This window comes from Rhizobium oryzicola, from assembly GCF_030504645.1.
In the GTDB taxonomy this organism is placed as follows: Bacteria; Pseudomonadota; Alphaproteobacteria; order Rhizobiales; family Rhizobiaceae; genus Neorhizobium; species Neorhizobium oryzicola.
In genome coordinates this window covers 56848-114518 of sequence record NZ_JAUKWQ010000010.1, presented here as the reverse complement: position 1 = coordinate 114518, position 57671 = coordinate 56848, and the positions used below count along the sequence as shown (strand labels likewise).

The window sequence follows — 57671 nt, the reverse complement described above, 5'->3', positions numbered from 1 at the left end:
AGGCATGGTGGCAAAACAAAATCCGAAACGGGAAAAACAGATCCAGATCGCGACCGGTTTGATTGAAGGCGGACCCAAGGGTACGGCACTTGATCCGGCGATCCTGTTTGGACGGGCAAGCAATGACGATCTGGCAGCCTATACGCCGGACATGTTGGCGGCCTCTGCCGTGCATGCCGCCTCCGAGCTCGCGGCCTGGAACGGAGAGGCGCCGCGGATCACCATTGCTCATGTCGAGGGCGTCGCGCCCGGCGGAAATCCTGTCTCTGTACTGACGGTCATCGACCGAGACATGCCCTTCCTCTTCGATTCCGTCATGGGTGAAGTAACGAGCACCTATCGTGACATTTCGCTTGCCGTCCATCCAATCCTCAACGTAGAGCCGGGCCAGAAGCCAAGCCTCTATTCGCACGATCGCAACCAGGCCGGCGGGCAGCATGTCAGCCTGATCCAGATCCATCTCGCGCCACTCACCGAAGATCAGGTCAAGGCGCTCATCGAGCGGCTTCGTCTAGTGCTGGATGGCGTGCACTCCGCCATAAGTGACTGGAAGCCCATGCTGGAGCTTCTGGATGCAGCCATGACCGGGTTGCCTGTCAACGGTCAGGGGCGCCGCAAGGGCGATCGCGACGAGGCAGTCGACTTCCTAGAATGGCTGCGCAGCGGCAACTTCATCTTCCTCGGCATGCGCGAATACGTTTACTCCGGTGAGGGCGACAGCGCGACCGTCGAGCGCGGCAAGGGCCGCGGTCTCGGCATCTTGTCCAATCCCGATGTACTTGTTCTGCGCCAGGGCAAAGATGCCGTCACCACGACGCCGGAAATCCTTCAGTTCCTGCAGGGGCCGGATCTGCTGATCGTTACCAAGGCCAATGTGAAGTCGGTCGTTCATCGCCGCGCCTATATGGATTATGTCGGCGTCAAGCGCTTCGATGCCAATGGCAAGGTGACGGGGGAACTGCGCATTGTCGGCCTATTCGCTGCGACCGCCTATTCCCATTCCGTCCGCGAAATCCCGCTGCTGCGTGCGAAAGCTGCCCGTATCGACGACCATTTCGGTTTCGATCCGCTGAGTCACTCGGGCCGCATGCTGCAGAACACGCTGGAATCCTATCCGCGCGATGATCTCTTCCAGATCGACACAGATCTCCTGGCGCGCTACTGCGAACAGATCATGGAACTCGCCGAGCGGCCGCGCGTGCGCGTGCTGGCGCGTATCGACCATTTCGACCGCTTCGTCTCCGTCATCGTCTACGTCCCGCGCGAGAACTATAATTCGGTCGTCCGCGAGAAGATCTCCGCCTATCTGGCAAAGGTCTACGAAGGGCATATCTCTGCCTATTACCCCGCCTTCCCCGAGGGTGGCACGGCCCGGGTCCACATCATCGTCGGTCGCCGTACGGAAAAGACCCCGCGCATTCCGCAAGCCAAGCTTGAAGAGGCGATCCGCGCCATTTCCACGCCTTGGGAAGAGCGGTTTGCCGCGCTTGCCGGCACCGGTGCCTTGCGTCTTGAAACAACCTTCGCCTTCCAGGAAGCCTTCACGCCCGAAGAAACTGTAGCGGATCTTCCGCATCTGGCTGCCTGCGCTGCCGGCGAACCGATCCGTATCCACCTTTACGAGCGGCAGGTCGAAGACAAGCGGATCCTTTCACTGAAGATCTTCCACGCAGAAGGCCATCTGGCCCTGTCTCGCCGCGTACCCCTCCTGGAAAATCTCGGCTTCCAGGTGGTGAGCGAACGGACGTTCGACCTCAGCCTGCCCGATAGCGGCAAACGACTGGTACTGCACGACATGGAACTGGAGCTTCCGGCCGGTCGCAACGTTGATGTCGCCAAGCAAGGCAAGCTGCTGGAAGAAGCCTTCCTGGCGGCCTTCAGCGGCACGGTCGATAATGACAGCTTCAACCGTCTGGTATTGCTGACCGGTCTTTCGGCCCGTGAGGTCACGGTCATCCGCTCCTATGCCCGCTATCTGCGCCAGGTTGGCATTGTCTACTCGCAGGAGCACATCGCAGACACGCTGACGCGCTACCCCGACATCACACGGCGGATCTTTGCGCTCTTCCAGGATGGCTTCAACCCGGCTCTGGCCGAGCGCCAGCGGGAGAAGAAGCTGACCGAGCATCATGGCGCCATCGAAGAAGCCCTGAGTGCGGTTCCGAACCTAGACGACGACCGCACGCTGCGCCGCTATGTCAACGTGATCGATGCGACGCTGCGCACCAACTATTTCCAGACCGGCGAGGATGGCGGGCCAAAGCCGATCCTGGCTTTCAAGCTCGATCCGCACCTGGTGGAAGGCCTGCCAGAGCCCCGGCCGTTCCGCGAAATCTTCGTCTACGGCACCGAGGTGGAAGGCGTGCATCTGCGCTTCGGCAAGGTGGCGCGCGGCGGTCTGCGCTGGTCGGATCGCGGCGAGGATTACCGGACCGAGGTCCTCGGTCTCGTGAAGGCGCAGCAGGTGAAGAACGCCGTGATCGTGCCGGTTGGCGCGAAGGGCGGCTTTTTCCCGAAGAAGCTCCCCTCGCCTGCCCAGCGCGATGCCTTCTTCAACGCCGGCAAGGAAGCCTACAAGGCCTTTATCCGCACGCTTTTGTCGATCACCGATAACATCGTGGCCGGTGAGGTGGCAGGCCCCGCCGACACGCTGCGGATCGACGGTGACGATCCCTATTTCGTCGTCGCGGCCGACAAGGGCACGGCTACCTTCTCCGACACGGCAAACGGCCTTGCGCAGGAAGCTGGCTTCTGGCTGGACGATGCCTTCGCCTCGGGCGGTTCCGCCGGCTACGACCACAAGAAAATGGGCATTACCGCACGCGGCGCCTGGGAAGCGGTCAAGCGCCACTTCCGTGAAATGAACGTGGACATCCAGACGACGCCGTTCACGGTAGCGGGCGTGGGTGACATGTCCGGCGACGTTTTCGGCAACGGCATGCTGTTGTCGCGCCAGATCCGCCTGATCGCGGCCTTCGACCATCGCGATATCTTCATCGATCCCAATCCGGATACGGAAAAGACCTTCCAGGAGCGTGAGCGGATGTTCAACCTGCCGCGCTCCAGCTGGCAGGATTTCGACCGCTCGGTTCTGTCGACCGGCGGCATGATCATTTCCCGAACGGAGAAATCGGTAAAGCTGACACCGGAGGCACAAGCCGCCATCGGCATCGACAAGGCCACCGCCACCCCGTTCGAGATCATGACCGCAATCCTGAAATCTCAGGTGGATCTGCTCTGGTTCGGCGGTATCGGCACCTATATCAAGGCCGTCTCCGAAACGGATGCGGAAGTGGGCGACCGCGCCAATGATCCGATCCGTATCGCAGCTGGCGACGTTCGTGCCAAGGTGATCGGCGAAGGCGCAAACCTTGGCGTGACGCAGAAGGGACGCATCGCCTACAGCCTTGCCGGCGGACGCTGCAATTCGGATGCCATCGACAACTCGGCGGGTGTGAACTCCTCCGACGTCGAGGTGAACATCAAGATTGCCTTGAGCCCTGCCATGCAGGATGGCCGCCTGCCGCGCGAAAAGCGCAACAAGTTGCTTGCCTCCATGACGGATGATGTCGCGGCCCTCGTTCTTCGCAACAACTACCTGCAATCGCTGGCGATTTCCCTGACGGCCCGCCAGGGCGCGCGCAACCGCGAGGAACTGTCGCGGCTGATGTCCGTGCTGGAAAGCCGTGGCGAGTTGAACCGCAAGGTGGAAACCCTGCCCGACGATGCAGAACTTGCCGACCGTTACGCAGCCGGCAAGCCGCTGACCCGGCCGGAAGTGGGCGTGCTGCTGTCCTATTCGAAGATCGTGCTGTTCAATGCTCTGGCCGCGAGCGATCTGCCGGATGACAGCTACTTCCGTCAGGTGCTGCTCGCCTACTTTCCGAAGGCGATGCAGAAGTCCTACACGGATGATATTCTCGCGCACCGCCTGAACCGGGAGATCGTCGCAACGGCACTCGCCAATGAGGTCATCAATCGTGGCGGACCGGGCTTTGCGCAGATGCTGAGCGACATATCGGGCGAGAGCCAGGTGAACGTCGTAAAAGGCGCCTTCATCGCCCGCGATGCCTTCGACCTGCCGCGCCTCTGGGCCGCTGTCGACGCGCTCGACGGGAAGCTCGATGGCGAGGTGCAGAATGATCTCTATGAACGGATTGGCGAAATCTTCGCCAGCGCGACGATCTTCGTCCTGCAGACGGGCCTTGTGACCGGTTCCATGGAAGAAGCCGTCAATGGCATCCGCGCCGCGATCAAGAGCCTGCGTGCTTCGATCGAAAAGAGCCTGGAGACCGGAGACGCCCCTCTGCCCGGCGTGCCCGCGGAACTGGCGCGCGAGCTGGAGCTTCTTCAGCGGCTGGTGCTGGTGCCGGAGATCATGCAGATTTCCGAGCGCAGCGGTGCCCCCATTGCGCGTGCAACGGAGGTCTATTTCGAGGTCACCGAAGCCTTCCGCGTCAACCGCTTCCTGGAGGCCCGCGAGCGCTTCGGCGCCGCCGACCACTACGAGAACCTGGCGCTGATCCGCAGCCTTCAGCAGATCGTGGCGGCCCGTCGCGACGTGGTGATCGCCGCACTCAACGCACACGGCAAGGAGCGCAAGCCGCTGGAAGCCTGGCTGGCGGGGGATCGCCTACGCCTCAACAGGCTCAGCAGCGAAATCCTGGCCCTCAGCGAGGGCAGCGAGGTGACCCTGCCGAAGATGATGGTGGCAGCGGGTCTCTTCAGCGACCTTGCCCGCAACGCGGTTCGGTGATCCAATGGCCTCCTCGCAAATCGGGGAGGCCAGCCTTGGCATTGGAAAGACAAGAGGCGGCGGCGACTGTGCCGCCTCGAGGAATATGGGGCTGGATGCTGTTCGACTGGGCGGCCCAGCCCTTTTTCACGGTTGTGACCACCTTCGTCTTCGGCCCCTATTTCGTCGCCCGGCTGACCAATGATCCCGTCGCGGCTCAAGCCATGTGGGGCAACATGGCAACCGTTTCCTCCATCATCATCGCCCTGCTCTCCCCGGTGCTAGGCGCAATCGCCGATCATACCGGGCCTCGCAAGCCTTGGATCGGCTTCTTTGCCGTCATCAAGATTGCATCGCTGACGATGCTCTGGTTTGCAGCACCCGGCTCGTCCGTGGTGTGGCTGTGGCCCGCGCTGTTCATGATCCTCGCCTCCATCGCGGCGGAATTTTCCATCGTCTTCAATGATTCCATGATGCCGCGGCTCGTGCCGGCATCCGAGGTTGGCCGTATCTCCAATACAGCCTGGGGATTGGGCTATCTCGGCGGCATGATCGCACTGATCTTCGTGGTGGGTTTTCTGGCCGGAGATCTGAAGTCAGGAAAGACATTGTTCGGCCTGACACCACTCTTCGGCCTCGATGCCAATCTCGGCGAAGACGCCCGCGTGACGGGCCCTCTTTCGGCGCTCTGGTATCTCATCTTCGTCCTGCCGATGTTCTTCTTCACGCCTGACGCCGTGAAGGGACTACCGCTCAAGCCGGCCATCGGCGCGGGCCTTCGGGAACTCTCTGTCACCCTGAAGGAACTGCCAAAGCGGCGCGCGATCCTGCGCTTCCTGATCGCCCGCATGCTGTATCAGGATGGCGTCAACGGCTTGTTGATCCTTGGGGGTGCCTTTGCCGCCGGCATGTTCGGCTGGGCCACGCTGGAGATCGGCCTGTTCGGCATACTGCTGAATGTGGTGGCAATCTTCGGCTGTGTAATCGCAGGGCGGCTCGATCAGCGTATGGGATCAAAGACCGTGGTGCTGATCAGCCTGGTCCTGTTGGTCATTGCAGCGGCAGGTATCGCCTCAACGGGACCGGGCTTCACCCTGTTCGGGCTAGTGCCGCTCTCGCTCGACGACAGCGGCGGACTGTTCGGAACAGCAGCGGAAAAGGCCTATCTCGGTTTCGGCACCTTGATCGGCTTGGCTTTCGGCCCGGTGCAGGCCTCGTCCCGATCCTATCTTGCCCGTAGCATCAGCAGCCAAGAGGCGGGCCGCTATTTCGGCATCTACGCTCTGTCCGGGCGCGCCACCAGCTTCATGGCCACACTTTCGTTTTCCATGGTCACCTATGCAAGCGGCTCGTCGCGCCTAGGCATGGCAACGCTCCTCATCTTTCTGGGCGCTGGCTTGCTGATGTTGATCCGCACGCCCTACCCTGCCAGGGAAACGGCCTGACAAAGAAAACGGGAGCCTTCCCACAAGCGCGAGAAGGCCTCCGCAAAAAAGGGGATCAATGGCGGAAGTGGCGCATGCCGGTGAAGACCATGGCGACGCCATGCTCGTCGGCAGCAGCAATGACTTCCTCGTCGCGCATGGAGCCGCCCGGCTGGATGACAGCCGTTGCGCCCGCCGCAATCATGGACAAAAGCCCATCCGCGAAGGGAAGGAAGGCTTCGGAGGCAACTGCGGAGCCCCGCGTCATCGGTTCTGCCCAACCCATGGCCTTGGCCGCTTCTTCGGCCTTCAGACCGGCAATGCGGGCGGAATCGACACGGCTCATCTGACCAGCACCGATACCGGCCGTCTGGCCATCCTTGGCATAAACGACTGCGTTCGACTTCACATGCTTTGCCACCTTGAAGGCGAACTTCATGTCGATCAGTTCCTGATCGGTCGGCGCACGCTTGGTGACAACCCGCAGGTCGAGATCCTCGACCATGCCATTGTCACGCGTCTGAACCAGAAGACCGCCAGACACCGTCTTGGCCGTCAGACCGCGCGAGCGCGGGTCCGGCAGACCGCCGGCGGACAGCAGTCGCAGGTTCGGCTTCTTGGCAATGATGGCCTTGGCCTCTTCGGAAATGTCAGGCGCGATGATGACTTCGGTGAAGAGCTTGACGATCTCTTCCGCCGTTGCCGCATCCAGCGTCTGGTTCAGGGCGATGATACCGCCGAAGGCAGAGGTGCTGTCGCAGGCCAGCGCCCGCTTGTAGGCCTCCACCAGCGAGGAGCCGATCGCAACGCCGCAAGGGTTGGCATGCTTGATGATGGCACAGGCCGGACCCTTCTCGGCCGGAAACTCCGAGACGAGCTCGTAGGCGGCGTCAGTATCGTTGATGTTGTTGTAGGAGAGCTGCTTGCCCTGCAGCAGCGCAGCCGTTGCAACACCGGGGCGCTTCTCGCCCGTCAGATAGAAGCCCGCAGACTGATGCGGGTTTTCGCCATAGCGCATTTCCTGCGAAAGAACGCCGCCCAGCGTGCGATAGCGCGGCATTTCAATGTCGAGCGCTTCGGCAAACCAGTTGGAGATCATCGTGTCATAGGCGGCGGTACGGGCATAGGCCTTGGCCGCCATGCGCTGGCGCAGCGCATAGGCCGTCTCACCATCATTGGTACGCAGCGCCTCGATCAGCTGCGGATAATCCTGCGGATCGACGATTACGGTGACATAGGCATGGTTCTTGGCGGCAGCGCGGATCATGGCCGGACCGCCGATATCGATGTTCTCGACCGTGGTCGGATAGTCGCCACCGGCGGCACGCACTTCCTCGAAGGGATAGAGGTTGATGACGGCGAGATCGATCGTGCCGATCTTGTGCTCGGTCAGTGCCTTCACATGCTCGGCATCATCGCGGATTGCCAGCAGGCCGCCGTGAACGCCGGGATGCAGCGTCTTGACGCGGCCATCCATGATTTCCGGAAAGCCCGTCACGTCGGATACGTCGGTGACATCGAGACCGGCTGCGGCCAGCGCCTTGAAGGTGCCACCTGTCGACAACAGGCGGACGCCCTGTTCGGCGAGCGCCTTGGCCAGTTCCACGATGCCCGTCTTGTCGGACACCGAAAGAAGGGCGGTGCGGATTTTCACGCGATCAGGGGCGGGGATCATTTTGGAAACGACGGCCATGGCTTTCTCCGTGCTGGACGCTCTTGCCTTGCATGCTGGGCTATGGCGGGGCGTTAGCACAGCTTGGCCTCAGGGCCAATCATGGAAATCCGGCAAATCGCCGTTCAATCCTGCCGTTTCATCATCCAGCGCAGTTCATTTACCTCAGGCAGAGGAAATTCGATGACCAACTGCTGGCTGGGGCGGATGCCGGAGACATCCGCAAAGAAGATGTCCTCGTCGATCAGCACCTCCTGCCCGGGCGCCGAGAAGGCCCAGGTCTCACCATCCGGTGCTTCCATGGCAATCGTATCGAAATGCAGGCGTGACAGAATGATGGCCGGGTGAATGTGGAACCTGGCGGTTGCAACCACTGCCCGACCGGCGGAACCGGTATGCGGCTCGGGCACAAAGAAGTGGTCGCGTCCCTTGATCTTGTCCGCCTTGGCGGCAAGCCCGATCTCGCGTTCATGCATATAGCCGAAGGAGGACAGATAGCCGTCATGCTTGGCGCGCAGCCAGTCATTGCCATAGGCATCTTCCCAGCGCTCGACACCAACGGTCGAAACACCATCCAGCATGACCGGACCCGAGAGCCGCGAGGTGGAGATCCGGCTCGATGACGTGTCGCCCAGCGAGACTGTGGAATGGGCGGCCGTCGAGCGGGCAAGGGCCCGGTATTGCCGGCCTGCGAATTTCGGCGAGCCCGCATTGATGATGAAACGGTGCTTGCCGGCCGACATCTCGAAGGACAGGCTGCCGGCATGGGCCGTGCGCGACAGGTCGAGCGACAGTGGTCGACCGGTATCGACCAGGATCGTCGTCTCCGCCGCAGCCAGCCGATGATAATGGGTATGCGGCAGCGCCTTGAAGGGCTTGCCGCCCGTTTCGTCATAGCGCAACACCGAGAGAAGTTCGGTCGCCGATGTGGCGGTCGCACCGTTGAAGAGCGCAAGGTCGCCATCCTGATGCCGGAAGAAACGCAGCGCCGGGTAGATGCGATCGATCGCCGAGATCAGCTTCTGCGGTACGTCATGGCCGAGATTGATATAGGTCTGCCGAAGCGGCAGAAGATCGAGCAGCAATTCCAGCGTAGCGCGCGGATTGCGCGAAACATGGCCGCCGTCAGCCAGGATCTGCCGCTCCAGCTCGCGGTCCAGACGCTGCCCCGCCTTTCGAATGACCGCAGCAGACGACGGTATCGCGATGGAGGCGAAGGCAAGCGCAACCTGGATGCGCAGGCGAGTTTCGCCCTCCGGCAGGCAGGAGACGACATTGCGTAGGTAACGCCGCTGCTGCGCAAGGCTTTTCATGAAGCGGCGATAGAAGCCAGCCTCCGCGCCATGCAGCACGACGGGCGAATGGGACATCCAGGCAATCAAGCGCTCCGCTGTAACATTCGGCTCCCAGGCAATGCCCTTCGCTCTCTTTCCGTGCAGGGTGATCCAGGAGGCGGTAATGGCACGCGCCTGCGCTCTCACCTCATTGGTTCGGTTGGCGCGCATATGCCGAAGCCATGCGAAGGAATGCAGCCGCTCCGCGAAGGCCTTGGACGGCAATTGCAGCATGAAGGGAGACTCGTCGCCCGCCTCCAGCATCCGGCCAGCCAGGGGGAAACGCCCCGACATGATCTCTTCTGCGATGAACGGATCGACGGCTCTTAAATCCGTAGGCGCTGCGATCAATCGCTCCGGGCCATCGCCGATGCGACCCATCCTCATGCGCAGAACGGCGAGCCGTTGGCATATCCGCCGTCGCGCTTGCACAAATCCCAGCAAAAGAAGTCGTCGGCGCTCAGCGAGCAGCATGGTTGTTCCCGCACCTGACCGGAATCCTCCCGCCATGCCAGGACGGCATACGGGAACACTCTCCCCAGAATGTTCCACGTTTGCTCAATTATGGTGAATAAAGCCTTACCGGCGCCTCAGAACGACGGCAAAGAAGCCATCCATGCCGCTGGAATAGGCATTGGTGGCTGCAAGCATGGCTGGCGTGGTGCGAAATTCGCCAAGATCTGAGATGGCCTCTTCCAGGCCAGGCCAGTCTTCCTTTCGAACCGGCACACGCTCCAGGCCTTCGTTTTCGGCAAGCAGATCCGCAACCACCTGCTCCCCCTCGAGAGGATCGAGCGAGCAGTTGGAGAAGACGATCAGGCCGCCCGGCTTCACCAGCGTCACGGCATGGCGCAGCATGCGGGCCTGCACTTCCGCGAGCTTGGCAATGTCCGCCGGCCCCTTAGTCCAGAGAACATCGGGATGGCGCCGCGTCGTGCCGGTCGAAGAACAGGGGGCATCGAGGAGAACGCCATCCAACAGTTCTTCGGGGCGGAACTCGAAAAGATCGCCGTTGATCACCTCGGCGGAAAGATTAAGGCGCGTCAGGTTCTCTCGAAGCCGCGCGGCACGGTTGGGCGACTGCTCGACTGCGATAACGTTGGCTCCCGCAGCGATCAATTGCGCCGTCTTGCCGCCCGGTGCCGCGCAGAGATCGGCAACGCGCTTGCCCTTGAGGTCGCCGAAAAGCTGAGCCGGCAGAGCGGCTGCCGCATCCTGCACCCACCAGGCGCCTTCCGCAAAGCCTTCCAGCGCGGTGACCGATCCATCAAAGGCCGCAAGGCGCAGGCTGCCCGTTGGTAGAAGCTTGGCGCCAAGCTTTTCGGCCCACAGCTCGGCATCGGCTTTGACGGTCAAATCGATCGGCGCAGGCGTCAATTGCGCCTCGGCCATGCGATCAGCCGCCTCCCGGCCATAGACGGTGACCAGCCGCTCGAAGAACCAGGCCGGCACCGGCGAGACGGACTGCACGGCGGCGAGCATCTCCTCCCGCTCGCGCAGCAGCCGGCGCAATACCGCGTTGACCAGCTTGGAAAATCGACGATTGCGCGGATCGCGATTGGCCTGTTCGACGGCGAGATCGACCACCGCATGCGAGGGCGTGTCGAGATAGAGGATCTGTGCCACCGCCGTTGCCAGCACATGATGAAGCGCACGCGCCCCTTGCGGCAGCGGATCGGTCACCAGCAAGGACATGATCGCCTCGATGCGCGGCAGGTGACGCAGCGTCGCGCTGACGATAGCACGGGTCAGTGCCCGGTCTGCATCGTTCAATGCTTTATAGCTGGGATTGCCATGCGCGGGGTCCAGCATGCCATCGAGCGAGATCTTCTTGTCCACCACGGCTGCAAGGATTTTGGCAGCCGTTGCGCGAACCTCCAGGCCTGGCTTGTCATCAAAGCGGGGCTCCAGCGGGCGGTGATGCGGTTTGCCGCCACCCTTGCGTGCCTGACCTCGTTGTGCTGCCTGCTTTTTTTCAGTGGTCAAGACCAGGGACCTTTGCGCGGTTCGTCATGGGGGTGCGCATATCCCGTGGTGGGCACGGTGCGCGCTCTGCGCGTGGGTCTAGCAGCGGAAAAGCCGGGCGTCGAGGCCGTTGCGAATTCACCCGCCATGGCCTGCAATGCGGCAATGCGGTTTTGCGTGTCCGGATGCGTGGAGAACAGGTTGTCCATCCGCTCGCCCGAAAGCGGGTTGATGATAAACATGTGTGCGGTCGCGGGATTGCGCTCTGCATCGTCATTATGAATGAGGTGGGCGGCACCCGCGATCTTCCCGAGCGCCGAAGCGAGCCACAGCGGATTGCCACAGATTTCGGCGCCGCGACGATCGGCAGAATATTCCCGGGTCCGGCTGATCGCCATCTGCACCAGCATGGCTGCAAAGGGCGCCACGATCATGGCAACCAGCACCCCGATGAAGCCGAGCGGATTGTTGTTTTCGCGATTGCCGCCAAAGAAGAAGGCAAAATTGCCAAGCATCGAGATCGCACCGGCAAGGGTTGCCGTGATCGTCATGGTCAGCGTGTCACGGTTCTGGATGTGCGCCAGTTCATGCGCCATCACACCCGCTACCTCTTCCGGTGACAGGCTTTGCAAAAGGCCTGTGGATGCCGCGACGGCCGCATTTTCCGGGTTGCGCCCCGTGGCAAAGGCATTGGGCTGCGGATTGTCATAGACATAGACGCGCGGCATCGGCAGGCCCGCATTGGCTGCGAGATCGCGGATCATGAGGTAGAACTCGGGCGCGTTGTTTTGGTCAACCTCCTGCGCCCGGTAGGCGGAAAGAACCATGCGATCCGAGTTCCAGTAGGAGAACAGGTTCATGCCCGCCGCAATCAGGAAGGCGATCATCATGCCGCCACGTCCTCCGATCAGGAAGCCGACGCCCATGAAGAGGGCGGTCATGAAGGCCAGGAGCATGGCGGTACGGATCATGTTCATGGTCGTCTCCGATGAAGGGTGGTCTGGCTGACCTGCAGCGACTATATTCCTCCCAACGATGTGGTCATTTGGGCCTCGTTTTCAATATCATTGCCATGTGAGCGGGTGGTTGCCATGCAGACGCCGGATAACGACAACCGGGAAGACGGCCAGGAACAGCTGGCCGAAAAGAAGGTGCTTTCACCTGCGGCGCAGCGCGCCTTGCAGGAAGCCGAAGAACGTCGCCGCCAAGAACAGAAAACCGAGATGCCGCCGGAAATCGGCGGGCGCGGCGGTGCTGATCCCGCACGCTTCGGTGATTGGGAAATCAAAGGCCGAGCGATCGATTTCTGAACGATCACCCTTCCTGTTCGCTGAGCCAGAACTCCAGCGCCTGCATGACCTTCAGTCGCAGACTGGACCCTCGCGCAAGAGCAAGTGTGAGCGAAATGTCCTGAGGGGAAAAACCCATCTCCTGCATCACCCCGGATGGTGTTATGGAACGGCGGCGCATGACAGCCTCAATCCGCGATTTCGTCTGAGCCGAAAGATATCTGCCATTTTCCGAAAATGGATTCGCGCGCGGAGGTGAGTCCAGATCATCAGCATCCGATGGATCTGCTGCAATGCGCACGAGAAAGATGGCTTTCTCTTCTGGTGTCGCGCGATTCCAATGCTTCAGAAGCTCGGCAAGTCGATCAGTGTTGGTGTTTTTTTTCATAGCCTTGCCGCCGGCTTCACATGCAAGACCGGAACGTTCCGAATGCTGCGAGTTAAACTTCATTCTTCGGGGTTGGCGGGAAGCGGCGCCAGCATCTGCTTCAGCTGCTCAGGATGTCGAATGCCGAAAAGGTACCAATCCACCAGCGAGCGTGCGATATCACCGGCCTCATCGCTTTCAAGAGCTATCGACTTTTCGGTGCACACTTCTTCGAGGACCTGGCGAAGCAGCGACAGATCCTTTTCCTCCAAGGTGTCGTAGGATGAAAACGGCATGCCACTCCCCCGGCAATCCTGGCCATGCGACATCCTGATCTCGCCACGGCCAAATCAGGCTACACCGGAGAATGTTAGTTTCGGGGATTGTTTCCGTCAAAGAAAAGGCACTCCAGTGCGTGCTTCAGCCGCTTGTGTGTTATGATGGCAACGCAGTTTTGGAACACCTATGAACCATTGTGCTGGTTTGAATCTCATGCAGACAATGTGAACTGCACCAGTAGCAAAATCTTAACAGGTCATTGCTTCAATGTCGGACGGTGCGGGGATCTATGGATTCCGGAGTGGCATGTTTGTCTCAACTCAAACGCATCCCCGAGATGTTGTCGGAACCCATTGATGTCGCTCATTGCCATTCTCGATGACCAGGAGACCAACCGCCGGATTTTCGAGAGGCTCGCATCCTCGATCGAAGACGGGATAACGATCCGTGTCTATGGTGATCCGCAACTCGCCCTCGCGGAATTCCAGACGGGCCTTGTTCCGGATCTCATCGTTACCGACTACAAGATGCCCAGCATGGACGGTGCCGGCTTTATTCGCAACCTCCGAGCTATAAACGGTTTTTCCGACATCCCAGTGATCGTCATCACCGTTTACGAAGAACGCAGCTTTAGAATGCATGCGTTGGAAGCTGGCGCGACGGACTTCCTGCAGAGCCCCGTTGATCACCAGGAGTTTGTGACCCGCGCTCGCAATCTTTTGAAACTCCGCAAGCAGCAGATCCTGCTTGAATCCCGTGCCAAGAACCTGGCCCGCGAACTGGCAAGCAGCGAATTGTCCCGCGAGGCGGTACTGCGTGACAGCTCGGAACGCCTTGCCCAGGTCATCGATACGGTGCCGGCCATGGTGAGCGCCAGCGACTGCAACGGGCGCATTCTCTTCGCCAATGCTTTCGTCGGCACATTTTCCGGCAAGGACCCAGCAAGCCTGGTGGGCAAAAGCAGCGATTATCTGGTGGATCCGGATCTGGCGGCTCCAAACCGCATGCTGGACAGAAAGGTCATCAAGACCGGTCAGGCACTGCCAAGCTTCGAACGGGAGTTGACGAGCGCGACTGGCGAGAAGCGCGTTTTCCTCACCACCAAGTCGCCCTTGCGCGACAGCAATGATATCATCGTCGGCGTGCTCACCAGCGCGCTCGATATTACCGACCGCAAGCGCGCAGAAGAATATCTGCTGCATGCGGCACGCCACGACGCGCTGACCAACCTGCCAAACCGCAACTTCCTCTACGACCGCTTGAGGCGCGAGGTGGCACGTGCGCGCCGCGGCGACAGAACCTTCGCCCTGCATTTCATCGACATCGACGAGTTCAAGAGCATCAACGATCTCTTGGGCCATGATGCCGGTGATGCGTTCCTCAAGGAGATCACCGAGCGTTTGCGCAACCTGGTTGGGTCAGACGATATGGTGGCGCGGCTCGGTGCGGATGAATTTGCCATCCTGCAGGTTTCCGTCGGCGGGGAGGCCGATGCGAGCGCCATGGCACAGAAGGTGATCGACGCGGTCGGAATGCCCTTCATCTATGGCGGCAAGCGGTTTTCCTGCGGCGCCAGTATCGGCATCACGCTTCACCCGATCGATGGAACCGACGTCAGCAAGCTCGTCAAGAATGCGGACCTGGCCATGTACCAGGCCAAGGCCAGCGGCGGAAACCAGTTTCGTCTCTATGAGACGAACATGGCAGACCGGATGCGCAATCATGCCGTCCTGGATGGCAAGCTTCGAACCGCCATCGAGCAGCAGCAATTCGTGCTCTACTACCAGCCACAGATTTCCGCAGAAACGGGCACCGTGCTGGGTGCCGAAGCGCTGCTGCGCTGGAAACACCCGGAACAGGGCCTGATTCCGCCCGGCGAATTCCTTCCGCGGGCGGAAGAAAACGGCCTCATCGTGCCGATGAACGAATGGGTTCTCCATGAGGCATGCCGGGAGGCAAAATCCTGGCATCGGCAGGGTCTGGGCGATCTTCGCATCAGTGTGAACCTGTCGCCCATCCAGTTCCGCCGGGTCAATGTGGCAAGCCTGGTGCTGAAAGCGCTGAGCAGCAGTGAACTTGATCCCCGGCTTCTGGAAATCGAGATCACTGAAACGATCGTGATGGACAATACGGAGGATGTGGTTTCGACATTGCGGCAGATCAGCAATCTCGGTGTCGGCATTTCTATCGACGACTTCGGCACCGGATACTCATCGCTGAACTACATCAAGCAGTTCCCGATAGACCGCATCAAGATCGACCAGAGTTTCGTGCGCAATATGGTGGAAGATCCGAGTGATCACACCATTGTTCGCACCGTTGCCAACCTTGGCCACAGCCTGGGCCTGTCGGTCGTGGCGGAAGGCGTCGAAACCGAAGCGCAGGCAAGCCTGCTGCGGGCGGACGGTTGCGATATCATGCAGGGCTATCTTTATGGCCGGCCGATGCCATCGCAGGATTTCATTAACCTTGTCCGCTCTCATCGAAAGCTTGAGCTGAGCGCATGATCGTTTCCGGCCGCCTCTCCATCCAGCTTCTGTTCCGCCAGCCTTTCGGCGTGTCGCTCAACCTGATGCGGGTGATGCTGCGCGATCGACCCGACACGGAGCATGAACTGACGGCGAACCGCCTGATCCTGTCTTCCGGGATCATCATCTATTTCTTCGTGGCCAGCATGCTGGGCTCGCAATCGGCAGCCATGGCGCTTGCGTTGGCCGGCGTGCCCGTGGTGATCTTCGAGCTGATTGCCGCCGCGCATTTTCTGCATATTCTGTTGCATCCGGGGGTCAGCCCGATCCGCCGCATGGTCGGCATCGTCGCTGATATCGGCATTTTCTCCTACGGCATGCATATCAGTGGCGAAGCGGGTGCGACCCTCTTCCTCGTCTACTTCTGGGCTGTGTTGGGCAATGGTTTCCGCTTCGGCGTCACCTATCTGGCGCTGGCGGCTGCAGCGGCCGTCATCGGCTTTGGTTGCGTGTATGTGACCACGCCCTACTGGAGCGAACACAGCAATTTCGCGATTGGCCTTGTTGCGGCCCTCATCGTCATTCCCGCCTATACCTCGAAGCTGATCCGAAAACTCTCGGAAGCAAAGCGGGAAGCGGAAGAAGCCAGCAAGGCGAAAAGCCTGTTCCTGGCCAGCATGAGCCATGAACTGCGCACGCCACTGAACGCCATCATCGGCCTAAGCGATCTGCTTGTCGACACTAAGCTGAAGTCGGACCAGAAGGACATGGTGCGAACCATCGGCCGCTCAGGGCGTTCTCTGCTTTCTCTCATCGAGGCTGTGCTGGATTTCTCGCGTATCGAAGCTGGGCAGACGAAAGTGCGCGCCGATGTGGTAACGCTCTCCTCGCTGCTGGCGGATGTCCGCTCCATCATCAATGTGGGCGCAAAGGCAAAGGGGCTGCGCATTGCGCTGCATGTGGGACCTGATGTCCCCGATCGCGTCATTGCGGACCGCCGCCATCTGGAAGAGATCCTCCTCAATCTCTCCAGTAATGCGGTGAAGTTCACCGAAAGCGGCCATGTGCGCCTCGAATTGAACTTCACGCCGAACGGCGCTGGCGGCATTCTCTACGTTTCCGTTTCCGATACCGGCATTGGTATCGACCCGGCAGCTCATGCCCGGATCTTCGAACGCTTCACACAGGCGGACGGAACGATCCTCGATCGCTTCGGCGGCACTGGTCTCGGCCTTGCGATCGTTCGACAACTGGTGCGTGCCATGGGCGGCGACATCAGCGTGGAGAGCGCACTCGGCGAAGGCAGCACCTTCTCTTTCTATCTTCCCGTTGATATTCCGGAAGAAGACACAGCGCGCAAACCCCTGTCTAGCGTCATCCTGCTGGCAGACCGACCGATCGACTGCGACGGTGCGGAACAGGTGGTTCACGTGGAGAGCCTTGATGCGCTGAATGCTGCGATCGACGATCATTACCGGGTGGAGACCGTCCGCCCCGTCGTGCTTATCGACTCGGCATTCAGAAAGCCCTCACCGGCAAAGGCGGTGCGTGCCCTTCTGCAGCGTCCCAACAAAAGCGAGGACGAGCCCGTTTTTGTGCTGGTCCAGCGCGATGATGCAAAGGTGACGCTGACCACTGCTCTGCGCGATCTCTTCTTCCGCACATTGATGCCGCAGGATACGGCCACCTGGCACCATCTGCAGGGTCTGGTGATCGGAGAGAATTCCGAAGAGGCTGTGGAGGAGACCGCTTCCAAGCCGCTGCGCAAGGCGCGCGTCCTGATCGCTGATGACAACAAGACCAATCAGATGGTGCTTGGAAAGATCCTGGAGAGTGGCGGGCACCGGTTCGAAGTCGTGGAAAACGGCGAAGCTGCCGTGGAACGGATGCTCAAGGGCAATCTGGATCTCGTGTTGATGGATATCAACATGCCCGTCATGAACGGCATCGAGGCCACAAAGTTTTACCGGTTCGCGTCGCTTGGCACGAAGCCGATCCCCATCATTGCCGTGACCGCCGACGCGACAGGCGAAGCAAAACAGCGTTGCCTGAAAGCCGGCATGGATGATTGCCTGACAAAGCCCCTTGAAGCCAAGCGGCTCCTGGCTGTCGTCGACAGCTTCATGGATGGCGACGCAGATGGTGAAGTCCTTCCCGCCGCGGAAGAACATGCAGCGCAAGCCGCCTCCGAAGACATTATCGAGCATGAACGCCCGGTCATCGACGAGGCCACCTGCTCGGCTCTCGAAAAGCTCGGCGGGCCGGAATTCGTGGACGCCCTGCTGACCCAGTTCATCGACGATTCCGCCGACGCTCTCATGGCTCTTTCGCAGGCAGTGGCTGAGGAAAATGTCCATGGTTTCCGTGACCATGCCCACGCGCTGCGCAGCGCTGCCGCAAACGTCGGAGCGCTCCGGATCTACCAGATGTGCCTGGAATGGCGCGAAATCAACGACCCAGACCTGACCACCCGGGGCGAGGAGCACCTCAACGTGCTTGCAACGGAATTCAATCGCTTCCGCAGCGAACTGACGCAACGCAAGCAGGCTTCCTGATCTTCGGCAAGTGCCGGCACATCGCCATGCACTTGCCGAGACGCGATGCTTTAGGGCAGCAGGACGGCGCTTCCTTCGATGACACCGGCTTCGAGATCTCGATGCGCATCGACAACCGCATCCAGACGATAGCGCCGATTGCCGGTCTTGAAGAGCCCCCTCTCCATCATCGCCAAGGTTTCGGAGGCAGCCGTCGCGTAGGTGGCCTTGTCTGCCACATGTGCAAGCACGCTCGGGCGACCGAGGAAAACGTTGCGCAGGGTTTCGACCGCCACCGGTGGCGCCACGCCCCCGACTTGGCCAACATTGGCAAGGACACCAAAGGGACGAATGCATGCAAGAGTTTTGGCAAGCAGGTTGCCCGCCACGCCATCGATCGCAAAATGCACGCCCTCGCCCTTCGTGAGATCCATCACCTCGGCTTTCAAGTCGACATCTCGGCCGACGATCACGTGATCGGCGCCGCTGGCGCGCGCCAGCTCCGCCTTGGCCGGCGAGCTGACCGTCCCGATCACCTCGGCACCGAGGTGCTTCGCCCATGGGATCAGCACAGACCCCAATCCGCCAGCCGCCGAATGAACGAGAACCACCGTGCCCGGCGCGACGGGATAGACGCGCTTCAGCAGCATATGGGCCGTCAATCCGCGCAGCATCATGGATGCGGCCAGCTCCGAAGGTACCGTGTCCGGAAGCGGCACCGCGCGCCAGGCCGGCAACAGTCTCACATCCGCATAGGCGCCGACAACGCCGGCATAGACGACCCGTTGCCCGACCTCGAGGTTCGTGACATCGGGACCGATCGCTTCAACGATACCCACCGCCTCGATGCCGGGGATGCCCGGAAGCGGCAGGGGATAGAGACCCTGTCGATAATAGACGTCGACGAAATTGAGACCGATCACCTCCTGGCGGACGAGGATCTCTCCCGCCTGTGGTGCGGATGGATGATGATCGGCGCGCACCAGTTCCTCGGGGCCGCCGGTCTTCGTAAAGTGCATGGCATAGGACATTGAGGTTCTCCTTTTGGTCAGCACTGTACGGCCCAACAGGCTTGTGCGAAAATTCCCAGAAATCGAACAACGATTGGGAAAAAATGATCAATGGAATGGGATGACCTGCGTCACTTCGCAGCCTTTGCCGAAAAGGGTAGCTTGCTGGCAGCCGCGCGGCAGCTGGGTGTGGAGCATGCCACCATCAGCCGCCGCATCGAAGCACTCGAGGCATCGCTCAAGGTGAAGCTGGTGGACCGGCGTGGGCGCCGGCTTGCTCTCACACCAGAGGGCGAGAGAATTGCCGTCGTCGCCAGGGGGATGGAAGTGGAAAGCCATGCAGTGCGCCGGATAGCCGACGCCGCCCAGGCGGGGCTGACCGGGGACGTCACCATTACCGCGCCGCCCGCCCTTGCCGCGCATGTGCTGGCGCCTCACCTCGCACGGCTTGGGGCCGCCCACCCCAATCTGACGGTACGCATCCTTGGTGAAGCGCGGCACGCCTCGCTGGAACGACGGGAAGCCGATCTAGCGATCCGTCTCAGCTATCCGGAAGATCCGGAATTGGTGCGCGTCAAATTGATGGAGATCGCCTTTCGGCCTTACGCAAACCCGGCCTATCTCTCAAGAACGAAACGGGAGGATTGGATCTTCATCGCATCCGATGGAGATGTACGCACGTCACCGCAACAGAAGGCTCTGGATGCGCTTGTGGGCAACGGGCATTACGGCTTCAGTTCCAGCGATGTATCGATCCAGGCAAACCTCGCTGTCGGTAGCGCAGGCGTGGCCATGCTTCCGGATTTCATCGTTCAGGGCCTGCCACTGACCAACGCCCTGCCCGATGCCTCACCCTTGATCCGCGACGTCTTCCTGGTGATGCACGGCGATATGCAGCACACGCCCCGTATCCGTGCCGTCGTTGATCATCTCAGGCAGTCGATCCCGCGAGATGGGCAAACTCAGCCACCACCTGCTCATAGGCCGGCTTCTTGAAGGCGACAATCAGACCGGGCAGATCCTGCATGGGCTTCCAGTCCCACTCTTCGAATTCCTGATGCTGGCCAGCCGGCGGATGTTCGATATTGATCTCGCTTTCATCCCCCTCAAAGCGGAAGGCGAACCAGCGTTGTGTCTGACCGCGATATTTACCCTTGAGGCCAACGCCGATCAGATGGTCCGGCAGGTCGTAATTGATCCAGCGCGTTGCTTCCGCAAGGAACGAAACGGACTTGATCCCGGTTTCCTCGAAGAGCTCTCGGTAAGCGGCCTCGCGCGGATCTTCCCCGTCATCGATCCCGCCCTGCGGCATCTGCCAGAGCTGTGGCGACCCATCCGATTCCGTATTGCCTTCCGATACACGGCGACCAACCCAGACTAAACCCTGCCGGTTCAACACCATGATACCCACACAGCGGCGATAGGGCAGGTCTTCCGCCGAAACCTTATGATGCTTGCTCATGTCTTCCTCTCAATTGTCGTTGGCTTCGGAGACCAGCGCAGATACGCCCACCAGTTCGATCCCCCTGCCCTCCGCTTCGGAAACCCACTCGGATACGGCGTCGATCGTCTCGTCGAATGCGGAGGCAACGGCAATCGCGGTGCCCTTGCGCTGTGCAATCCGTTCAAGGTCATCCAGCTTGCGCAGGATCGCCTGCTTGTTCACCTGCGTATCAAGCGTCAGATCGGCAAAGCCATGCGGCACGTTCAACGGCTTGCCAACCTTTGCGGTCACCGTCTGGGCGGAGGAACCGTCATCCAGAAAGAGAAGACCGCGCTGGCCGATATCGCGCAGGACCGGCTCCAGCGCATCCGCATTGGAGAGATAGCGGGCGCCGAGATAGTTCATGATGCCCGTATAATTGGTGATCCTGCCCATGGCCTCGTGCAGACGCTTCAGATTTTCCTTTTGCGGCTGGCCTGTCATCAGTGTCAGCGGTCCGGGATCGTTGTTCGGATAATCGAAGGGCTCCATCGGGATCTGCATCAGGAGCTCATGGCCGCTGCGGCGCGCCTCCTGCATCCAGCGCTGCAGACTATTACCGCTGGCGGCAAAGGCGAGTGTCACGCCCGGCGGGAGCTGTTTGATGGCCCGTTGCGTGCCTGTCTGACTGAGGCCAAGCCCTCCGACCACAATGGCAATGCGGTTACCGCGCGCGCCGGACCAGGGCCGCGCATACTGATCCATGGGACGCAAACCATCCGGCCCCTTGATCGGCAGCCGGCCAAAGGGGCTTTCCTCCAGAAGGTCGTCATTGGGCTGGGCGGCCATGCGCGGGTCCTGCCCGATCCGCTGCGCATCGATGATCAGAGGACCGGACCCATCGCGCGGACGCGGCGAGAATTTTGTCACCACCGATCCGTCGTCCATGACAGTGCGCTCGACATTGGCTCCGTTCTTCGATGACTGCGACGGCTGTTTCTTGTCAGCAACCGGCGTATCCGAAGGAGGCGCGGCTTCCGGCTTGGCCGCCACCTGCACGGAGACAGGCGGTGCCTTCTCAAGCCCCGACGGGGCGCGAACGAGATAGAAGGAAAAGCCAAGAACGGCTGCGGCGACCAGCGCCAAGGCAGCCAGGCGAAGAGACGGGCGGCGCGGAGGCTTGCCCTTGCCTTTCCGATTCTGTCCGAGCGGAGCGTATAGATCTGTGCCCAAGGGTTCCGTCCGGATTCAAGAAGGTCGGGCAGAAGAACTGCCCGACCCGAATGAAGGAGTTATGGCAATGCGCCGCAGGTCAGGGCTTGATCGCAGCCGCAGCCTTGTCCGGCTGCGGTGGGAAGCTCGGATCGGTCTTGTTGCCACGCATCAGATCCAGTGCGTAGTTCAACTGAACGTCATCCTTGGCTTCCGGCGGAACGTAAGCGGCCGAGCCAGAACCTTCCTCCGTCTCACTCTGGCCCTGGATATGGCCGCGCAGGCTGGATTCGCCTTCGGGACGGATCTTGCCCTGCAGGTCCGCCGGCAGCGGCTGCTCGACCTTGATATCCGGCTTGATACCGGTGCCCTGGATCGACTTGCCCGACGGCGTGTAATAGAGCGCCGTGGTCAAACGCAGCGCGCCGGCATCACCCAGCGGGATGATGGTCTGGACGGAGCCCTTGCCGAAGGAACGCGTGCCGACGACGGTCGCACGCTTGAGATCCTGCAGCGCACCGGCCACGATTTCCGAAGCCGAAGCCGAACCGCCATTGACCAGCACGATGACAGGCTTGCCATCCGTCAGGTCGCCAGGACCGGCATTGAAGCGGCGGGTTTCTTCCGGATTACGGCCACGGGTGGAAACCACTTCGCCGCGCTCCAGGAAGGCATCCGAAACATTGATGGCCTGATCGAGCAGACCACCCGGGTTCAGGCGCAGGTCGAGAACATAGCCCTTGAGCTTGTCAGCCGGGACTTCCGCCTTGATCTTCTTGATGGCCTTTTCGAGATCGTCATAGGTCTTCTCGGTGAAGGAGATCACGCGCAGATAACCGACATCGCCGCCTTCAACGCGCGACTTGACGGCACGCACCGCAATCACGTCACGCACGACGGTGATATCGAGCGGCTTGTCGGCGCCCTTGCGCAAGATCGTCAGCTTGATCGGCGTGTTGATCGCACCGCGCATCTTTTCGACGGCGTCTTCGAGCTTCAGGCCCCGGACCGGCTTGCCGTCGATTTCGGAGATGAAGTCGCCAGCGAGAACGCCGGCCTTTGCAGCAGGCGTGTCATCGATGGGGGTGATGACCTTCACCAGCTCGTTTTCCATCGTCACTTCGATGCCGAGCCCGCCGAACTCACCCTTGGTCTGGGTGCGCATGTCGGCAGCATCCTTGGCATTCATGTAGCTGGAATGCGGATCAAGCGAGGAGAGCATGCCATTGATGGCGGCTTCGATGAGCTTCTGCTCATCCGGCGGCGTCACATACTGGGCGCGGACGCGCTCGAACACATCACCGAAGATCGAAAGCTCACGATAGGTTGAAGACCCTGCGGCCTGGGCGGGCACGCCGGCCGAATAAACGACGCTCATTGCAGTTGCGCCAAGCAACGCCCCAACAATGACAAGAGAAGCCCTACGAATCATTTCGTGCCCTTCCAGTTTCCTTTTCGGTCCACCACGGTTTCGAATCGACCGGTGTGCCGTCTTTTCTGAATTCAATGTAAAGCGTCGGGCGATCCGTTTCCAGCGCCAACGCAGTTGCGCTTGCCACTCTTTTCTCGCCCATCGTAGCGATGGGTTCACCTGAAAAAACGAATTTGCCTTGCCGCACGCTGACCTTCTCCATGCCGGTCAACACGATGTGATATCCATCGCCTGCGTTCAGGATCACCATTTGTCCGTAACTTCTGAAGGCGCCGGCAAAGACAACGAGCCCATCGGCAGGTGCCGTGACGACCGCGCCGGCATTGGAGGCGACCGTGATACCCTTGGCGGAATGTCCCGTTCCATCCGGATCGCCATAGGCCCGAAGCACATCGCCACCCACCGGCAGATCCAGCTTCTGCTTAAGGCTCGCGAAGGGATATGCGGGCGCAATGCGGTTTTTGTCGGGCACACCACTGTCCGCCAGTTGGCGTGCTTTCTCGCGTTCACTGTCGCTCAGCTGCTTGCGCCGCTCCTCTTCCAGGCGGGCCTTTTCAACCGCATCCCGCACGGAGGAAATTTCCCCTTCGAGCGAGCGAATGAGCCCCTCAAGAGAGGTCGCCTTGCTGGCCAGCTCCTCGGAACGGCGTCGCTCGGTTAAAAGATCGGCGCTGTTGACCTTATTCTGCTTGTCGTTTTCCGCCAGCAGAAGCTGCATGCGCCGGTCTTCCTCCTGGCTGGCTGCCATAGCGTCCGCCGCCTTGTTCTTCTCCACCAGTGCATCTACCTGCAACGTGGCCAGCGAGTGAAGATCTGCCATCAGCGCATCGGCTTCCGCGCGCATGCCGGGGACGACTGCACCAAGAAGAATGGCGCTGCGAACCGAAGCCAGCGCATCCTCTGGCGTGACCAGAAGAGCAGGGGGCGGATTGCGCCCCATGCGCTGCAACGCGGCCAGCACTTCGGCCAGCACGCCGCGACGTTCACGAAGCGAGGCGCGAATGCCGTCCTCCTTCACGCGCATGGTGGCAATCTTCTTTTCGCTGTCGCGGATCTTTGCGTCGAACTCCTTGCGCCGGCTGGCTGATTCGATCAGCGCCTGACGGATGCTCGCAGAACTCTTGTCCAGGGACGCGATTGTCTGCTCGATGGCTTGCGCCTTGTCCGTGGAAAGGCTGATGGTGCGGGACAGGTCCTGCAATTCTGCGCGCGTCTCATCCCGCTTCTTTTCCAGCGCCGCCACGGAAACCTCACCATCGCTTGGCTGCGCAGGCGTTTCGGTTTGTGCCGGGGAGGGCAGGCTGGCTGTTGTCTGGGCAGCAATCGGAGGTACCGACACGGAAAGGCACAGGCCTGCAAAAAGCAGCGGCCGCAGCGCTTTCATGCCATGTCTTGCGTCCCGCATTCCGTCCCGCACGCTTCCCTCGATCGTCGGAGATTAAGCCGATTTGCTTAACGATACCAGAAACAACATCGTGTTCCGGTCGGCGATGTCCTCAGACGCGGTGATAGGGATGACCGGAAAGGATCGTGACGGCGCGATAAAGCTGTTCGGCGATCAGGATGCGCACGAGTTGATGCGGCCAGGTCATGGACCCCAGATTGATGGTGGCATCGGCGCGGGAATAAAGAGCAGGGTCCAGCCCGTCGGCACCGCCGATGGCAATCACCATGTCGCGCTTGCCCTGATCGCGGTAGCGACCCAGCAGATCGGCAAAGGCGGGACTGTCGAGCGCCTTGCCGCGCTCATCAAGAAGAATGAGAACGCTGCCTTCGCTGAGCGTCTTGTCCAGCATCGCCGCTTCTTCGCGCTTGCGCGTCTCGGCGCTGGATGCACGGCTTTCCGCCATCTCCGCCACACGCGCAAACTCAAGGCCCACCGCCGGACCGGCCTTGGCGAACCGGTCCAGATAACGCGATGCAAGATCCTTCTCGGGTCCGGCCTTCAGCCGTCCCACGGCAAATAGGGTGATGCGCATGTCCGAATGCCTATCTCTCGGCGACCGAGCTTACCTTTCGGCGGAGCACGAGCCCAACCGCATCAATCGCCGTGAACACTGAAAGGCATCAGGCACGGGGCCATCAACCGTCAGTGCAGTGTTTCTTCCTCGTCCGGAGCCGCCCACATCTTTTCGATGTTGTAGAACTCCCGGATTTCCGGTCGGAACACATGGATGATGACGTCACCGCTGTCAATCAACACCCAGTCGCCGCTATCGAGGCCTTCGACGCGGGCGCTGCCAAAGCCCTCATCCTTCAGGTCCGACAGAAGATGCTCGGCGATGGCCGTGACATGCCGGTTCGATCGTCCGGACACGACCACCATGTAGTCGCCCAGCGCGGATTTCCCAGCAATGTTGATGGTGACGATGTCTTCGGCTTTGGAGTCCTCGAGGCTTGCGAGGACCAGTTCAAGAGCACGGGCAGCGGCATCGGCGCCACGTTCCAGGCTCTTCGGGGGAATGGCAGGCATTCTTCCCTTGGCGTGTACTGTTGTCAGGGTTGATCCTTTCTTCCAAGAACAGACACTTGCGGCGAGCGAACGCAAATCGCTCACCTCAGTAAGGTGGCATCGAATGGTTAATCTTTCAAGAGATCGGATTTTGCCGCATTCGCTTCATCATCGCCCGTCTCTGCCTTGTAACCCGCTCGAATGGCGGTGGAACTCAGGGGGGAGCGCGGTCCATGCAGGAAGGTCCAGGCCGGTGGGCGCTTGCGCCATAAGTGCAGCGCTTCGTTTTCATGCACCCTGGCAAAATGGAGGGCGCGCGCTGCAGCCGATGACAGGAAGGAGAGGGTCGCCCCCGGGCGATCGATGATGGCGATCGGCACGGTATCGGCAATCTGGCGCCATTTCTGCCAGCGATGAAATGTCTTCAGACTATCGGCACCCATGACCCAGATGAAATGGGCGCGGCGATTGCGCGCCACCACATGCGCTACTGTTTCGGCCGTGAAGCTGGTATTCAGCTTTTCCTCAAACGCCGTCACCTTGATGCGCGGATCTTCGATCAGCGCTTCACTCAGCGCAATACGTTCCTGCAATGGCAGAAGGTTGGAGCGGCTTTTCAGGGGATTGCCGGGCGTCACCATCCACCAGAGCTGATCGAGGCCAAGACGCTTCAAGGCCATTTCCGCCACCAGCAAATGCCCCTCATGCGGCGGGTTGAACGAACCGCCGAACAGCCCGACGACCATGCCGGCTTCCGCCCGCGGCATGGTCAGATAATGCTTGTCGACCCCCTCCACACTCACCTTGTGTCAGGGCCGCGTCTGGCCGGTGCCGTGCACGCGGTACTTGAACGAGGTCAACTGCTCGACGCCGACAGGTCCCCGCGCATGCATCTTGCCCGTGGAAATGCCGATTTCGCCGCCCATGCCGAATTCGCCGCCATCGGCAAACTGGGTCGAGGCATTGTGGAGTAGGATCGCTGAATCCAGCTCGTTGAAGAAGCGGGCGACAACATCGGCGTCTTCAGCAATGACCGCCTCCGTATGGTTAGAGGAGTAAGTGGAGATATGGTTGATCGCGCCATCGATGCCCTCGACGACAGCGACTGAGATGACCGCATCCAGATATTCCGTGCGCCAATCTTCTTCCTGCGCCGCCGTAACACCGGGATAGGCCGCCAATACCGCCTCATCACCGCGGATTTCGCAGCCAGCGGCTGCAAGGGCATCCAGGATAGGCTTCAGATGCGTGCTGACGACCTTGCGGTCGATGAGCAGCGTCTCGGCCGCGCCGCAGATACCGGTGCGGCGCATCTTGGCGTTGAGCACAATTTTGACTGCCATGTCGAGATTGGCAGAGGCGTCCACATAGATGTGGCAAAGCCCTTCCAGATGGGCAAACACCGGCACCCGCGCTTCCGATTGAACGCGCGCAACGAGGCTCTTGCCACCGCGCGGCACGATGACGTCGACAGCGCCATTGAGACCGGACAGCATGGCACCCACGGCTGCACGATCCCCCACCGGCACGATCTGGATCGCATCAACTGGAAGTCCAGCCTTGGCCAATCCAACCGACAGGCAGCGATGGATAGCCTGCGATGAAAGCAGCGAATCGCTTCCGCCGCGCAAAATGACTGCATTGCCCGCCTTGAGGCAAAGCGCACCGGCGTCCGCCGTCACATTGGGGCGGCTTTCGTAGATCACGCCGATCACGCCCAACGGTGTGCGCACGCGCTCGATCTGCAAACCATTCGGACGATCCCAGGCGGCAATGACGCCGCCGACCGGGTCGGGCAGGGCCGCGATGGCGCGAAGGCCTTCGGCCATTTCCGCCACCCGCTTCTCGTTCAGCGTCAGGCGATCGATGAAGGAGGGCAGCAAGCCCTTGCCTTCCACATTGGCGAGATCCTCAGCATTCGCCGCGAGAATATCAGGCGTTGCAGCAAGAATGGCGTCGGCGGCTGCGTTCAGCGCAGCATTCTTCGCCTGCGTCGTCGCCGTTGCCAGCAGCCGTGCAGCCTTCTTGGCACGGTTGCCGATATCCTGCATCAGCTGTTCGACATTGTCAGTCGCGACCTTATCCAGCATGGACAGCGCCCTTTTCCGTCTCTTCTTTCGCCTTTGCCTTGGCAATCACGCCCGTGACGACCAGATCGTCGCGATGCACCATGGCCGCACGACCGGCATAACCCAGGATCTCTTCAATCTCTGCCGATTTGCGACCGGCAATCTGGCGCGCTTCCTCGGCATCATAACTGACGAGACCGCGTGCGATTTCCCGGCCTTCCGCGCCGATGATGGCAACCGTATCGCCCCGGCTGAACGAACCCGACACGGAGCGAACGCCCGCCGGAAGAAGGCTTTTTCCCCGTGCCAGCGCCTGTTCGGCACCGGCATCGACAGTCAACTCGCCAGCCGGCTGCAGCTGTCCGGCAATCCAGGTCTTGCGGGCCGTGACAGGCGTTCCAGATGGCGCAAACCAGGAGGAACGCGCGCCCGTTTCAATCGCCTGCAATGGATTCTGTGTCTTGCCCGAAGCGATGATCATGCCGCAGCCGGCACCAGTCGCGATCTTGCCAGCATCGATCTTGGTGCGCATGCCGCCACGTGACAGTTCGGAGGCTGCCCCACCCGCCATGGCTTCGATGTCAGGCGTAATGGCTGGGATAACCGGCAGGAATTCAGCCTTCGGGTCGAGATGCGGTGGCGCAGTGTAAAGCCCGTCGATATCGGAGAGCAGGATCAAGAGATCGGCGCCGGTCATCGTTGCAACACGCGCCGCCAGACGGTCGTTGTCGCCATACCGGATTTCAGAGGTGGCAACCGTATCGTTCTCATTGATGATCGGAACCGCACCGAGCTTCAGCAACTGGTTGATCGTCGCGCGCGCATTGAGATAGCGCCGCCGCTCTTCCGTATCGCCGAGCGTCAGCAGGATCTGACCCGCGACGATATTGTCGCGCGACAGGCTTTCCGACCAAGCGCGCGCCAGCGCAATCTGTCCGACCGCCGCCGCCGCCTGGCTTTCCTCCAGCTTCAAAGCGCCGGGTGCGAGATCCAGAACCGTACGGCCGAGAGCAATAGCACCGGATGATACGACGAGGACGTCGACATTCTCGGCCCTCAGACGCGCGATATCGGCACAGACGGAATGCAGCCAGTCCTTCTTCAGGCCGCTGGCGCGATCGACCAGCAGGGCCGAACCGATCTTGACGACGATCCGCCGATGGGCGGCAAGGGGTTTGCGGCCGGTTGCCATTGTATCAATCCTCGTCATCCGCAACGTCATCTTCAATGCCGATGCTGCGATCAGGCAGGGCCGTCACGTCAGTTTCTCGCAAAATGACATCGCGCAGCGCGCGCAGAACATCCGTCATGCCAAGGCCAATGGGAGCTGAAATCAGGTACGGCTTCTGGCCGCAGGCCTTTTCCAGCTCCTTGGCCTTCTTCTTCAACTCCTTCTCGTCCAGCACATCGATCTGGGAGAGGGCGACGATTTCGGCCTTGTCTTCCAGGCCGCCGCCATAGGCTTCCAACTCGTGCTTGACAGTCTTGTATGCCTTGCCGACCTTCTCTTCCTGCGCGGAAACAAGATGGAGAAGCACGCGCGTGCGCTCCACATGGCCGAGGAAACGGTCTCCAATGCCGACGCCTTCATGGGCGCCTTCGATCAGGCCCGGAATATCGGCCAGCACGAATTCGCGGCCATCGATGGTGGCAACGCCAAGGTTCGGATGCAGCGTCGTGAACGGATAGTTGGCGATCTTCGGCCGCGCGCGGGTGACCGTTGCAAGGAAGGTGGACTTGCCGGCATTCGGCAGACCAACGAGACCGGCATCCGCAATCAGCTTCAGACGCAGCCAGATGGTCTTTTCAATGCCGGGAAGACCGGGATTGGCCCAATCCGGTGCCTGATTGGTGGAGGACTTGAAATAGGCATTGCCGAAGCCGCCATTACCGCCGGCGGCCAGACGATAACGCTGGCCCTCCTTGGTGAGATCGACGATCAGCGTCTCATTATCCTCTTCCAGGATCTGGGTGCCGACCGGCACCTTCAGCGTCACGCTGGCGCCATTCGCCCCCGTGCGATTGCGGCCCATGCCGTGAACGCCGATGCCCGCCTTGAAATGCTGCTGGAAACGGAAGTCGATCAGCGTATTGAGGCCATTGACGGCTTCCACCCAGACATCGCCGCCGCGTCCGCCGTCACCACCGTCAGGACCGCCGAACTCGATGAACTTCTCGCGCCGGAACGAGACTGCGCCTGCGCCGCCATCGCCGGAGCGAATATAGACTTTTGCTTCATCGAGAAATTTCATCAGAGTGCCGTTCGTTTCTATTCTGGCGGCGTAATATTGCGCGGCCAGCTTTTTTCTGTCGGTTTTCGATATCGCTGCTGGCCCTGAAGGTCAAAGCTTATCGTTGGGTTTCATGTTGCATGCGGCGGCGGAACGCAAACGCATCCCGCCGCCTGCACCTCATCAACCTCACGGTCGCTGAAAGTTCTCGGCACTCAGCCGTGTTTCCAGATGCGGCACCATGGCGCTGCGCGAGAGGCTGTAGATGTCCGAGCAGCGCTGGATCCGAAAGCCAAGCTTTTCCTGGATACGCAGCGACGCCTGGTTATCGGCAAAGGCGCCGGAATGAATGTCCGTCTGCGGCATGCGCCGCAGAAAACGTTCAATCACCGCGGAAACCGCCTCCGTCATCAGGCCGTGACCCCAGTAGAAGCGGTTCAGCCAATAACCGAGATGCCAGTGCCCATGCCTGATCTCCAGACTGACGCAGCCGATATGGACGCCATCGCCTTCCGTGATCGCCAGGCACCAGTCCGGCAGGGTGCCGGACCGGATGGTGTTCAACCAGTCGAACGCGTCATCCCGGCTATAGGGCAGGGGGACGCGTGCCAGCATGCGCACCACCTGCCAATCGTTCAGCGAACTTGCTATCGCATCCGCATCACTCATCCGGTGGGGCCGAAGCACAAGCCGGTTCGTTTCGATGATGGGGCAGGGGCCAGGCGTCTGTGCAAGGGCCTGGGGCTTCGAGCGAATAGCGATCATCGCATTTCCCCCCAGCTCTTCAGTGACATCCAGGTCTTGCGGTCCAGCCGGAACCACTCGACCGGCACCATGCCGCCCAGCGCCAGCGAACCGACCATGCCGGAACCCTGGAACTGGAAGCCGCACTTCTGGATGACCCGGCGAGACGCGACATTGGTGACCCGGCACCGCGCATCGATCTGATCGATCTCGCGCGAGCGAAATGCCATGTCGATCAGCGCATGCGCTGCTTCCGTGGCATAGCCGTTGTTCCAGTAAGGTTCGCCAAGCCAATAGCCCATTTCAAGCGTGAGAGGGTCATCCGGATGCGGTTCGAGACCGCAGCAACCGAGAAAAGCCCCGTTATCCGCTCGTGTGATGGCATAGACGCACTTGCCAATCCCGCCGATTTTCGTGCGTCGCACGAAGTCGGCAGCGTCTTTTGCCGTATAGGGGTGCGGCATGCGCGACACCATGGTCGCAATAGCCGCATTGTTGGCGAGATGGGAAAGGGCGTCGATATCGTCTTCATGGGGTTTGCGCAGAACCAGTCTCTGCGACAATAAGACGGGGCAATCGCTCCTTAACCGTTGCGGTCTCAACCGCTCTTCGGGCGACCGGCTTTGGCCGCTCCTTAACATTTCCGCTTGCATGGTTCAGTCCTCCTGTGGGGCAAAGAAAAAGGGAAGGTGGGTGACGTCCCATCTTCCCTTTTTTCTGGTCTGAACCTTTTGCGGGTATCAGCCGGGTCGATGAGACGCCGGCTGTTTTAACGCGCTACCGGCTATTATTCCGCGGCTTCCGCTTTTGGCATAACGGACACGAATACTCGGCCGTTACCCTTCGTACGGTAGTTCACATTGCCGGCCGTGAGTGCAAAGAGGGTATGGTCCTTGCCGATGCCGACATTGGCGCCGGCATGCCACTGCGTGCCGCGCTGACGAACGATAATGTTGCCTGCGATGACGGTTTCGCCGCCGAACTTCTTCACGCCAAGGCGCTTGGATTCAGAATCGCGACCGTTGCGCGAGGAACCGCCAGCTTTTTTATGTGCCATTGGAGTTCTCCTTTAAACCTTCGAAAATCCTGAAACGATCAAGCGACGATGTCGGTGATACGAACAACGGTGTGGTGCTGGCGATGGCCGCGAATCCGCTTGGAATTCTGACGACGACGCTTCTTGAAGGACAGAACCTTCGGACCACGGTTGTGCTCGACAACTTCGCCCTTGACGGTAGCGCCAGCCACGAAAGGCGCGCCAACCTTGGCATCGGCACCTTCGCCGATGATCAGGACTTCGTTGAATTCGATGACTTCGCCAGCGGCGACGTCGAGCTTTTCGATGGTGACCACATCATTGGCCGCCACGCGGTACTGCTTACCGCCGGTCTTGATGACTGCGAACATATTTTATCCTTTCATGTTCGATCCGGCTCTGCCCGTTCGATCAGAACAAGCGGCCGTCTTTTTATCAGTCTACGTTGAGCAGGATTCGAAAGATAAACTCTTCAGAACCGGTCTGCCGGTGAAATCCCCCGCATGACGCAGAGGACAAAGACGAGGAAACCCTTTTCCACGCCTGATGACGTGCGGGCTTACGTGAGGGCTTGTGAAGTGTCAAGGCAAAATGCGGAAAACTTTGCGATTTCGCCCTTGCCAGTCCGAACGATCATCGCTATGAGACAGCCCGCGCAAGCTTGCGCCGACCAATGTGACCGGAGAGGTGGCTGAGTGGTCGAAAGCACCGCACTCGAAATGCGGCATACGGGCAACCGTATCGTGGGTTCGAATCCCACCCTCTCCGCCATGCCATTTTTATCGTCAGATAATTAGGCATTGGCAATCAACGCGCAGTTGGTTTGCGCCTCACGTCCCCTGAACCAAGTTTCAAACAGCGCCACTCTGCATGTTCACATTTGCGTCGCAATGGTTTGTTGCTGAGGCTTCATAACGAAGCTCTTATTTCATTGCCTCCCACCGCATTAGCGCTACTATCCTTGATGTAACGAACGGATGGCTTTGGGAGGAGCAATACGTGAAACGCATGTGGCCAGACGAATTCGCCGCTCTTTTGGATGGCGCAGAAGAGACGGAGCTTCATATTTCGCCGGTAACGCAAGGCAATAGCCCGCCTGAAAAGTCAGTAACGCGCAAGGCCCTGAGGGCTCGCATCACGCAACAGGACTTCGAGAAGATTTGGCCGCTGGCCGAGGCTCGCTATCGCCTTGGCGGACGACTTACGGGCAAGGCCATTACGCTGATCACCAACAATCCGCACTACAAGACCTGGCATCCGTCCGATGGCGGCAGCGTCGAGGACGCCTCGGATAGTGGTCATCGCTATACAACCCATTACGTGGTGGTGCATTTTCTCCTGGATGACGTCCGGGAACCTGTGGAGGCATGACATCAGCAGATGGGCTGAGTCGAACCTGTCAGCAACGTCTTCAGTCGCTTGGGGTGCAAAGATGGTCTTTGCACCCATCGGGGTTATTTGGCGCTGAACCATTGTGGTCCAGATCGGTGAAGCTAGCGTAAGGTTGAAACGCAGCATCTGCTTGTGTTCCGCAACTGAGCGAGGATAGACCGCATGGGCGAACAGCCACGTGTGACCGTCTGGTATGATAGTCAGTGCCCGCTCTGCGCACGCGAGATCGCCTGGCTTCGCCGGCTCGACAGGCACAGTGCTATCCACTTCATTGATGCCTGCGATCCCAAGGCAGGCTGCCCAATTGATCGGCAGGAAATTCTGTCGCGCTTTCACGCCATGGAAAATGGGCGCCTGATTTCCGGTGCAGCAGCCTTTGCGGCAATGTGGCGGACGATACCGAGTCTTAAAGTGCTGGGCATGCTGGCGGGATGGCCGCCTCTCACACCGATCTTCGAAGCTGCCTATCTGGCATTTCTGCGAATCCGACCAAGGCTTCAGGCATGGATGCATAAGGCCGGCAAAGGCTGACGAACCCTTATGTGCGCTCCATCTTTCAGCTGCGTTTCAAATCCAGCTGCGTGGTCACCACCGTTTTGCCGGAGCTCGGATCCTTGTCGATGGTGCGGATACGAAGACCGTTATCGCCCACCTTCTGGATGGTCATGGTCGCCTTGCGATCACCATAGATTTCGTTAGCCCAGGTCACATCCAAGTTGATGGTGTTTCCGCTGCGGCTGCCTCTCAGCGTCGAGGCTTTGCCGGAAACCCCCACATAGGTTCCGGCATAAGAGGTTCCGGATGCCTTGACCCGAGCGTTGAAGCTGCGCGTCACCACCACGAGTGCACGGCAAGACCCATCCATGGAATAGCTTTGGGCAGACGCCATCGACTGCATGTTGCAGGACACATTGACCTTCGGTCCACCGAGGTTTTGCAACACGATGCCACCGCCGGTCCACCGGCCTTCGATTGATTTCAGAAAGGCTTCTTCAGAGGCAAACGCCGCAGCGGGCGCCAGCATCGCAGAGGCAATCACAGCAGCAAAAAGACGACGCATGGGAAGCTCCAATTGGTTGATGGAGGACAACACGCGAGCCTTTCGAACGTTCCCCCTCGCACCTCTGCAAGGCGGACCCACACATCCGCGATCAACGATCGAGATCTTCAAACACTGCCCGGCCTGCTGTCAGATCGGTCACCAGCGCAATCATATCCGCAGCGTAATCCCTCGGGACCCTTACATCCAGTCTGGCGCCAGTATCGGTGAAGACTTCCGAAACGATCTGACTATCCGCAATGGCAGAGATCCGCGCCTTCACCACGGCCAGATCCGCAAAGCGCAATGTGACCGATAGCGCGGTCATGGCGATGAGGCGGCTCTTGGGCGCAAGCCGTAGACACTCCGCCGCCGTGCCGCCATAGGCTCGGATCAGTCCGCCGCTGCCGAGCAAGGTACCGCCAAACCAGCGCGCTACCACCACGGCCACACCATCCAGATCCTGCCCGTCGATCGCCTGCAGGATGGGTTTGCCCGCCGTTCCGCTCGGCTCGCCATCATCGCTGAAGCGATAGTTCTGGGCCAGCCGCCAGGCCCAGCAATTATGGTTGGCATTGCCATCGCTATGCTCGGCTATGAAGGCTTTGGCCGCAGCTTCGTCCGAAACAGGGCCGGCAAAGGCGATAAAGCGGCTGCGCTTGATCTCGTGTTCGGCAGTGTGGATGTCGCTGAGGGTAAACATGTGGAACCGTTTAGCGAAGGTGGAGACAACTGCAAAGCCGATTTGCACCGCAACAGAGGCGCGACAGATGGGGGAAGTCATGCCATAAGGGCGGCGATTTCTGACAGGGCTTCTATCCGCACCATGATCCGCATCGAAAACATCTCCAAGCAGAACAGTCATCGGCTTCTTTTCATCGAGACTTCGGCCGCCCTCAACAAGGGGGAAAAGATCGGTCTTGTGGGGCCGAACGGTGCCGGCAAGACGACCCTGTTCCGCATGATTACCGGAGAGGAACTGCCGGATGAGGGGCAGGTCTCGGTCGAGAAGGGTGTCACCATTGGCTATTTCGATCAGGATGTCGGTGAGATGTCCGGTCATTCCGCCGTGGCCGAGGTGATGAATGGGGCAGGGCCCGTCAGCGAAGTGGCAGCCGAACTGCAGGAACTGGAAGCCGCCATGTCCGATCCGGACCGGATGGACGAGATGGAAGCCATCATCGAGCGCTATGGCGAGGTGCAGGCGCGTTACGAAGAGCTGGATGGATACGGATTGGAAGGCCGGGCACGCGAGGTGCTGGCCGGTCTCTCCTTCAGCCAGGAGATGATGGACGGCGATGTCGGTCGTCTTTCCGGCGGCTGGAAGATGCGCGTGGCGCTGGCCCGCATTCTCTTGATGCGGCCAGATGTCATGCTGCTCGACGAGCCGAGCAACCACCTGGATATCGAGAGCCTGATCTGGCTGGAAGGGTTCCTCAAGACCTATGACGGCGCGCTCTTGATGACCTCGCATGACCGGGAGTTCATGAACCGGATCGTGACCAAGATTATCGAGATCGACGGCGGCAGCCTCAACAGCTATTCCGGCGACTACGCCTTCTACGAGCGCCAGCGCGAGCAGAACGAGAAGCAACAGCAGGCCCAGTTCGAACGACAGCAGGCGATGCTTGCCAAGGAAATCAAGTTCATTGAGCGCTTCAAGGCACGTGCCTCCCATGCGGCGCAGGTACAGAGCCGGGTCAAGAAGCTCGACAAGATCGATCGCATCGAACCGCCGCGCCGCCGTCAGGTGGTGGCCTTTGATTTTCTGCCGGCGCCCCGTTCGGGTGAAGATGTCGTGAGCCTCAAGGGCGTCGACAAGGCCTACGGCAACCGGGTGATCTATGAAGGTCTCGATTTCATGGTGCGCAGGCGGGAGCGCTGGTGCATCATGGGCGTCAATGGTGCGGGAAAATCAACGCTGCTGAAACTCGTCACCGGTACTACAGAGCCGGATAAGGGCGTTGTGAACATCGGCGCCAGCGTGAAGCTCGGCTATTTCGCGCAGCATGCCATGGACGTGCTGAACGGCGAAAGCACGGTTCTCGGTTGGCTGGAGGAAAGTTTTCCCAAGGCGGGACAGGCGCCGCTGCGCGCGCTTGCCGGTTGCTTCGGTTTCTCCGGCGACGACGTGGAAAAGCGCTGCCGCGTTTTGTCTGGTGGCGAGAAGGCGCGTCTTGTCATGGCCGCCATGCTGTTCGATCCGCCCAATCTTCTGGTGCTGGACGAACCGACGAACCATCTGGATATCGACACCAAGGCGATGCTGATCAAGGCCCTCTCGACGTATGAGGGCACCATGCTCTTTGTCAGCCACGACCGCCACTTCCTCAGCGCGCTTTCCAATCGTGTTCTGGAACTCACGCCCGATGGCATCCACCAATATGGCGGCGGCTATACGGAATATGTGGAACGCACCGGTCAGGAAGCGCCGGGCGTGCGGGGATAGTTTCCAAGTTCTTACTGCCGAACTTGGAAAAGTAATAGGCAATTATTCCCATTGACGACCATGACTAATGAGGAATATCTTCCTCTTCATGAAAACACGATTCCCTGTCCTCCTCCTGCCCCTGATTATCACGTCTCTCGCCACGCCCGCGTTGGCGGAGACTGTGGTTGAGGGGCCGGTCCAGGCGGAGGTGATCCGAGTGGTCGACGGAGACACCATTCTTGTTTCTGCAAAACCCTGGCCCCAGCAATCGATCGAAGTCTTTGTGCGGCTCAGAGGCATCGACACGCCGGAACTGAAATCGCGCTGCGAAACGGGGCGGCAGGCGGCGGAGGCGGCACGGGATGCACTGGAAAGCATGATTGCCGATACATCCGAAATTAAACTGACTCATATTTCCGCCGACAAGTATTTCGGGCGGATCGTAGCCGATGTGGCGCTGGAGGACGGAACGAACCCGGCAGCGAAGTTACTCGCTGCCGGGCTTGGAGCACGCTACAGCGGCCATGGCCGCAAGTTCGATCTGTGTCGCGACGAATGACGCCGCGGCACAGGTAGCCGGACCTTAAGCTTCAATCTTGTTCTGGCGGTTTTCGATCAGGTCATCGACGACGGCGGGATCCGCCAGCGTCGAGGTGTCACCCAAGGCTCCGAAATCGTCCTCGGCGATCTTGCGCAGGATACGGCGCATGATCTTGCCGGAGCGGGTCTTCGGCAGGCCCGGCGCGAACTGGATCTTGTCCGGCGCGGCAATCGGTCCGATTTCCGAGCGCACGTGCTTGATCAGTTCCTGGCGCAGAGTATCCGTACCCTCATGTCCCGCCATCAGCGTCACATAGCAATAAATGCCCTGACCCTTGATGGAATGCGGGTAGCCGACAACGGCGGCTTCCGAAACGAGGTTATGGGAGACCAGAGCCGATTCCACTTCCGCCGTACCGAGGCGGTGACCGGAAACGTTCAGCACGTCGTCCACGCGGCCGGTGATCCAGTAATAGCCATCTTCGTCACGCCGGCAGCCATCACCGGTGAAATACTTGCCCTTGTAGGTGGAGAAGTAGGTTTGCACGAAGCGCTCGTGATCGCCATAGACGCTGCGCATCTGGCCCGGCCAGCTGTCGGTGATGCAGAGATTGCCGTCTGCCGGACCTTCCAGCACATTGCCTTCATTGTCCACCAATTGCGGCTTGATGCCGAAGAAGGGCAGGGTGGCGGAGCCGGGCTTCAGATCGGTCGCCCCGGGAAGCGGCGTGATCATATGGCCGCCGGTTTCCGTCTGCCACCAGGTATCGATAACCGGGCAGCGCTTGTCACCCACCACATTGTAATACCATTCCCAGGCTTCCGGGTTGATCGGCTCGCCCACGGTGCCCAGCAGGCGCAGACTGGAGCGGGAAGAGCGCGTAACGAACTCGTCTCCGGCTCCCATCAAGGAGCGGATGGCCGTTGGCGCCGTGTAGAAGATATTGACCTTGTGCTTGTCGATCACCTCCCAGAAACGGCCCTGATCCGGGAAGTTCGGCACACCTTCAAACATCAGCGAGGTCGCGCAGTTCGCCAGTGGCCCGTAGACGATATAGGAATGGCCGGTCACCCAGCCGACATCGGCTGTGCACCAGTAGATATCGCCGTCGTGGTAATCGAAGACATATTCGTGCGTCATGGCGGCATAGACCAGATAGCCGCCGGTGGTATGCAGCACGCCCTTCGGCTTGCCGGTAGAGCCGGAGGTATAGAGGATGAACAGCGGATCTTCCGCCTTCATCTTCACCGGCTCGCAATGGCCCTTCACGCTGGCGATTTCCTGATGATACCAGAGGTCGCGGCCCGGCGCCCAGGCAGTCTTGCCGCCGGTGCGGCGCACGACCAGAACCTTGTTCACGGTCACATACTGGCGTGCCGCGATATGGATCGCCTTGTCGGTGTTTTCCTTCAGCGGCACCGGCTTGCCGCCGCGTACGCCCTCGTCGCAGGTAATCACGAAGGTCGACTGGCAGTCGACAATGCGGCCGGCCAGCGCTTCCGGCGAGAAGCCGCCGAAGACGACGGAATGCACGGCACCGATGCGAGCGCAGGCCAGCATGGCATAGGCCGCTTCCGGGATCATCGGCATGTAGATCGTGACCCGGTCACCCTTCTTGACGCCGTGCTTCTTCAACACGTTCGCCAGACGGCAGACCTGATCGTAAAGCTGGTTATAGGTTATCCGCTTGTCGATATAGGGATTGTCGCCCTCCCAGATGATGGCGGTGCGCTCGCCATGCGTCTTCAGGTGCCGGTCGATGCAGTTATAGGAAACATTGGTCAGCCCGTCCTCGAACCACTTGATCGCGACCTTGCCCTTGAAGGAGGTGTTCTTGACCTTCGTGTAGGGCTTGAACCAATCGATGCGCTTGCCGTGCTTGCCCCAGAACTTGTCCGGGTTCTCGACGCTCTCCTCGTACCATTTCAGGTACTTCTCCCGATCGATCAGGGCCGCCGCCTTCACCTGCTTCTGAACCGGATAGACTTTCTGGGACATACGAACTCCTCCTCATGCATGCGCGGACATCGATCCGGCGAACGCTACTCCTAGGCTGATTCTTATCAGTTGGAACGAGGGCTTCAATTAGACAAACGATCAGCATGCTTGAAGATTTGCAATTTCATCGCAAAGCAGTTATAGACGCGGTTAATTTCCGGAAATTGTGGTTTTACCCCCACGTCCCGCGGCACCGGCGCGGACGACAGAAGGATTATATCCATGGCTCAACAATTGCTGATGCCGAAGGCGACCGCAGTCTGGCTGGTCGATAACACAGCCCTGTCCTTCGATCAGATCGCCCAGTTCTGCAAGCTACATCCGCTGGAAGTGAAGGCCATCGCCGACGGCGAAGCAGCCCAGGGTATCAAGGGCCTCGATCCGATTGCGACCGGCCAGCTTTCGCGCGACGAAATCGGTCGTGGCGAAAAGGATATCAATTACAAGCTGAAGCTTCTGGATCCCAAGGTTCGTGTGCCGGAATCCAAGCGTCGCGGCCCGCGTTACACGCCGGTTTCCAAGCGCCAGGACCGCCCGAACGCCATTCTTTGGCTGGTGCGCAACCACCCGGAACTGAAGGATGCGCAGATCTCGCGTCTCGTTGGCACCACCAAGTCGACCATCGAGCAGATCCGCGAGCGCACCCACTGGAATTCTACCAACCTGACGCCGATGGACCCGGTCACACTCGGCCTCTGCAGCCAGATCGATCTTGATCTGGAAGTCGAACGCGCTTCGAAGAACCGTCCGCTGCCGACCGCTGCGGAACTGGGCGCGACGCTGCAGGCCGCCTCTGAAACCGAAAACCTCGGCTACGGCTACGATCGTGAAGAGGAAAAGGAAATCGACGCGGATGCCGTATTCGCCAAGCTTTCCTCGCTCAAGTCGACTCGCAAGGACGACGAGGACGAAGATCGCTACTGAGCGATCTATCAATTGTCTTGAAAAGAACCGGCCCCTCGCGGCCGGTTTTTTGTTGTCATGCGATCGCCGCAACCGGCTGGGACGGTGCAGCATAGCCATGGCTGCGGAGGATCTCGGAGATCTCGTCCAGAATGGCGGGGTCATCGATCGTGGCAGGCATCTTCCAGGGCATGCCATCGGCGATCTTCTGCATGGTGCCACGCAGAATCTTGCCCGATCGCGTCTTCGGCAGGCGCTTGACCACCATGACAGTCTTCAACGCCGCAACCGGCCCGATTTCATCGCGCACAAGCCCGACAACCTCGCGTGAGATCAGCGCCTCATCCCGCTCCACCTTGTTCTTCAGAACGACGAAGGCGCAAGGGACTTGACCCTTCAGCGCATCCGCCACGCCGATTACCGCGCATTCGGCCACATCGGGATGCATAGCGCAAACCTCTTCCATCGCGCCCGTCGAAAGTCGGTGCCCCGCGCAGTTGATGATGTCATCAGTCCGCGCCATCACGAAGATATAGCCATCTTCATCAATGAGGCCGGCATCGGCTGTCTTGTAATAACCGGGGAATTCGCTGAGGCAGGCATCACGGAAACGCTGGTCGGCATTCCAAAAACTGACCAGACAACCGGGCGGCAGAGGCAGTTTCAAAACCAGATTTCCGAGCACGCCGCGCGGCAGCAGATGACCTTCATCATCCAAGGCATCCAATTGATAGCCGGGTAGCACCGTGGCAGGCGACCCGTGTTTCACGGGCAGGAGTTCGAGCCCCACCGGATTGCAGGCGACCGGCCAGCCGGTCTCCGTTTGCCACCAGTGATCGATAACGGGTACGTTGAGATGACGCTCGGCCCATTTAAGCGTCTCGGAATCCGCGCGTTCTCCCGCCAGAAACAGCGTGCGGAAAGAGGAGAGATCGTAGCCGGTCAGAAGCTCCGCCTCCGGGTCTTCCCGGCGAATGGCACGGAAGGCCGTCGGCGCCGTGAAGAGCGCGTTGACCTTGTGATCCCGGATCACGCGCCAGTACGTTCCTGCATCAGGCGTACCGACCGGTTTGCCCTCGAACAGGATTGTTGTCACCCCTGCCATCAAGGGGCCATAGACGATGTAGGAGTGGCCGACGACCCAGCCGATATCGGAGGCTGCCCAGAAGGTGTCGCCTTGCCGCATGCCGTAGACGTTTTCCATACTCCACATCAGAGCGACGGCGTGGCCGCCATTATCCCGCACGACGCCCTTGGGCTGCCCGGTCGTGCCTGAGGTGTAGAGAACATAAAGCGGATCGGTTGCCAGGACGGGTTCGCAGGGAACCACCGTACCCTTCACCTTTTCCACCTCGACGGCTTGAGCAAAATCGATATCGCCGTGCTCATAACGCAGAACAGCGTGGTGCTGGTCCCGCTGCACGATCAGACATGCATCAGGCTTGACCTTGGCAAGATCGACCGCATGGTCGAGCAAAGGCTTGTAGGGCACCACCCGGCCGGGTTCGAGACCGCAGCTGGCGCTGATCACCACCTTGGCCTGGCAGTCATCCAGTCTGGTCGCCAGTTCGTGCGCCGCGAAACCGCCGAAGACGACCGAATGAATGGCACCCAGTCGCGCGCAGGCCAGCATCGAAAATACCGCTTCCGGGATCATGGGCATGTAGATGACGACGCGATCGCCTTTGGTCACGCCCAGATTGCGAAGCACGGCGGCCACCGCCTGAACTTCTGTCTGAAGTTCCGCATAGGTGAATTTGCGCACAGTGCCCGTCATGGCGCTGTCGAAGATCATCGCGCAGGCATCACCGCGGCCAGCCTCCACATGGCGATCGACAGCATTGTGGCAGCTGTTCATCACCCCATCGACGAACCAGCGGCCATACACACCCTGATTCGGATCGAAGATGGTTTTCGGTGGCGTGACCCAGTCCACATTCTCAGCCGCCCGCGACCAGAAGGCCTCCGGAGCATCCTGCCAGGATTGATAGGTTCCTTGATAAGCGCCCTGCATCCGATCCTCCCATCATCCGCAACAGCTTGTGAGAGCAGTGTACGGAGCGAAACGGCCGGATGTGAACCCCGACGAAAGGGGAAGAGCTTACCGGTGACCGAAAATTGCTGAGCCGACGCGGACGCTGGTCGCACCGAACTGAATGGCCGTTTCGAAATCGCCGGACATGCCCATGGAAAGGCGGGAAAGCCCACACTCCCCCGCAAGCTTCGCCAATAGAGCGAAGTATGGGCCGGGGTTCTGGTCCGCCGGCGGAATGCACATCAGCCCTTCGATGGTAAGGCCAAGGTCGTTACGGCAGAAATCGGCAAACTGCGCCGTCTCCTTGGGCGGAATACCTGCTTTCTGAGGCTCCATGCCAATATTGACCTGCACATACAGTCGAAGCTGCTTCTGCTGCTTTCTCATTTCATCCGCGACCGCGCGCGCGATTTTTTCGCGGTCGATCGTCTCGATGACGTCGAACAGCGCCACGGCATCCGCCGCCTTGTTCGACTGAAGCGGGCCAATGAGGTGAAGCTCTATGCCTGCGGTCTCGCTTTTCAGCTCGGGCCATTTGCCTTGCGCTTCCTGTACACGGTTTTCGCCAAACACCCGCTGTCCGGAAGCAATGACGGGGCGAATCGCGTCTGCCTCAAAGGTCTTGGAAACGGCGACGAGCTGCACACTGCCTTTCGGGCGATTCGCCTCATCCTCTGCAACGGCAATCTTCTCTCTGACGCTGTTCAGACGTTCTTCAACGGTCATCGGATGCTCCTCGGGGCAGTTGGCTGTCCTTCGCTTAGAACATGCGGCAAGCCGATGCCAAGGGAGATGATCACGCGGAAGACGGAAAGTGTCTTTCAGGTGCTCAAAAACTTGACGCTCAAGGGGTTTCATGGTGAAGGTCACCCCATCTTTTCACACCGGAATTTCATGGAAATGGCGACCGAACGTTACAATCCGCGGGATGCCGAGCCCCGTTGGCAAGAAAAATGGGCCGAGGCAAAAACTTTCGAGACGGACAATAGCGATCCGCGCGACAAGTATTACGTCCTTGAGATGTTCCCATACCCGTCGGGCCGCATCCACATGGGCCATGTGCGCAACTATGCCATGGGCGATGTCGTTGCCCGCTACAAGCGTGCGCGCGGCTTCAACGTGCTTCACCCGATGGGCTGGGACGCCTTCGGCATGCCGGCAGAAAATGCCGCTATGCAGAACAAGGTCCACCCCAAGGACTGGACCTATCAGAACATCGCGACCATGCGTGCCCAGCTGAAGTCTATGGGCCTGTCGCTCGATTGGTCACGCGAATTCGCGACCTGCGATGTCGATTACTATCACCGCCAGCAGCACCTCTTCCTCGACATGATGGAAAAGGGCTTGGTCTATCGCAAGCAGTCCAAGGTGAACTGGGACCCGGTCGACCAGACGGTTCTGGCAAACGAGCAGGTTATCGACGGGCGCGGCTGGCGCTCCGGCGCGCTCGTGGAACAGCGCGAGCTGACGCAGTGGTTCTTCAAGATCACCGACTTCGCGCAGGATCTGCTGGATGCGCTTGACGGTCTCGACCAGTGGCCGGAAAAAGTGCGCCTGATGCAGAAGAACTGGATTGGCCGTTCGGAAGGACTAACGATCCGGTGGGAGCTGTCGGAACCAAGCCGCACCAAGGCTGACTGCAGCGAGATCGAGGTCTACACCACTCGCCCCGATACGCTGTTTGGTGCATCCTTCCTGGCCATCTCCGCGGATCATCCGGTCGCCAAGGCTCTGGCTGCCACCAACCAGGATGTCGCCGAGTTCTGCGAAGAATGCCGCCGCCAGGGCACGTCTCTGGCAGCGCTCGAAACCGCTGAAAAGAAGGGCTTTAACACTGGCCTCACCGTGAAACACCCGCTGGATCCCGCCTGGGAATTGCCGGTCTACATCGCCAACTTCGTGCTGATGGAGTACGGCACGGGTGCGATCTTCGGCTGCCCTTCCGGCGACCAGCGCGACCTAGATTTCGCCCGTAAATACGACCTGCCGGTCGTACCGGTCGTCATGCCCGCAGATGGTGACGCCGCGACCTTCGAAATCGGCTCGGCAGCCTATGATGGCGATGGCGTGATGATCAACTCGCGCTTCCTGGACGGTCTGCCGACGGACGAAGCCTTCCAGAAGGTTGCGGACCTTTTGACGGGGCAGCAGCTGGGCAACGCGCCGCAGGCAAGCCGCAAGGTAAACTTCCGCCTGCGCGACTGGGGCATTTCCCGCCAGCGCTACTGGGGTTGCCCGATCCCTGTCATCCACTGCGATGATTGCGGCGTCGTTCCGGTACCGAAACAAGACTTGCCGGTCAAGCTGCCTGATGATGTGACCTTTGACGTGCCCGGAAATCCGCTCGATCGCCATGCCACCTGGCGGCATGTCGCCTGCCCGCAATGCGGCGGAGACGCACGTCGTGAAACAGACACCATGGACACCTTTGTGGATTCCAGCTGGTACTTCGCCCGCTTCACAGCGCCGTGGGAAAACAACCCGACAGACCCAAAGGCGGCCGATCACTGGCTGCCAGTGGATCAGTATATCGGCGGTATCGAGCATGCGATCCTGCATCTGCTCTATTCGCGCTTCTTCACCCGCGCCATGCGTGAAACCGGCCAAGTGAGCCTGAAGGAGCCCTTCAAGGGCCTCTTTACGCAGGGCATGGTGGTGCATGAAACCTATCGCCTGGGCGAGGGCCAGAACGGGCAGTGGGTGGCACCCGCAGAAATCCGCATCGATGAGATCGAGGGAGCCCGCAAGGCGTTTCTCCTCTCCTCCGGCGAGGAGGTTGCGATCGGCTCCATCGAGAAGATGTCCAAGTCGAAGAAGAACGTTGTCGACCCGGACGATATCATCGCCTCCTATGGTGCCGACACCGCCCGCTTCTTCGTTCTGTCCGACTCGCCGCCGGATCGTGACGTGATCTGGTCGGAAGCCGGCGTCGAAGGCGCGCATCGTTTCGTGCAGCGCGTCTGGCGCCTGATTTCGGAAGCCGCACCGGTTCTCAAGGGTGTTACTGCAAAGCCCGCCAAGGAAGGTCCGGCCTTGGCCATTTCACAGGCTGCCCACAAGACGCTTTCCGCAGTACAGGGCGACTTCGACAAGCTCGCCTTCAACAAGGCCGTTGCACGCATCTACGAACTCGTCAACACGCTCGCCTCTCCGTTGACCTCTGTTGCAGCGGGCAAGGAAGATGCGGCAACGGTTGCCGCGGTTCGCAACGCAGCTGAAATTCTCGTCCAGATCATCGCACCGATGACGCCACACCTGGCGGAGGAATGCTGGACTGTGCTTGGCAACGAAGGCCTGGTGGCGCAAGCCGCATGGCCTGTCTTCGATCCTGAGCTGGTCGCGGATAACGAGATCCTTCTGCCGGTTCAGATCAATGGCAAGAAGCGTGCGGAATTGACAATCGCGCGCGACGCGGACCAGAATACGATCCAGCAGGCCGTCCTGCAGCTCGACGTGGTTCAGGCTGCCCTCGCCGGTGGCCAGCCAAAGAAGATCATCATCGTCCCACAGAGGATCATCAACCTTGTCGTATGAGATCTCGCCCGCCTTCCGGCGCGCAATCAGGCTCGTGACCATTCTGGCAGCCAGCGCAACGATTGCCGGCTGCCAGGTCAAGCCGCTGTATTCCACGTCAACAGGCGTTGCCCCAAAACTCGCATCGGTGGAATTTTCACAGGCCAGCGATCGAGTGACCCAACTGGTCCGTAATCATCTCATTTTCCTCGCTTCTGGCGGGGCAGGGGAACCGGTAAAGTCTGACTACTTTGTCCAGCTGAGCGTTGCTTCCGCCCGCGCGGATGTGCTGGATGAAGAAACCTCGGCCAACTTTATTCCCGGTCGTGTCACGCTGACGGGCAGCTATACACTGACGCACAAGATCGATGGCAAGGTGATCCGCTCTGCGACTCGAAAGGTCACCTCGCTGGTGGATGTCGGCCCGCAGCAGTTCGCCAAGCTTCGCGCTTATCGTGACGCGGAAGATCGCGCCGGCCGTGAGCTGGCAGAGTTCATCCGCGCGGATATAGCCGCGGCACTGAGCCGCTGATCCCGTCGCATGGCAGAAATCAAATCTCATGAATTCGAGCGGTTTCTGCCACGCGCAACGGAATTGTATCGCCTCTTTCTGATCTACGGGCCTGATCGGGGGCTTGTATCAGAGCGTGCGCAGCAACTGGCCGAGAAGGCTGGCGTTTCTCCAGACGATCCCTTTTCCTTCACCAAACTCGATCTCTCTGACCTGCAGGGAGATCCGGCCCGCCTTCTGGACGAGGTTTATGCGCTTGGTCTGTTTGGCGGATCAAAGACGGTTTGGGTGAGGGGAAGCGGCGGCGAAAAGCCGTTGGCAGACGCGCTGCAAACCCTCGTGTCCGGCGCACCACCTGAAAATCTTCTCATTGTCGAAGCCGGCGATCTCAAGAAAACCAGCGCGCTTCGCAAACTTTGCGAACCGGCCAAGACCGTTGCCGTCATTCCTTGTTATGCCGATGATGTGAAAGCACTCAACGCGCTGATCGATCGCGAGCTGTCGGAGGAGGGGCTTCGCATTTCGCCGGATGCACGCGAAAAGCTTCTGGAATGTCTCGGCGGCGACCGTGTTGCCTCGCGCAATGAAGTACGCAAGCTCGCGCTTTATTGCCGCGGTATGCCCATGATCGAGGAAGAGCATGTGGTTGCCATCATTGGCGACGCCAGCGCCATCTCAACTGACGAGGCTGTGGACTTTGCCTTGTCGGGCGATGTGGACGGGCTAAACAGAGCAATCAACAAGATCGTACTGTCAAAGACGCCCATCTTCCTGGTCTTGCAGGGGTGTTTGAAACAATTTCAGATGCTGGATCTGATGCGGGCCGAGATGGATGAAAAGCGGACGCCGCCGGCTCAGATCATGCAGACCACAGGCCGGCACATCCATTTCAAGCGCAAGCCGATCATCGAAAGGGCGCTACGACAATGGACAGCCGAGGCGCTGTCTCGTGAAACACGGCGCTTGCAAGCCGCCATTCTCCAATCCCGGCAAAAGCAAAGCCTGGAAGACACAATCGCCTTCCAGGCTTTATTGAGTGTGGCGCTGCAATCGGCACGGGCCAATCAAGCTCGATAAGCTTGACCTATCGCCGTTCCAGAAGCCGGCAAACTTCTTCCAGCTGTTCCAGCGTACGGTAGGAAATGCGGATCTGCCCGCTCGTGCCTTTGTGATTGATCTTGACTTCCAAACCCAGAGCATCCGAAAGCGTTCGCTCCAAAGCAAGCGTATCGGAATCCTTCTGGGGCAACTTGGCAACGTTCTGCGGCTCGCTTTGGGCCTTGATGTCGTTCTGCGCCAGCCGTTCCGCATCGCGCACTGACATCCCCTTGGAAACAATCGTGCGGGCCAGTGCGGTCGGATCCGAAGTTGAGACAAGTGCACGTGCATGGCCAGCCGAGAGCTCGCCAGCTGACAACATGTCGCGAACCGGATCCGGCAGTTTCAAAAGACGCAGACTATTGGCGACATGGCTTCGGCTTTTGCCGATGATTTCGCCGAGATCATTTTGCGTATAGCCGTGCTCGGCAATTAATTGCTCGTAACCCAAAGCCTCTTCGAGCGGATTGAGATCGGACCGCTGTACGTTTTCCACGATTGCGATTTCGAGTGCAGTGCGATCATCCACATCGCGGACGATAACGGGAATCTCTACAAGGCCTGCCAGCTGAGCGGCGCGCCAACGCCGTTCACCGGCAATAATCTCGAATTCGCTGCCGCGGGGGCGAACCACGACTGGCTGCACAATTCCATGCTGACGGATGGACGCTGCGAGATCCTGAAGCTCCGCCTCGTCGAACATGCGCCGTGGGTTACGCGGGTTGCGGCTGACATGCTCGATCGGCACAAGCCGATCAGCGCTTACGGGCTTCGGCGGGGTATCGCCCACCGGCGACGGTTGATCCATCTCACCAATCAATGCAGCAAGGCCGCGACCCAGGCGCCGCTTCGAAAGATCTTCACTCATAGAATTGCCTTTGAAAATCAGGCCGCCTTACGGCGACGTTCCCGCTGAATGACTTCGGAAGCCAGCTGAAGATAAGCCTGACTGCCAGCGCACTTCAGATCATAAAGGATAGCCGGCTTACCATAGGATGGCGCCTCGGAAACGCGAACATTTCGTGGGATCAGCGTATGATAAACCTTCTCACCGAGGTAGGTTCTAACGTCATTGACAACTTGCTGCGCGAGATTGTTGCGTGCATCGAACATCGTCAGGACGATGCCCTGAATGTCGAGGCCAGGATTGACGCTTTGGCGAACTTGGTTCACCGTTTCCAGCAACTGGCTCAAACCTTCGAGCGCGAAGAACTCGCACTGCAACGGTACCAGCACAGAATGCGCTGCCGCCATTGCATTGATCGTCAACAGGTTGAAGGACGGCGGGCAGTCAAGCAGGATATAGGAATAGCTGCGTGCATCTTCCGCCTGCAGGGCGCGCTTCAGACGAAAGGCCCGATCCGACTCGCGGCCGATCTCCATCTCCAATCCGAGCAGGTCCATCGTGGACGGAACAATAAAGAGATTGGGAACAGCCGTTTCCAGGGATGCCTCAGTGACCGATGTCGTCCCCATCATGACATCAAAGGACGAAAGTTTGCGACTCTTTCGATCAATACCAAGACCGGTACTGGCGTTCCCCTGGGGATCCAGATCAACAATCAGGACCTTCTCGCCAATGGCAGCGAGCGCAGTCGCCAAGTTGATCGCGGTCGTCGTTTTTCCGACGCCACCCTTCTGGTTCGCAATTGTGATGATGCGATTGGTCTCGTACATGGAGCACCTGCAAGAGAGATCAGATCTTTCGCTGCAGGCCCGAGATCTCCAGAATATGGGAATCTGTCTCTACAGCGCTGGCATGTTGTACCAGATCAAACTCCCACTCACCATTGGCTTTAGACACTTCAGCCGCATAATCCCGGCCTTTATGGAAGAAAGCCTTCACGTTTGGCTTCCCCGCCATCCATGGGGCCGCAAGTCCAAGAAGAGAAGAGAGTTCGGCAAGAGCACGAGCGGATATACGGTCGCATTCAGCAATTGTGTCGGGCGCAGCCTCGATGCGAACCGGATGTACGCTGCCGCGAGCGCCTGTCTCGTGCAGGGCTGTCCGCAGGAATGAGGCCTTCTTCTGATTGCTCTCAACCAGGTGAACCCATCCATCCTGGAGTTCGGCCAGGAATATCGCGGTCACAATACCGGGGAAACCACCCCCCGAGCCCAGATCTACCCATTTGAAGGGGCCAGGAGACAGCTGGAAGATTTGGGCGCTATCCGCGATATGCCGTTTCCAGAGATCTTCAACCGTGGAGGGGGCAACAAGATTGATCACCTTTGCCCATTTCAGGAAAAGACTTGCAAAGGTGTCAAGGCGATCTGCTGTTTCACGTGAAACATCAATTCCATTCAACTTCATCAGATCGCCTGCACTTTGTGTTCTGTCTTTGGTACGGCCTTGCGGACAAGAGCGAGAATGAGTGCCAGTGCCGCCGGTGTCATACCATCCACCTTGCCAGCCTGGGCAATATTGCGGGGACGCGCCTTGTTGAGCTTAAGCTTGAGTTCGTTGGAAAGTCCCGAGATCAAACCGAAGTCGAAGTCATCAGGGATGATACGTTCTTCATCCCGCTGAACCGAGACAATATCCGTCTTCTGTCGGTCGAGATAAACCGCATATCCCGCCTCGATCTCCAGGGCTTCAGCTATCGGCCGACGTAGCTCTGCAAGCTCTGGCCATATGCGCACCAGTTTTTCCATCGTCATGTCTGGGTAGGAAAGAAGGGTATAGGCGCTACGTCGCTGCCCATCCTGGTTGAGCTGTATATCGTGTGTCGCAGCTTCCTTCGGGGAAACCGACAGGGACTGGAGCTTCCCACGAGCGGTTTCCAGATCACCTATGTAAGCAGTAAAGCGTTCTGCGCGGTCACTTCCAACAAGACCAAGTTCCAGAGCCTTTGGCGTCAATCGGACATCCGCATTATCAGCCCGCAATGAAAGACGATATTCCGCCCGGGACGTGAACATACGATACGGTTCTGTAACACCCCGTGACGTCAAATCATCGATCAACACGCCGATGTAGGAGTCGGTTCTGCTGAAATAATAGGGCGTCGAACCTGCCGCCCGAAGTGCGGCATTCAACCCCGCTGCAAGACCCTGAGCTCCGGCCTCTTCATAACCGGTGGTGCCGTTGATCTGCCCCGCCAGATAAAGCCCCTTCAGAGCCCGCAGCTGAAGATCATGGCCCAGTTCACGCGGGTCGACGTGATCATATTCGATCGCATAGCCGGGCTGCAGGATTTCGACACGCTCCAATCCAGGTATCGTCCGGATGAAAGCGGCCTGTACATCAGCGGGAAGCGAGGTTGAAATGCCATTCGGGTAGACAGTGTCGTCGTCCAGACCTTCCGGCTCCAGGAAGATCTGATGACCGTCTCTTTCCCCAAAACGCACAATCTTGTCTTCGATGGACGGGCAATAGCGCGGACCGACGCCAGTAATCTGGCCGGAATACATGGCGGATAAACCAATATTGTCGGCGATGATCTGATGCGTTTTGTCTGTCGTACGCGTCACGCCGCAAGCAATCTGCGGTGTGGTAATGGTGTCTGTCATAAATGAGAAAGGGACAGGCTCCTCATCTGCTTCCTGTCTCCCAATGCTATCCCAGTCGATAGTCTTGCCATTCAGCCGAGCGGGGGTACCAGTCTTCAGCCGGCCAAGCTGGAGCCCGAGCGCAGACAGCGTCGCTGACAGTCCGTCGCTTGGCGCCTCGCCCATACGACCGGCTGCATGTGTCTGGGAACCGATATGGATGACCCCGCGCAGGAAGGTTCCGGTTGTCAAAACCACGGATTTGCAGCCGAAGGAACGCCCGTCCTTCATGACGACACCCGTCACTTCCCGGCCATCCTGCTGAAGGTCAAATGCATCACCTTCAATGATGGTCAGGTTCTCATGGCAAAAGAGCATCCGCTGCATCGCTTCGCGATAGAGCTTGCGGTCGGCCTGGGTGCGAGGGCCTCGAACGGCCGGTCCCTTTTTACGGTTCAAGAGACGAAACTGAATGCCAGCCTCATCCGCGACACGTCCCATCAGCCCATCTAGTGCGTCAATTTCCCGTACCAGATGCCCCTTGCCCAAGCCACCAATAGCAGGGTTGCACGACATGACCCCGATCGTTTGCCGGCTATGGGTTATCAGCGCCGCTTTTGCACCAAGACGAGCGGCTGCAGAAGCAGCTTCGCAGCCGGCATGACCGCCTCCAACGACAATGACATCAAACTGGTTCATGGTTCTCACATCCACTGCATTGACAGTGTTTCACGTGAATCATTTTCCGATGCAGAATTCCGAGAAGATCACGCCCAACATGTCATCTGGATCGACACGCCCTGTAATCCTGCCCAAGCATTCCCCGGCGAGTCTCAGACTTTCCGCGCGGAGATCAAGTTGCGTCCCTGATAGCGCTTCCTCTAGAAAAAAGGAAGTGTGTTTGAGATGCTGCACGTGGCGAAGTCTGCCGGGGCCTATGGCCGCAATACCGTTCCAGCGCTTCCGTACCTCGCTCGTGATTGCGTCAATGAGTGCGGATATCCCGCTCCCATCTTTGGAGGAGATCACCAGATCGTAGCCAATCGAGGGTGCGGTCAACAGATCCGCCTTGGTCCCAACCTTGAGAACCGGTGCCGCGACGCTCGTCTGGTTCCATTCCGCATCCGAATCAATAGGAATAAGCGCGAGGATGAGATCAGCCGTTTCGATGGCCGATCGAGCGCGGCGAACGCCTTCCTGCTCAACGATGTCTTCGGTCTCACGAAGGCCTGCGGTATCAACCAGGCGAACGAGAAAACCTTCCAGGTTGAGATCTACCTCGAGAATATCGCGCGTTGTGCCTGCGATCTCGGTGACAATCGCCACATCGCGCTTGGCGAGCGCGTTCAGTAGGCTAGATTTGCCAGCATTGGGCGGACCCGAGATAACAACCCGAAAGCCATTGCGCACAAATGCACCATGCTGGGTTGCTTCCAGCTGTGTTTTAATATCCGCCTTTAGCCGCTCGACATCATCCCATACCTGATCGGAGACGGACCCTGGAATGTCCTCCTCGTCGGCAAAGTCCAGTTCAGCCTCAATGAGGGCACGTGCGCGCGTCAAACGATCTGCCCATCCGGCATAGACGGCAGACAACCCGCCGGAAGTGTGCTCGATGGCCAGACGACGCTGCATTTCCGTCTCAGCAGAAATAAGATCACCCAAGCCTTCCACTTCCACCAGATCGAGTTTGCCATTCTCGAAAGCACGCTTGGTAAATTCTCCCGCTTCCGCAGGGCGAATGCCGAGATCGAGAAGTTCGCGCGACACCGCGTCCACCACGGCCCTTCCGCCATGAAGATGAAACTCGATGCAATCCTCGCCCGTGAACGAGGCTGGACCCGGAAAACAAAGAACCAGACCGCGATCGAGAAGATCACCGTTTCGGGTTCGAATCGATTTAAGGGCAGCCATGCGTGGAGTGGGCAAATGACCGGAAAGCGTCTCGGCAACCGAAAAACTATCCGGACCACTTAAACGAAGAACGGCGACACCCGAAGGTGTCGCCCCGCTGGACAATGCGAATATTGTTGGCTTCAGCTGCATGGGCTCCCCGCGTTCGCTCGGGAACCATCCCGGTACTCCCGAGGAATCCGGCTAAAGGTCAGGTATTCATCGAGTCGAAGAAGTCGCCATTGTTCTTCGTCTGCTTGAGCTTGTCGATGAGGAACTCGATGGCATCGGTCGTTCCCATCGGTGCCAGGATACGGCGAAGGACGAAGATCTTTTGCAGATCCTGGCGCGGCACCAACAGGTCTTCCTTACGCGTACCGGATTTCAGAATATCCATGGCCGGGAAGATGCGCTTGTCGGCGACCTTGCGGTCGAGCACGATTTCCGAATTACCCGTGCCCTTGAATTCTTCGAAGATCACTTCGTCCATACGGCTGCCGGTATCGATCAGCGCCGTCGCGATAATCGTCAGCGAGCCGCCCTCTTCGATATTACGAGCCGCACCGAAGAAGCGCTTGGGGCGCTGGAGGGCATTGGCGTCAACGCCGCCCGTAAGAACCTTACCGGACGACGGCACGACAGTATTGTAGGCGCGGCCAAGACGCGTGATGGAATCGAGCAGGATGACGACATCGCGGCCATGTTCGACAAGACGCTTAGCCTTCTCGATGACCATTTCCGCAACCTGAACGTGGCGAACGGCCGGTTCGTCAAAGGTGGAAGAGACGACCTCACCGCGCACGGAGCGCTGCATGTCGGTGACTTCTTCCGGACGCTCGTCGATCAGGAGAACGATCAGATAGCATTCCGGATGATTCGCGGTGATGGAATGGGCGATGTTCTGCAAGAGAACCGTCTTACCGGTACGCGGTGGCGCTACGATCAAGCCGCGCTGGCCCTTGCCAAGTGGTGCGACGAGATCGATCACCCGCGACGAGAGATCCTTCGACGTCGGGATCTCCAACTCCATCTTGAAGCGCTCATTCGGGTAGAGCGGCGTCAGATTGTCGAAGTGAACCTTGTGACGGATCTTTTCCGGGTCATCGAAATTGATCGTGTTGACCTTGAGAAGCGCGAAATAGCGCTCGCCTTCCTTGGGGCCGCGGATGGGACCTTCCACGGTATCGCCGGTCTTCAGCGAAAAACGCCGGATCTGCGAAGGGGAAATGTAGATATCATCAGGACCCGGCAGATAGTTGGCATTGGCGGAACGCAGGAAGCCAAAACCATCCTGCAAAACTTCCACCACACCTTCACCGATGATTTCAACGTCCTGGCTGGCGAGTACCTTCAGGATAGCGAACATCAGCTCCTGCTTGCGCATGGTGCTCGCGTTTTCGACCTCCAGTGATTCGGCGAAGGCCAGCAAATCGGTCGGCGATTTGCTTTTAAGTTCCTGAAGCTTCATTTCAGCCATGAAGAAAGACCGTAAAGATTTTTGAGGGGAAGGATGTGTCTGTGGAATTCACTTCCGCCGCTCAATCAGCAACGACGGAACATCGCACACAAATCACAAGAGATGAGATGACGGGAAAATAGCGAGGAAGTGCTGTTGCCGCAAGAGGGGCTTCGCAATTCTTATCCGTTTAGAAGGGTTTGACGATCACGAGGATCACGACCGCCATCATCAGCAGGGTCGGGACCTCGTTCATCATCCGCCAATAGCGCGCCGTCTTGCGGGGCCCATCCGCTGCAAACCGGCGAACCGCGCGCGACAAATGCATGTGCGAAGCAGTCAACAAAACCACCAAGGCGATCTTTCCGTGCAGCCATGCGCCCTGGAAGCGATAGAGATCCCAGGCGAGATAGAGGCCAAGCGTCCAGCTGATCATCATGGCCGGGTTCATGATCACCTTGAGCAGACGTTGCTCCATCACCTTGAAGGTTTCCGACTGGACGGACCCTGGTTCCGCATCCGTATGGTAGACGAAGAGGCGCGGCATGTAGAGCAGGCCCGCCATCCAGGCAATCACCGCAATCACGTGAAACGCCTTGACCCAGAGATAGAACGAATTCCGCGCAAAGGCATGCAGCAGAGCCAGCACGCCAACGAAGACCGCAATCGCCACAAAGGCTCGCAGTCGCGCGCGGCGCCCTGGTGCCGCATCCGTCTGGCGCTCCATCTCAACCACGCTCAAATCCTCTCACGCGAGACACGAGCTGTGACACATGTTCGGGCTTCGCGTCCGGGGTGATCCCGTGACCGAGGTTGAAGATCAGCGGACCACTGCCCAGCACCTGCAGAATGGCGTCGATCCCTTCGTCCAGTGCCCGCCCGCCCGAGACCATGCGCATGGGATCGAGATTGCCCTGTACCGGACCATCCTTCTGCAACTCCTTGGCAAAGGACAAAGGAACGGACCAGTCGAGGCCAATTGCATCGGCACCGGTCTGTTGACGATAGGTTTTCAGATTGTAGCCCGCACCCTTGGCAAAAGCGATGATCTTCGCCTGAGGTCGTTGCGCCTTCACACCCTTGATGATGCGCGCCATAGGTTCCACGGCATAGGCCTGGAATTCCGCCTCGCCCAGAACACCCGCCCAGGAATCGAAGATCTGGACCGCATCGGCGCCGGCATCGATCTGCGCGACGAGATAATCGATCGAGTAATCGGCGATCTTGTCGAGAAGCAGCTTCAGAACTGCATGATTACGATAACCGAAAAGGCGGGCGGGGGCCTGATCGGGAGTCCCATGACCGGCAATCATATAGGTCGCAATCGTCCAGGGCGCACCACAGAAGCCGAGGAGTGTGGTTTCATCCGGCAGCTCACGGCGAAGACGGCTGACGGTTTCGACTACCGGTGCCAGATGGGACAGGATATCCTCGCCACCCAGAGCGCGAATGCCCGCTTCATCGATCGCGTCGAGATGGGGACCCGATCCTTCCTCAAAACGGACATTGCGCTTCAAGGCATCGGGGATGACCAGGATGTCTGAGAAAAGAATGGCCGCATCGAGCCCGAAGCGCCGGATTGGCTGGAGCGTGACCTCAACTGCCAGATCCGGCGTGTAACAGAGGTCCAGGAAACTTCCCGCCGTCTTCCGCGTTTGCCGGTACTCGGGAAGATATCGTCCTGCCTGCCTCATCAGCCAGATTGGGGGAGGGGTGATCGTCTGCCCGTTGAGAACCTTCATCACTTTTCGATGCGTGCCGGTCAAGCGGATGGTCCTCCAAACTAAAAAGAAAATCAGATCTTTTGATTTTCTGATTCTTAGAGTCGGTGACTAGCAGGGATCATTCATCTTGCACAGATGCCGCGCTTTTCCTCTGGAAATATGGCGGTAGTGGAACAAGAATTTACTCAAGCGCAGCGAAATTGTGCATCATTTCAAAAGATACTTTATTATCAGGAGTTTGGAGCTCTACGCCTTGATGAGCTGTCTGTGGATAAACCTTGGATGAAAGGTCTCTTTCTGCGACTTTTCCCCACAGCTCACAATGCCTGCAAAACCATGTCCGCTCGAGTGCTATGTGTGGAAAACTCGGCCCTTATCCCAGCACCCAGGCAGCCCGACCGGATTTGGCCTATGTTGTCCAAGATTATGAACAGAGGTGTGAGATTAACGTGGAGAACCGCAAAAACTTCTTCCATCTGCACCTGATATCTGACTCAACAGGCGAGACTCTGATCTCTGCGGGACGGGCAGCGTCAGCCCAGTTTCATGCATCCATGCCGATCGAGCATGTCTATCCGCTCATCCGTAACCGTAAGCAATTGGTACCGGTTCTGGAGGCCGTGGATGAAAAGCCGGGTATCGTCCTCTACACGCTTGTCGACCCGGAACTGGCGGAGTTTCTTGAGGTGCGCTGCCGTGAAATCGGCGTTCCCTCGATCAACCTGTTGGAGCCGGTACTGACCGTTTTTCAGGCCTATCTCGGCGCACCTTCCCGGCGGCGCGTTGGCGCCCAGCATGCCCTCAATGCGGATTACTTCCGTCGCATCGAAGCGCTGAATTTTGCGATGGACCATGACGATGGCCAGATGCCCGAGGATTATGATCAGGCGGACGTGGTGGTCATCGGCATCAGCCGGACCTCGAAAACCCCGACCTGTATCTATCTGGCAAACCGCGGAATCAAAGCGGCCAACATTCCGATCGTTCCGGGCGTGCCCCTGCCGGAAAAACTTTTGACGGCCACCCATCCATTGATCGTCGGTCTTGTGGCGACGACTGACCGCATTTCCCAGGTGCGGGAAAATCGGGAGCTTGGCGGTGGTCTGGGCATGGATCATTCTCATTATACAGACCGTGCCAATATCAATGAGGAGCTTAAGTATGCTCGCGCTCTTTGCGCGCGGCACCACTGGCCGCTGATCGACGTCACACGTCGGTCCATCGAGGAAACGGCGGCCGCCATCGTTGCCCTACGCCCCAAGCTGCGATAAGCCCGGTTTAATTATTGATCCTATGCCGGAGATCATCAGGTGACATTGCCGCTTGTGCTGGCGTCTTCCAGTCCCTTTCGCCGCATGCTGATGCAGAATGCGGGCCTCGAATTTCAACATCGCGCCGCAGATATTGATGAGCGTGCGGTTGAAGCCTCGCTGACCGCGACGGATCCCGGTGAGGTCGCCCTCGCTTTGGCTGAGGCGAAGGCAAAGGACGTCGCCGTTCATTTCCCAGGCGCGCTGGTGATCGGCTCGGATCAGACGATGTCACTCGGCGATCGCATCTATCATAAGGCGCGCGATCTGGCGGAGGCGCGGGAGAACCTGTTGTCGCTGGCTGGCAAGACGCATCAGTTGAACAGCGGGGTTGCGATTTCCAAAGACGGTGAAATTGTTTGGCGGCATGTGGCCGTGGCCCGTATGTCGGTGCGGCCGTTTAGCGAGACATTCCTCGATTACTATCTGGAGCGGGTGGGAGAGAAGGCTCTCTCAAGTGTCGGCGCCTATCAGTTGGAGGGGGAGGGAATTCAACTTTTCTCGGCAATTGAAGGTGACTACTTCACCGTGATTGGTTTGCCCATGTTGCCGCTGCTCGAGGCGCTGCGTTCGCTCGGAGCAGTTAATGTTTGATTCACGTGAAACATCGAAAGCCTTTGTTGTTGGCTCACCCATCCGGCATTCGCGCTCGCCGATGA

General features: G+C 59.4%; 51 protein-coding genes and 1 tRNA gene (1 of these 52 running past the window's edge). 18 read left to right on the top strand and 34 right to left on the bottom strand.

The window, feature by feature from the left end; translation table 11 throughout:
• The first annotated feature begins 4 nt into the window (after positions 1–4).
• On the top strand, positions 5–4756 hold the full coding sequence (locus Q2T52_RS22055) for an NAD-glutamate dehydrogenase (protein WP_302079040.1): 4752 nt from the start codon (positions 5–7) through the stop codon (positions 4754–4756).
• Positions 4757–4791: 35 nt separating this feature from the next.
• On the top strand, positions 4792–6180 hold the full coding sequence (locus Q2T52_RS22050) for an MFS transporter (protein ID WP_302079038.1): 1389 nt from the start codon (positions 4792–4794) through the stop codon (positions 6178–6180).
• Positions 6181–6235: 55 nt separating this feature from the next.
• On the opposite strand, the gene purH is transcribed toward Q2T52_RS22050, so the two are convergent.
• From purH to htpX, 4 genes are all read right to left on the bottom strand, one after another.
• On the bottom strand, positions 6236–7852 hold the full coding sequence (gene purH / locus Q2T52_RS22045; RefSeq protein WP_302079037.1) for a bifunctional phosphoribosylaminoimidazolecarboxamide formyltransferase/IMP cyclohydrolase: 1617 nt from the start codon (positions 7850–7852) through the stop codon (positions 6236–6238).
• 104 nt (positions 7853–7956) lie between these two features.
• Positions 7957–9639 (bottom strand): heparinase II/III family protein, encoded by a 1683-nt coding sequence (locus Q2T52_RS22040; RefSeq protein ID WP_302079036.1) that lies wholly within the window; start codon positions 9637–9639, stop codon positions 7957–7959.
• A gap of 105 nt (positions 9640–9744) precedes the next feature.
• Positions 9745–11076: an RsmB/NOP family class I SAM-dependent RNA methyltransferase gene (locus Q2T52_RS22035; RefSeq protein WP_302079099.1), complete on the bottom strand. Its 1332-nt coding sequence runs from the start codon at positions 11074–11076 to the stop codon at positions 9745–9747.
• A gap of 71 nt (positions 11077–11147) precedes the next feature.
• Positions 11148–12107, bottom strand: coding sequence for a zinc metalloprotease HtpX (gene htpX / locus Q2T52_RS22030; RefSeq protein ID WP_302079035.1), 960 nt, complete (start codon positions 12105–12107; stop codon positions 11148–11150).
• 114 nt (positions 12108–12221) lie between these two features.
• On the opposite strand from htpX, the gene Q2T52_RS22025 reads away from it, so the two are divergent.
• Positions 12222–12440 carry a DUF1674 domain-containing protein gene (locus Q2T52_RS22025; RefSeq protein ID WP_302079098.1) on the top strand — a complete coding sequence of 73 codons (219 nt, stop codon included), beginning with the start codon at positions 12222–12224 and terminating at the stop codon, positions 12438–12440.
• A gap of 4 nt (positions 12441–12444) precedes the next feature.
• Here Q2T52_RS22025 and Q2T52_RS22020 read toward each other — a convergent pair whose 3' ends face one another.
• Positions 12445–12807, bottom strand: coding sequence for a hypothetical protein (locus tag Q2T52_RS22020; protein WP_302079033.1), 363 nt, complete (start codon positions 12805–12807; stop codon positions 12445–12447).
• Between the two features lie 59 nt (positions 12808–12866).
• Positions 12867–13082: a hypothetical protein gene (locus Q2T52_RS22015; protein WP_302079032.1), complete on the bottom strand. Its 216-nt coding sequence runs from the start codon at positions 13080–13082 to the stop codon at positions 12867–12869.
• 339 nt (positions 13083–13421) lie between these two features.
• Between Q2T52_RS22015 and Q2T52_RS22010 the strand changes: the two genes are divergently transcribed.
• Complete coding sequence (locus tag Q2T52_RS22010; protein ID WP_302079031.1) at positions 13422–15572, top strand: GGDEF/EAL domain-containing response regulator; 2151 nt, start codon at positions 13422–13424, stop codon at positions 15570–15572.
• Complete coding sequence (locus Q2T52_RS22005) at positions 15569–18088, top strand: ATP-binding protein (protein WP_302079030.1); 2520 nt, start codon at positions 15569–15571, stop codon at positions 18086–18088. The genes Q2T52_RS22010 and Q2T52_RS22005 overlap by 4 nt, the downstream gene beginning before the upstream one ends.
• 50 nt (positions 18089–18138) lie before the next feature.
• Here the strand turns inward: Q2T52_RS22005 and Q2T52_RS22000 are convergent, their stop codons facing one another.
• Positions 18139–19098 (bottom strand): quinone oxidoreductase family protein, encoded by a 960-nt coding sequence (locus Q2T52_RS22000; RefSeq protein ID WP_302079029.1) that lies wholly within the window; start codon positions 19096–19098, stop codon positions 18139–18141.
• A gap of 90 nt (positions 19099–19188) precedes the next feature.
• Between Q2T52_RS22000 and Q2T52_RS21995 the strand changes: the two genes are divergently transcribed.
• Complete coding sequence (locus Q2T52_RS21995) at positions 19189–20073, top strand: LysR family transcriptional regulator (protein ID WP_302079027.1); 885 nt, start codon at positions 19189–19191, stop codon at positions 20071–20073.
• On the opposite strand, the gene Q2T52_RS21990 is transcribed toward Q2T52_RS21995, so the two are convergent.
• The 14 genes from Q2T52_RS21990 to rplU all read right to left on the bottom strand — a co-directional run bounded on the left by Q2T52_RS21990 (position 20009) and on the right by rplU (position 32047).
• Positions 20009–20539: an RNA pyrophosphohydrolase gene (locus Q2T52_RS21990; protein WP_302079026.1), complete on the bottom strand. Its 531-nt coding sequence runs from the start codon at positions 20537–20539 to the stop codon at positions 20009–20011. The two genes, Q2T52_RS21995 and Q2T52_RS21990, sit on opposite strands and share 65 nt — an antisense overlap.
• A gap of 9 nt (positions 20540–20548) precedes the next feature.
• A complete protein-coding gene (locus Q2T52_RS21985; RefSeq protein ID WP_302079025.1) occupies positions 20549–21733 on the bottom strand; it encodes a divergent polysaccharide deacetylase family protein in 1185 nt (394 codons plus the stop codon).
• Positions 21734–21812: 79 nt separating this feature from the next.
• Positions 21813–23144 (bottom strand): S41 family peptidase, encoded by a 1332-nt coding sequence (locus Q2T52_RS21980; protein ID WP_302079024.1) that lies wholly within the window; start codon positions 23142–23144, stop codon positions 21813–21815.
• Complete coding sequence (locus Q2T52_RS21975; protein WP_302079023.1) at positions 23134–24528, bottom strand: murein hydrolase activator EnvC family protein; 1395 nt, start codon at positions 24526–24528, stop codon at positions 23134–23136. Before Q2T52_RS21975 ends, Q2T52_RS21980 begins: the two co-directional genes overlap by 11 nt.
• 112 nt (positions 24529–24640) lie before the next feature.
• Positions 24641–25123: a 23S rRNA (pseudouridine(1915)-N(3))-methyltransferase RlmH gene (gene rlmH / locus Q2T52_RS21970; RefSeq protein WP_302079022.1), complete on the bottom strand. Its 483-nt coding sequence runs from the start codon at positions 25121–25123 to the stop codon at positions 24641–24643.
• Between the two features lie 110 nt (positions 25124–25233).
• Positions 25234–25617 carry a ribosome silencing factor gene (gene rsfS / locus Q2T52_RS21965; RefSeq protein WP_302079021.1) on the bottom strand — a complete coding sequence of 128 codons (384 nt, stop codon included), beginning with the start codon at positions 25615–25617 and terminating at the stop codon, positions 25234–25236.
• 107 nt (positions 25618–25724) lie between these two features.
• On the bottom strand, positions 25725–26399 hold the full coding sequence (locus Q2T52_RS21960; protein ID WP_302079020.1) for a nicotinate-nucleotide adenylyltransferase: 675 nt from the start codon (positions 26397–26399) through the stop codon (positions 25725–25727).
• A gap of 6 nt (positions 26400–26405) precedes the next feature.
• Entirely contained in the window at positions 26406–27686 is a 1281-nt protein-coding gene (locus tag Q2T52_RS21955) for a glutamate-5-semialdehyde dehydrogenase (RefSeq protein WP_302079019.1), read from the bottom strand.
• On the bottom strand, positions 27676–28857 hold the full coding sequence (gene proB, locus Q2T52_RS21950; protein WP_302079018.1) for a glutamate 5-kinase: 1182 nt from the start codon (positions 28855–28857) through the stop codon (positions 27676–27678). Before proB ends, Q2T52_RS21955 begins: the two co-directional genes overlap by 11 nt.
• Before the next feature lie 4 nt (positions 28858–28861).
• Positions 28862–29917, bottom strand: coding sequence for a GTPase ObgE (gene obgE / locus Q2T52_RS21945; RefSeq protein ID WP_302079017.1), 1056 nt, complete (start codon positions 29915–29917; stop codon positions 28862–28864).
• A 168-nt stretch (positions 29918–30085) separates the two neighbouring features.
• Entirely contained in the window at positions 30086–30661 is a 576-nt protein-coding gene (locus Q2T52_RS21940) for a GNAT family N-acetyltransferase (protein WP_302079016.1), read from the bottom strand.
• Positions 30658–31293, bottom strand: a complete 636-nt coding sequence (locus Q2T52_RS21935) for a GNAT family N-acetyltransferase (RefSeq protein WP_302079015.1) — start codon at positions 31291–31293, stop codon at positions 30658–30660. The genes Q2T52_RS21940 and Q2T52_RS21935 overlap by 4 nt, the downstream gene beginning before the upstream one ends.
• A gap of 134 nt (positions 31294–31427) precedes the next feature.
• Positions 31428–31697, bottom strand: coding sequence for a 50S ribosomal protein L27 (gene rpmA, locus Q2T52_RS21930; RefSeq protein ID WP_302079014.1), 270 nt, complete (start codon positions 31695–31697; stop codon positions 31428–31430).
• Positions 31698–31735: 38 nt separating this feature from the next.
• The gene (rplU, locus tag Q2T52_RS21925) at positions 31736–32047 is read right to left on the bottom strand and encodes a 50S ribosomal protein L21 (RefSeq protein ID WP_302079013.1); all 312 of its coding nucleotides are present in this window, start codon (positions 32045–32047) and stop codon (positions 31736–31738) included.
• Between the two features lie 310 nt (positions 32048–32357).
• Here rplU and Q2T52_RS21920 point away from each other — a divergent pair.
• The 3 genes from Q2T52_RS21920 to Q2T52_RS21910 all read left to right on the top strand — a co-directional run bounded on the left by Q2T52_RS21920 (position 32358) and on the right by Q2T52_RS21910 (position 33599).
• Positions 32358–32447, top strand: a tRNA-Ser gene (locus tag Q2T52_RS21920).
• A 237-nt stretch (positions 32448–32684) separates the two neighbouring features.
• Positions 32685–33047 (top strand): hypothetical protein, encoded by a 363-nt coding sequence (locus Q2T52_RS21915; RefSeq protein WP_302079097.1) that lies wholly within the window; start codon positions 32685–32687, stop codon positions 33045–33047.
• A 183-nt stretch (positions 33048–33230) separates the two neighbouring features.
• Positions 33231–33599 carry a thiol-disulfide oxidoreductase DCC family protein gene (locus Q2T52_RS21910; protein ID WP_302079012.1) on the top strand — a complete coding sequence of 123 codons (369 nt, stop codon included), beginning with the start codon at positions 33231–33233 and terminating at the stop codon, positions 33597–33599.
• Positions 33600–33624: 25 nt separating this feature from the next.
• Here Q2T52_RS21910 and Q2T52_RS21905 read toward each other — a convergent pair whose 3' ends face one another.
• Positions 33625–34128: a hypothetical protein gene (locus tag Q2T52_RS21905; protein ID WP_302079011.1), complete on the bottom strand. Its 504-nt coding sequence runs from the start codon at positions 34126–34128 to the stop codon at positions 33625–33627.
• 91 nt (positions 34129–34219) lie between these two features.
• On the bottom strand, positions 34220–34810 hold the full coding sequence (locus Q2T52_RS21900) for an IMPACT family protein (protein WP_302079096.1): 591 nt from the start codon (positions 34808–34810) through the stop codon (positions 34220–34222).
• A gap of 123 nt (positions 34811–34933) precedes the next feature.
• Here Q2T52_RS21900 and Q2T52_RS21895 point away from each other — a divergent pair, with 123 nt between their 5' ends.
• Entirely contained in the window at positions 34934–36556 is a 1623-nt protein-coding gene (locus Q2T52_RS21895; RefSeq protein ID WP_302079010.1) for an ABC-F family ATP-binding cassette domain-containing protein, read from the top strand.
• An 88-nt stretch (positions 36557–36644) separates the two neighbouring features.
• The gene (locus tag Q2T52_RS21890) at positions 36645–37097 is read left to right on the top strand and encodes a thermonuclease family protein (RefSeq protein ID WP_302079009.1); all 453 of its coding nucleotides are present in this window, start codon (positions 36645–36647) and stop codon (positions 37095–37097) included.
• Positions 37098–37121: 24 nt separating this feature from the next.
• Here the strand turns inward: Q2T52_RS21890 and acs are convergent, their stop codons facing one another.
• Positions 37122–39077, bottom strand: a complete 1956-nt coding sequence (acs, locus tag Q2T52_RS21885; RefSeq protein WP_302079008.1) for an acetate--CoA ligase — start codon at positions 39075–39077, stop codon at positions 37122–37124.
• 222 nt (positions 39078–39299) lie between these two features.
• Between acs and Q2T52_RS21880 the strand changes: the two genes are divergently transcribed.
• Entirely contained in the window at positions 39300–40001 is a 702-nt protein-coding gene (locus Q2T52_RS21880; protein ID WP_302079007.1) for a DUF1013 domain-containing protein, read from the top strand.
• 55 nt (positions 40002–40056) lie between these two features.
• On the opposite strand, the gene Q2T52_RS21875 is transcribed toward Q2T52_RS21880, so the two are convergent.
• Together Q2T52_RS21875 and Q2T52_RS21870 are read right to left on the bottom strand one after the other, a co-directional pair.
• Positions 40057–41994: a propionyl-CoA synthetase gene (locus Q2T52_RS21875; protein ID WP_302079006.1), complete on the bottom strand. Its 1938-nt coding sequence runs from the start codon at positions 41992–41994 to the stop codon at positions 40057–40059.
• Between the two features lie 87 nt (positions 41995–42081).
• The gene (locus tag Q2T52_RS21870; protein ID WP_302079005.1) at positions 42082–42741 is read right to left on the bottom strand and encodes a YggS family pyridoxal phosphate-dependent enzyme; all 660 of its coding nucleotides are present in this window, start codon (positions 42739–42741) and stop codon (positions 42082–42084) included.
• Between the two features lie 174 nt (positions 42742–42915).
• Here Q2T52_RS21870 and leuS point away from each other — a divergent pair, with 174 nt between their 5' ends.
• From leuS to holA, 3 genes are read left to right on the top strand one after another with little or no spacing between them, the layout of a single operon-like run.
• Positions 42916–45549: a leucine--tRNA ligase gene (gene leuS, locus Q2T52_RS21865; protein ID WP_302079004.1), complete on the top strand. Its 2634-nt coding sequence runs from the start codon at positions 42916–42918 to the stop codon at positions 45547–45549.
• Complete coding sequence (locus Q2T52_RS21860) at positions 45539–46060, top strand: LPS assembly lipoprotein LptE (protein WP_302079003.1); 522 nt, start codon at positions 45539–45541, stop codon at positions 46058–46060. The genes leuS and Q2T52_RS21860 overlap by 11 nt, the downstream gene beginning before the upstream one ends.
• Before the next feature lie 9 nt (positions 46061–46069).
• Positions 46070–47116 carry a DNA polymerase III subunit delta gene (holA, locus tag Q2T52_RS21855; RefSeq protein WP_302079002.1) on the top strand — a complete coding sequence of 349 codons (1047 nt, stop codon included), beginning with the start codon at positions 46070–46072 and terminating at the stop codon, positions 47114–47116.
• 7 nt (positions 47117–47123) lie between these two features.
• Here holA and Q2T52_RS21850 read toward each other — a convergent pair whose 3' ends face one another.
• From Q2T52_RS21850 to hemE, 8 genes are all read right to left on the bottom strand, one after another.
• Complete coding sequence (locus tag Q2T52_RS21850; protein ID WP_302079001.1) at positions 47124–48005, bottom strand: ParB/RepB/Spo0J family partition protein; 882 nt, start codon at positions 48003–48005, stop codon at positions 47124–47126.
• A gap of 17 nt (positions 48006–48022) precedes the next feature.
• Positions 48023–48814 (bottom strand): ParA family protein, encoded by a 792-nt coding sequence (locus Q2T52_RS21845; RefSeq protein ID WP_302079000.1) that lies wholly within the window; start codon positions 48812–48814, stop codon positions 48023–48025.
• Between the two features lie 19 nt (positions 48815–48833).
• Positions 48834–49451, bottom strand: coding sequence for a 16S rRNA (guanine(527)-N(7))-methyltransferase RsmG (gene rsmG, locus Q2T52_RS21840; RefSeq protein WP_302078999.1), 618 nt, complete (start codon positions 49449–49451; stop codon positions 48834–48836).
• Entirely contained in the window at positions 49451–51328 is a 1878-nt protein-coding gene (mnmG, locus tag Q2T52_RS21835) for a tRNA uridine-5-carboxymethylaminomethyl(34) synthesis enzyme MnmG (RefSeq protein ID WP_302078998.1), read from the bottom strand. Before mnmG ends, rsmG begins: the two co-directional genes overlap by 1 nt.
• A gap of 39 nt (positions 51329–51367) precedes the next feature.
• The gene (gene mnmE / locus Q2T52_RS21830; RefSeq protein ID WP_302078997.1) at positions 51368–52675 is read right to left on the bottom strand and encodes a tRNA uridine-5-carboxymethylaminomethyl(34) synthesis GTPase MnmE; all 1308 of its coding nucleotides are present in this window, start codon (positions 52673–52675) and stop codon (positions 51368–51370) included.
• A 58-nt stretch (positions 52676–52733) separates the two neighbouring features.
• Positions 52734–53999 carry a transcription termination factor Rho gene (gene rho, locus Q2T52_RS21825; protein ID WP_302078996.1) on the bottom strand — a complete coding sequence of 422 codons (1266 nt, stop codon included), beginning with the start codon at positions 53997–53999 and terminating at the stop codon, positions 52734–52736.
• Positions 54000–54168: 169 nt separating this feature from the next.
• Positions 54169–54705 carry a protoporphyrinogen oxidase HemJ gene (gene hemJ, locus Q2T52_RS21820; RefSeq protein ID WP_302079095.1) on the bottom strand — a complete coding sequence of 179 codons (537 nt, stop codon included), beginning with the start codon at positions 54703–54705 and terminating at the stop codon, positions 54169–54171.
• A 1-nt stretch (position 54706) separates the two neighbouring features.
• The gene (hemE, locus tag Q2T52_RS21815) at positions 54707–55744 is read right to left on the bottom strand and encodes a uroporphyrinogen decarboxylase (RefSeq protein WP_302078995.1); all 1038 of its coding nucleotides are present in this window, start codon (positions 55742–55744) and stop codon (positions 54707–54709) included.
• Positions 55745–56151: 407 nt separating this feature from the next.
• Between hemE and Q2T52_RS21810 the strand changes: the two genes are divergently transcribed.
• The 3 genes in view from Q2T52_RS21810 to Q2T52_RS21800 are tightly spaced (at most 39 nt apart) and all read left to right on the top strand, a layout consistent with a single transcriptional unit that may run on beyond the window.
• Positions 56152–56973, top strand: coding sequence for a pyruvate, water dikinase regulatory protein (locus Q2T52_RS21810; protein WP_302078994.1), 822 nt, complete (start codon positions 56152–56154; stop codon positions 56971–56973).
• A gap of 39 nt (positions 56974–57012) precedes the next feature.
• On the top strand, positions 57013–57606 hold the full coding sequence (locus Q2T52_RS21805; protein WP_302078993.1) for a Maf-like protein: 594 nt from the start codon (positions 57013–57015) through the stop codon (positions 57604–57606).
• Positions 57599–57671 carry the 5' end (the start) of a shikimate dehydrogenase gene (locus Q2T52_RS21800; RefSeq protein WP_302078992.1) on the top strand. Its footprint extends 776 nt past the window's final position, so the window shows 73 of its 849 coding nt (coding positions 1–73); the start codon lies at positions 57599–57601; the stop codon falls past the right edge of the window. Before Q2T52_RS21805 ends, Q2T52_RS21800 begins: the two co-directional genes overlap by 8 nt.

Excerpts from the sequence above, each read along its gene's own strand:
- Q2T52_RS21915 (WP_302079097.1), top strand. The coding sequence starts at position 32,685 with ATGTGGCCAGACGAATTCGCCGCTCTTTTGGATGGCGCAGAAGAGACG.
- rsfS (WP_302079021.1), bottom strand. The coding sequence starts at position 25,617 with ATGCCTGCCATTCCCCCGAAGAGCCTGGAACGTGGCGCCGATGCCGCT.
- Q2T52_RS21990 (WP_302079026.1), bottom strand. The coding sequence starts at position 20,539 with ATGAGCAAGCATCATAAGGTTTCGGCGGAAGACCTGCCCTATCGCCGC.
- Q2T52_RS21890 (WP_302079009.1), top strand. The coding sequence starts at position 36,645 with ATGAAAACACGATTCCCTGTCCTCCTCCTGCCCCTGATTATCACGTCT.
- Q2T52_RS22055 (WP_302079040.1), top strand. The coding sequence starts at position 5 with ATGGTGGCAAAACAAAATCCGAAACGGGAAAAACAGATCCAGATCGCG.
- Q2T52_RS21995 (WP_302079027.1), top strand. The coding sequence starts at position 19,189 with ATGGAATGGGATGACCTGCGTCACTTCGCAGCCTTTGCCGAAAAGGGT.
- mnmE (WP_302078997.1), bottom strand. The coding sequence starts at position 52,675 with ATGCAGCTGAAGCCAACAATATTCGCATTGTCCAGCGGGGCGACACCT.
- Q2T52_RS21980 (WP_302079024.1), bottom strand. The coding sequence starts at position 23,144 with ATGATTCGTAGGGCTTCTCTTGTCATTGTTGGGGCGTTGCTTGGCGCA.
- Q2T52_RS22020 (WP_302079033.1), bottom strand. The coding sequence starts at position 12,807 with ATGAAAAAAAACACCAACACTGATCGACTTGCCGAGCTTCTGAAGCAT.
- Q2T52_RS21935 (WP_302079015.1), bottom strand. The coding sequence starts at position 31,293 with ATGCAAGCGGAAATGTTAAGGAGCGGCCAAAGCCGGTCGCCCGAAGAG.
- rsmG (WP_302078999.1), bottom strand. The coding sequence starts at position 49,451 with ATGAAGTTGAATGGAATTGATGTTTCACGTGAAACAGCAGATCGCCTT.
- rplU (WP_302079013.1), bottom strand. The coding sequence starts at position 32,047 with ATGTTCGCAGTCATCAAGACCGGCGGTAAGCAGTACCGCGTGGCGGCC.
- Q2T52_RS21875 (WP_302079006.1), bottom strand. The coding sequence starts at position 41,994 with ATGCAGGGCGCTTATCAAGGAACCTATCAATCCTGGCAGGATGCTCCG.
- hemJ (WP_302079095.1), bottom strand. The coding sequence starts at position 54,705 with ATGGAGCGCCAGACGGATGCGGCACCAGGGCGCCGCGCGCGACTGCGA.
- Q2T52_RS21845 (WP_302079000.1), bottom strand. The coding sequence starts at position 48,814 with ATGTACGAGACCAATCGCATCATCACAATTGCGAACCAGAAGGGTGGC.
- Q2T52_RS21850 (WP_302079001.1), bottom strand. The coding sequence starts at position 48,005 with ATGAGTGAAGATCTTTCGAAGCGGCGCCTGGGTCGCGGCCTTGCTGCA.
- Q2T52_RS22005 (WP_302079030.1), top strand. The coding sequence starts at position 15,569 with ATGATCGTTTCCGGCCGCCTCTCCATCCAGCTTCTGTTCCGCCAGCCT.
- purH (WP_302079037.1), bottom strand. The coding sequence starts at position 7,852 with ATGGCCGTCGTTTCCAAAATGATCCCCGCCCCTGATCGCGTGAAAATC.
- Q2T52_RS21910 (WP_302079012.1), top strand. The coding sequence starts at position 33,231 with ATGGGCGAACAGCCACGTGTGACCGTCTGGTATGATAGTCAGTGCCCG.
- rpmA (WP_302079014.1), bottom strand. The coding sequence starts at position 31,697 with ATGGCACATAAAAAAGCTGGCGGTTCCTCGCGCAACGGTCGCGATTCT.
- proB (WP_302079018.1), bottom strand. The coding sequence starts at position 28,857 with ATGGCAACCGGCCGCAAACCCCTTGCCGCCCATCGGCGGATCGTCGTC.
- mnmG (WP_302078998.1), bottom strand. The coding sequence starts at position 51,328 with ATGAACCAGTTTGATGTCATTGTCGTTGGAGGCGGTCATGCCGGCTGC.
- Q2T52_RS22025 (WP_302079098.1), top strand. The coding sequence starts at position 12,222 with ATGCAGACGCCGGATAACGACAACCGGGAAGACGGCCAGGAACAGCTG.
- htpX (WP_302079035.1), bottom strand. The coding sequence starts at position 12,107 with ATGAACATGATCCGTACCGCCATGCTCCTGGCCTTCATGACCGCCCTC.
- obgE (WP_302079017.1), bottom strand. The coding sequence starts at position 29,917 with ATGAAATTTCTCGATGAAGCAAAAGTCTATATTCGCTCCGGCGATGGC.
- Q2T52_RS22000 (WP_302079029.1), bottom strand. The coding sequence starts at position 19,098 with ATGTCCTATGCCATGCACTTTACGAAGACCGGCGGCCCCGAGGAACTG.
- Q2T52_RS21955 (WP_302079019.1), bottom strand. The coding sequence starts at position 27,686 with ATGCTGGATAAGGTCGCGACTGACAATGTCGAACAGCTGATGCAGGAT.
- rho (WP_302078996.1), bottom strand. The coding sequence starts at position 53,999 with ATGGCTGAAATGAAGCTTCAGGAACTTAAAAGCAAATCGCCGACCGAT.
- Q2T52_RS22010 (WP_302079031.1), top strand. The coding sequence starts at position 13,422 with ATGTCGCTCATTGCCATTCTCGATGACCAGGAGACCAACCGCCGGATT.
- Q2T52_RS21900 (WP_302079096.1), bottom strand. The coding sequence starts at position 34,810 with ATGTTTACCCTCAGCGACATCCACACTGCCGAACACGAGATCAAGCGC.
- holA (WP_302079002.1), top strand. The coding sequence starts at position 46,070 with ATGGCAGAAATCAAATCTCATGAATTCGAGCGGTTTCTGCCACGCGCA.
- Q2T52_RS21975 (WP_302079023.1), bottom strand. The coding sequence starts at position 24,528 with ATGAAAGCGCTGCGGCCGCTGCTTTTTGCAGGCCTGTGCCTTTCCGTG.
- Q2T52_RS22015 (WP_302079032.1), bottom strand. The coding sequence starts at position 13,082 with ATGCCGTTTTCATCCTACGACACCTTGGAGGAAAAGGATCTGTCGCTG.
- Q2T52_RS21905 (WP_302079011.1), bottom strand. The coding sequence starts at position 34,128 with ATGCGTCGTCTTTTTGCTGCTGTGATTGCCTCTGCGATGCTGGCGCCC.
- Q2T52_RS21940 (WP_302079016.1), bottom strand. The coding sequence starts at position 30,661 with ATGATCGCTATTCGCTCGAAGCCCCAGGCCCTTGCACAGACGCCTGGC.
- acs (WP_302079008.1), bottom strand. The coding sequence starts at position 39,077 with ATGTCCCAGAAAGTCTATCCGGTTCAGAAGCAGGTGAAGGCGGCGGCC.
- Q2T52_RS21870 (WP_302079005.1), bottom strand. The coding sequence starts at position 42,741 with ATGACCGTTGAAGAACGTCTGAACAGCGTCAGAGAGAAGATTGCCGTT.
- Q2T52_RS21895 (WP_302079010.1), top strand. The coding sequence starts at position 34,934 with ATGATCCGCATCGAAAACATCTCCAAGCAGAACAGTCATCGGCTTCTT.
- Q2T52_RS22040 (WP_302079036.1), bottom strand. The coding sequence starts at position 9,639 with ATGCTGCTCGCTGAGCGCCGACGACTTCTTTTGCTGGGATTTGTGCAA.
- leuS (WP_302079004.1), top strand. The coding sequence starts at position 42,916 with ATGGCGACCGAACGTTACAATCCGCGGGATGCCGAGCCCCGTTGGCAA.
- Q2T52_RS21880 (WP_302079007.1), top strand. The coding sequence starts at position 39,300 with ATGGCTCAACAATTGCTGATGCCGAAGGCGACCGCAGTCTGGCTGGTC.
- rlmH (WP_302079022.1), bottom strand. The coding sequence starts at position 25,123 with ATGCGCATCACCCTATTTGCCGTGGGACGGCTGAAGGCCGGACCCGAG.